This window comes from Candidatus Hydrogenedens sp. (assembly GCA_035378955.1).
Taxonomy (GTDB): domain Bacteria; phylum Hydrogenedentota; class Hydrogenedentia; order Hydrogenedentales; family Hydrogenedentaceae; genus Hydrogenedens.
The window spans coordinates 57,672-105,617 of record DAOSUS010000003.1 but is presented as its reverse complement, the minus strand read 5'-3'; the positions used below and the strand labels follow the sequence as shown (position 1 = coordinate 105,617).

Genomic DNA, 47,946 nt, shown 5'->3' with positions numbered 1-47,946 from the left:
CACAAAGGTAATTATATTTCTTAGCCGTTTCAAATGTCGTATATTCCCAGGCTTTTTCAGGTGACGCAAAACATTCTCGGACGGTTCCCCATTGGCGTTCAGGTAAATAGGGTCCCCATTCCTGCCATAACTCATTATTTTTTATAATTCCCATAAGTCGGTTTTTTTCTGAACCCATATATATTCCTTTAACTAAATAATGATAAAATAATAACAATTTTATTATACTAAAATACACAACTTATATGAATTGTTTGTATATATTTTTATAAAAGATAGAAAGTAAAATAAAAACATGAATAGTGATAGGTGTATCCACTTTAAAGTTTTAGGTGGTGGCGGAGAGATTGGAGCCAACTGTTATGAGATTTCATACGCTCACGAGCATATTTTATTAGACTGTGGAGTGCATCCAAAAAAGGAAGGTTTCGATTCTCTCCCATCATTCGACTTAATGGAATCATTCCCTGATGCTGTTTTGGTTACCCATGGTCATGTAGACCATTGTGGGGCATTACCTTATTTGACCAAACTTTTCCCTCATTTTAAGGTTCATGCTACTCTGCCAACACTTCGAGTTATGGAACGAATGTTGCACAATAGTGTTGTAGTTATGAATACTCTTCGCAAAGAACGGAATATTTTTGATTATCCGTTATATCAACATGAAGATGTTGAAAATCTTATGGATATTACAAGGGCACACCTTTATAACAACCTGTTTGATGTTAGTGGTAAGAGCATGTTTAAAGCGTTATTTAATCCAGCTGGACATGTTTTAGGAAGTGGAAGTATTTTGTTGGAGTTAGACAATTATAAAATACTATATACAGGGGATATTAGTGCGAGTAATCAAGAATTATTGGGTCCTTATAAATCTATGGACTGGTTAGATGAAGTAGATGTAATGATTATAGAAAGCACACAAGGCGCTGTTGATGAGAACAAGGTAAACTCTTATGATGAAGAATCATTGCATCTGGTTAAATCTATAAATCAAGTATTAGAACAAGAAGGAACTGTTTTAATTCCCACATTTGCCTTAGGTAGAACCCAAGAGATGGCAAATATACTTGCACGATTGCAGGAAGAAGGATTGCTATTAAAAGTCCCTATTTATATTTCAGGATTAGGTAGAGCCATTTATGATATTTATGAACAATTCCGCGAATATTTAGATGAAAACAGCAAATTAAGACCCTTAAATCATTTTCGTAAATTAGGAAATATATGGCAACCCGAAGTAATGAAGCAGTTATTATCTGTTCCTGGAGTTATTATTGCGACTTCAGGAATGATGATAGAAAATACCCCATCCGCTTTAATTGCTCAAGAAATGGTTCAAACCAAACACCATGGTATCTTTTTTGTCGGTTATGTAGACCCGGACACATTGGGATATAAACTGCTACACTCAAAACCGGGAGATGAATTGCAGTTCCAGTTAGACACACAACCTGTAAAAATTAAATTGAGAAACATCAAACGATTTCACTTCAGTGGGCATGCATATAGAAACGATTTGTTGAAAATGATAGAAAAATTAAGTCCCAAAAATGTTATTCTTGTTCATGGAGACCCACCAGCACTCGAATGGATGAAAGAAAACACTCATTTAAAGACAAAATGCTTTATTCCCCAGAATGGCGCAAAACTTACCTTTGAAATTTAATATGGACAAAAAAACAAAAAAAATCAAACAGAAAGCCATCTCCTTTATAGCCATTTCATTGCTAAATTTTATAAAAAAAATACCTCTATCCCTATCCCGTAAGATAGCGGTTTTTTTTGCTTTCTTATCTTTTTATTTGTACCCGAGAATAAAAAAAGATGGATTGAAACATATTGAATATGCTTTTGGAGATACACTCACAAAATTTGAGAAGAAGAAAATATTATGGAATGCCACAAAAAACATGTTCCTTGTAGCTTTTGAATTTCCATACCTTCCCGATTTAGCAGAAAATAAATATAACAATATAGCCTCATACAAAGGTGTGGAGTATGTAGAGGAATATCTTAAAAATAAACAAGGAGCATTATTTATTAGTGCCCATCTTGGAAATTGGGAAATGATGGCGTCTTTAATGTGTAGCCATGGTTATCCTGTAGCGGAGATTGTCCGCGAATTTGATGAACCTAACTTAAATAAATTTGTTGATGATATTCGAACAAAAGCGAAGATAAAAACAATACCGAAAGACCGTTCTGCAAACGAAATTGTTAACCTAATAAAAGAAGGATGGTTTGTAGGACTTCTGATAGACCAATCTCCGAGAGATAATGGAGCCCCTGTAGAATTCTTTAGTAAACCATGTTGGGCTACAATTGGTCCTGCCTATTTATACGCTCGAACAAAAGCCCCCGTTCACCCTGTCTATATGATTAGAAATAATGACGGAAGCCTTCTTCTTGAAATACTGCCTCCTCTTACGATGGTTAATTCAGGAAACCTCCAAGAAGATATATTAAAAAACACTCAGATTTGCCAGAGTGCTATTGAAAATATTATCCGCAAATACCCCGAACAATGGCTTTGGTTCCATCACCGTTGGAAAGAAAGAGACAAATTAAAAGCCTACTGGGAAAAAAGAATTCAGGAGAAAAATAGAATTAGAAAGATAACCGAAGAATAGTTTTATAGAAATGAAAAGTCGAATAGTAAATATAGTAAAATAATCAAAAACTAAACAAAAAATATGAAAGGATTAGGATGCGAGGGTTGTTTTTTCTACGATTGGGAATAATAATCCTTATTGGGTTAATTCCTATTTTTTTATATTCAGAAAATATTCCGAATTACATTGACGATGATTGGGAGGCATTAAGTCCCAATTGGACAAACGGGATTATAACATCTGTTGTTATAGATGGTAGTGGAATTGTGTACTGTGGAGGGACTTTTACCTCGATAAACGGTGTAACTGCAAATCGAGTTGCAAAGTGGAATGGAACAATTTGGCAAGCTATGGGAAATGGTTTTAATAGTGCCGTAGAAAAAATGTGTATATCCATGGGAGGTGATGTTTATGCCGTGGGTTCATTTACTTATTCAGGGTCCAATCAACGATTACGAGTAGCAAAATGGAATGGTTTAAGTTGGCAAGCCATGGGAAGTGGTTTTGATGATGTGGTATATACAGCAATTGTTACAAGCAGTGGAACGATTTTCACAGGAGGAAAATTTTCACACTCAGGTTCTACACCCATTAACCGTATAGCATACTGGGATGGTTCTCAATGGAGAGAGCCTTATTTAGGAGTTAGTGGAGGTTCTTCTCCTTATGTTTTGTCTTTAGCATCAGATTCCAATGGAAATGTATATGCAGGGGGACAATTCCAATATGCAGGTGTAGTCTCTGCCGCCAATATAGCCCGATGGGATGGAACGAATTGGTATGCACTTGGAAGTGGAACGAATGGACCTGTATACTCTCTTGCCATAGATGAAACAGGGAAATTATACGCAGGTGGAAATTTTACACAAGCAGGAGGTGTGAGCGTAAGTAATATTGCCGTTTGGGATGGCTCTTCATGGAGTTCTTTAGGTGGTGGCGTAAATGGTATTGCATATTCAATTTTGCCTCAATCGTCACAATCTATTTTTATTGGAGGTAATTTCTCCAACGCAGGTGGTAGTATGACCGCAAATGGATTAGCATGGTGGTATTCAGGCAATTGGCGAAGTATAACATCGGGAGTAAATGGTTCCAATAAAGAAATCAGGTCTTTAGCATTCGATTCACAAGGAAACTTGTATGTAGGAGGGGATTTTTATACAGCAGGAGGAAAAATAAGTTATAGCGTAGCAAAGTTAAAAAAGCCTCCTATATTTACACTAACTTATATTGCAGATGTCGGTGGAAGTATTTCGGGAAATACAGTACAAAATATTATGAGAGGTAATGATGGGACAGAAGTAAATGCAATAGCAGATAGTGGGTATGTTTTTGACCATTGGTCTGATGGGCTATTAACTACTAACAGAAGAGATACTAATATAACCGAAAACAAAAATTTTATAGCCTATTTCACTTTAATAAGTGAAGGTTATAGGGAAGGAGAAGGAGTTGTTGAGGGAATTCCGTCAGAAGGAGAGGGAGTTCCCGAAGGGGAACCGGAAGGAAACGCTGAAGGAGAGGGAGTTCCTGAAGGGACACCAGAAGGAATTGTTGAAGGAGAGGGAATTCCTGAGGGGGAACCAGAAGGAAACGCTGAAGGAGAGGGAGTTTCCGAAGGGATACCGGAAGGAAACGCTGAAGGAGAGGGAATCCCATCCGAAGGGGAAGGGATTGCCGAAGGGGAACTGGAAGGAAGTCCAGAGGGAATCTTTGAAGGAGAAGGGACTTTAGAAGGTGAAATAGAACTAACAGCATGGATAGAAGGTGATACATATATTAATAAAACTGTTGGTGAGACGCATCTCTTTACTGTTCATGTGGAAGGGGCACACGGAAATATAGGTTATGAATGGTATTATTGCAAAGACTTCCTTTGTTCCAGTCCAACAATTATTCCGAATGCTTCAGGTCAGGAGCTATACATGGAAGATTTATCTCTCGAAGATTCGGGTTGGTACTGGTGCCATGTGTCAGATGATTTCAATGTGGTGGAAACGCCAAAGGTTTGTTTGCATGTTTCACATGGCTTAAGTATGAACAAGATTTCCTTCCTGTTCACATTCTCCATTCTATTGCTTGTTTTTGTTTTGCAGAAAGGCAAAGTGTATCATAAGTGATACATCTAAAATTAAAAAGACAATAAACCTGTCTATGGAGATACCTGAATGAAAATATCACTCTTTTTACAATTATTTTTCCTATCTGTTTTATTTTTCCCGTGGGCTAATATAAATGCCGATATGGAAAAATCCATGTTAGATTTAAGGGATTTTAAAATTTGCCTTATTGGGAATGAAAAAGAGGAAGTCTTAAATAATATAATTCAAGTTCTTTCGGAAGAAATTGAAAAACAAACACATATTGTATTGCAGAATACTGTGGAATTTTTACCCAATTGGGACTGTATATTAATTACAAGTATTAATTCATTATCCCCTGTTTATGAAAAACACTTAATTTCATTTCCGATTGAAAAATTACAGCAACTTAAACCCGAAGGTTTTGCTATATTTAACGAAGAGGTTCAAGGGAAAAATAGAATTTGGATTATAGGAAAAGATAATCGGGGAGTCTTATTTGGAGTTGGAAAATTATTACGAATAATGAAATATTCTAAAAATTCATTGGAAATAGAAATTCCTGTGAATATTATTGAATCGCCTATATCTCCTATACGCGGTCATCAATTGGGTTATCGAGCACAAGCAAATTCTTATGATGCCTGGAGTATAGAAAATTATGACCAGTATATAAGGGAATTAACTTTCTTTGGTGTCAATAGTATTGAAAATATCCCTTTTCAAGATGACCGACCCGCCCCTTTAATGCCTATTTCACGAAGGGAAATGAACCGAGCAATGAGTGAAATATGCAAAAAATATGGATTGGATTATTGGGTATGGACCCCAGCAGATTTTGATTTAAATGACAAAGAAAAACGAGAGAATATGTTAAAAAAACATGAGGAATTATATAAAGATTGTCCTGTTATAACAGGTGTATTTTTCCCGGGAGGAGACCCAGGAGATAATTCGCCAGAGTTAGTTCTACCATTTTTAGAAGACCTGTCAAAATTGTTAAGCCCAATACATCCCGAGGCAAAAATATGGTTATCCTTACAGGGATTTACCACGGCCCAGGCTCAATTTGTCTTTGATTATATTAAAAATAAAAAACCTCAATGGCTGGGAGGGCTTTGTGAAGGACCATCCAGTCCCCCGATAGCATATTTACGCCAAAATTTGCCTGCGGAATATAGACTACGAATGTATCCAGATATAACGCATAACAAACTTTGTCAATATCCTGTGCCCTGGTGGGACATTGCTTTCTCATCAGTAATTGGTAGGGAAGGAATTAATCCAAGACCTGTGCAATATGCCTATATTCATAATTGGTTTCAACCTTATTGCGATGGATTTATTACTTATTCGGATGGTATCCATGACGATGTGAACAAAATAATATGGAGTGCCTTGGGATGGAATCCCGAACAAAAAGTCCGAGATATCTTAATCGAGTATTCAAATATATTTTTTAACAGTGCAATTGCAGAACCAGCAGCAGAGGGTATATTAGCATTGGAAAACAATTGGCGGGGTAGTATTATAGATAACGGAGCCATTGAAGGGACCTTAAAGTTGTGGCAGGAGTTAGAACAAAAAGCTCCGCAATTAAGAGGCAATTGGCGTTGGCAAATGTGCCTTGTCCGTGCTTATTACGATACCTATATCCGTAGAAAAGTTATATACGAACAAGAACTGGAAGAAATGGCAAATCAAGTGTTGCAAAAAGTGGAGGAAATCGGAGCTGAGAAAGCGATGGAAGAGGCAATGAACATTTTAAATAAAGCAGTTACGGAGCCTATTGCTACAGACTTAAAAGAAAAGATTATAGAGTTATATAATGCGTTATTTAAAAATATTGGGCTACAATCCAGCGTAGAGAAATACAAAGCCAGTGGGGGAGAACGGGGTGCTTCATTAGACTATATTGACATTCCATTAAACAATCGTTGGTGGTTAGAAGACCAGTTCCAGCAAATACGACAATTAGGTTCCGAAGAGGAAAAAATAAAAAGGCTAAACATAATTGCCCACTGGGAAACACCCGGATATGGTTCTTTTTATGATGATGTGGGGAATACTGCAAAATCACCTCATATAAAGCGGTGTGAAATCCATTACACCAATCCTGCCGAAGAAGCATGGCAGGAACCTACTTTATGGTGGTTTGATAATGGGAAAACACGAAAACGGATTGCCTGGTTGAGTTCTTTAGAACATGGGGAAGCACAATATCAAGGATTAGAACCTAACGCTCAATATATTCTTCGTATTACAGGTTTGGGAAAACCACAAATTATGATTGATGGTCAAAAAATAAACAATCCCGATGAAAAAGGAATAGAATTAGGAGAATTCAAAGACTATGTCGTCCCGTCAGAGTGTATTCAGGATAGAGAAATTACTGTAAAATGGACACTTCCTGTAGGAGATTTGAAAAAAAATTGGCGACAACAGTCCCGAATTTGTGAAATGTGGTTGTTAAAACAATAGAACGAAATGGAATGTGAGAGGATATATAATATATGGTATTAATAAAATATTTGAAAGCAAAAAAAGGAAAGAAAGGGAAACTATCTATGTTAGATATGAAGGAATTATTCAAACAAACCAGCAATGATGGGGATAACTATATTTATATAACACCTACAACCATTGCAATGTGGATTATAGGTTTGTTTCTAATAATATTCGCGGCTATAAATGGCTTTTTCTAAATTATACCATTTGAAATTATACAAAGAAGGACACCCTTTTGCTAAGCAAAATATTTTTTTATAGTTTTTCAGGACTTTGTTTCCTTTTAATCCCTTTATTTCTGTTGCCATTATTTGTTGATGAATTATTAGGTGCAGGGCGTAAACCTATTCCCCCTATATCTTGGGGTGAGGCAGGTCCCAAATGGGATGAAAGTATATCGGTAGGTAAAGAGAGGGAACAATCATTTTTTAACAATGATTATGCAAGGAAGTTTATAGAATCAATTGCAGAAGAGCCTATGATGAATCAGGAAAAGCATAGGAAAGAACATTCTCCTTATGTTTGTTTAGCAAAACTTGCTATGGGGAAAGATGTGCAAGAAGTTAATGAATCCTTACAGGAATTGCAACCTCATTCAAGTGGCTCTTCTTGGGCAGGTCATAAAGGGGATTATGATTTTACAGAGGTAATACTTACAAGAATACTATATCTTTTTGGACATAACAAAGAGTTAATTTATCCTGAGACATTGGAGCATTTAGTGGGTGTTTTATTAATTGAAGAAGGGGGAAACCCGAGGGAGGCTGTTCCGGGTTCTTGGGGATGGATTCGTGATACAGAAAATCATCACTTAATGACTGAAAGTAGCCGATATTTAAAAAACCAATGGCTATTTAAATATGGAAGTTCTACAATTCCGACAGGAAATACCACATACGACAATAAAACTAATGGATTAGAAAAATGGTTTGTGGATTATCTCGATGAAATGCTTTTGAATGGCGAATATGAATTTAACTCCATTCCTTACTTGTTATATGCAGTTGAGGCTCTGTTAAATTTAGAGGAATTTCCTGACTCGCCCGAGATTCGAATAAGAGCACACAAAATACTGGATAGTATTAACTGGAAATATGCTCTGGGCAGTTCGCAATTTCGGAGGTGTGATCCTTTCCGTCGTAGGTTTGAATATGCAGATACGATATCGTTAGTTATTGACCCCCACACAGCCTTAATGCGATGGTGGTGCCTACCAGAAAGCGATAATGCTCCAGGAAAAGAAAATACGAGACACTCGCGAATTCTTTTTGCTGTTTTATCTTCATACACTGTTCCGCCAGTGGTAAAAAAATGGGCAATAGAAAAGCCTTATGATTATTTTGTTCGGATAGGTTATGGGGAGAATGGAACTCCTGAAATATATAGTGGAGGTAGCGAATATTTGATTAGTGCGGGAGGAGTATATCGAGGTTTACGAGCCATGATTATTCCAAGGCCTATAACTTTATTATTAAATGACGGAGAAATAGATATAAATAGAATTTTTCATATAAAGGGAAGAGGTAAGTGGTGGTGCTGGAACAATACAGGTGTATACAAAAGGTTTGCTGTGGGAAACTCTTCGGTACATATTCCTCCTCAATACTCGCCTGTTATCCAGAAAGGACCATGGGCTGTTTTTGCACCTGAATGTGCAAAAAATTTATATATTTGCATTTACAATGATAATAATTTTGGATTAATATATTTATCCGATAATAAAGACCTATCTCCCGATAAGTGGTTGAGTGAAATTATTAGCAAAAACCCCTCAAAAGAAGAAATCTATTCATCTTTTGTATTTTTAGATGGAAAGAAAATTGAATATGATGTAAATGCACCTGCTGGAACATGGGTGATTAAATCCGTGAGTGGAGAAGAGGTAGAGAGGTATTATGATAAATGGGAAAGATGGAATGGAAATATCCCTGTAAATTTGTATCAGGAATAGGAAAAAATAAAAATTAAAGATTTATTTTAGCACTCCCTATAGAAAAATTTATACGAATTCTTGCAGTGTGAGAGTTTCTAATTTATCTTTATAAAACGAATAAAAAAGAAGGAATATAAAATGAACAGTTTATCAAAGGTAATTTATTATCGAAAGCAGATGGTTATTTCATTTTCTATAGTTTTTATTTTTATTCCTTACTTAGCTTATACAGAGAATGCTGTATATTTAAGTGATATTTTGGAACACATTACTTATATATCACAGGGTTGGGGAGAGACGGGCTGGGATGTTTCAGCACATGCGTCCGGGCAGACCCCAATGGAGTTGCAGATAGGGGAGAAGATATATCAGAAAGGTATAGGACATCATGCACCTGGAGAAATTGTGGTAGATTTAGATAAAAGATATAAATATTTTGAATGCGAGGTAGGGGTTCAAAAACAAAACGGTTCGAATACGGGTAGTGTGGTTTTTCAAATTATGGTAGATGGGGAGAAACGATGGGATAGTGGTATTAGGCGAGAGTTAGATCCTCCTTTGCCTGTTAAAATTGATTTGAATAACGCCCGTGAACTTCGTCTGATAGTTAATAATGCAAACGATGGTATTACCTGCGATTGTGCTAACTGGGCTGATGCAAAACTATATTTAGTGGATGATAGGGAAAAGAAAGATTTGACAGATAATCTGGATATTGCATTATTTGCAGATATAGTTACCTGCGACCCGAGGCGATATGATGGGGCTCGTTGTTCCAGAGTAGAAGAATTTCCACCAGAGGATGTATTCCTGGAGAAAAAAGTGTATCCACAGGATGATGGTGCCTACGAAGTTCCAAATTATGAGGGACTAAAATGCATGGGATTGCGATGGTATGAAAGACGGAAATTAACAGACCTTGCAATAGAATTTGCTGATGATAATATCCCATCACAAGTCAAAGTTGAAGTCTGGACAGGAGAATCTCCGTGGCAGGGAAAATGGCAAAATGTAAACGGTAAGTTTGAAGTAAATGGAAAGCAAGGTTTTATACATATTCCATGGCGAGACAATCTTTTTATCTGGAAAGGTACAGAAAAAGTCCGATGGATTTTTGAAAGCGATAAGCCATTATATATTAAGCAACTGAATGCCTACAGCAATTCATCCTGGGATAGGACTTTCATAAGATTAGAAAGTGAAAAAGGAGATGTAAATACTCAGGCAACCCTTCAGATTTATAATGGAAAGTTTCTGGAATCATCAAATCCGTTCAGTCAGACTTGGAAGATTTCAGAACCACTCGCCCTACATCTTCTTTATAGTGTTCCGCGAAGTGATAAAGGAGATAGAACTTTATTATGGATTTCTCTGCCCGACATAAAATTTTGTATTGCGATAGAAGACGTACTTAAACATCCCTGTGTGTATGTCCCTTCGGCAGGTATCTTTGCTGTATTACAGTCTTCACCACTTACGGTCAGTGAATATAAAAAGATGAAGGAAAACGAAAAAAGTGTGCTTGATAATGTTCGTTCCCTACCAGAGCAAACCTTTTCAAACGCAATGGAAAAAGTTCATCAACCTATTCAAGACAATGGACCTACAATGTTATCCCTTGCCTGCGATAATAATAAATTTATTGTGGAGAGAGAAGGCTCTATCCAGTTTAATGACTTTTTTATGAAGGTTCGTATGGGAAACACGGACAAACTAAAACGCACTCTTTATAAAGATTGGTTACCTATTCCTGTTATAGAAAAGGACGATAATGGCGTTATATATTTTTCGAAAACATTTGTTGCTCCCTATAACGAGAAAAAATCATTGTGTGTCTCAGAATTTGAAATAAAAAATAATGATGTAAAAGAAATGTTTTCCGACTTCTCCCTTTCTTTTTATTCTAATAAAAAAGAGTGGGAAAAAGCGGAATTAGAAAATAAAAATCAGAGCATATTTGTAAAGAAGGATGGGAAGATATTAGGTATTTGCAAAACGGAGAATGAAATTAGCGAGGTAAATGGAGAAAATATTGTTATAAAGCGTCCTATACCTTCGGGTTCTTCCCTTAAATTAGTTGTTATTATTCCATCAGATATAAATATCAAGGTAGAAGAAGTAGAGCAAATAAAAGAAAAGGAACTTTTAGATAAAACAGTAGGATACTGGGAAAACTTATTTGCAAACTCTACGAAGATAGATATTCCAGAGCCCTTACTGAACAATGTTATCAAAGCATCACAGGTGCATTGTTTAATTGCGGCTCGTTCCGAAGGAGATTGGATTGCTCCATGGATAGCCTCTATGTCTTATGGTCCCTTAGAAAGTGAAGCCCACTCCATTGTATATGGAATGGACCTGATGGGTTGGCATGAATTTTCAAGAAAATCACTGGAATATTTCATCAGCAAGTATAACGAGGCAGGCTATCTGACCACAGGCTATACACTGATGGGAACGGGCTGGCATTTGTGGACATTAGCCGAGCATTACAGACTTACGCGGGATAAAGAATGGTTAACGAAATACGCAAAGGAACTATCCCGAGTTTGTGATTGGATAATGGCACAGTGTGAGAAGACAAAAAAGGTGGAAATAAATAGGGAAAAAGTACCAGAATATGGGCTTATGCCACCCGGTGTTGGTGCCGATTGGAACCGCTTCGCATATCGGTTTGCTATACAAGGGCATTTCTGTGCAGGTCTTAATGGGATAGGTTCTATATTAAAAGATATAAATTACCCATGGGCAGATAAATATATAGAAGGTGCCAGAGAATTAAACAAATCTATTTTAAGGGCATTTGATTGGAATAAAGAAAGAACACCTGTTTTACCACTTTCGAATGGGCAATGGATATTACCTTATCCACCTAACTTATATACTTTTGGTACCTCCGGTGAAATGTTCCCAGGAGAAGATGCAGGCAGAAGTTGGGCATACGATGTCGAGTTAGGACCGCACCATTTAATCCCGCTTGGTATACTCGACCCCTATAGCCAAGATGCAGAAAATATTATCCAGCACATGGAAGATTATTGGTTTCTTCATTCCGATTACTGGTTTGCTTTTAGCGGTGAAGGCGATTATCCGGAAGAAGAAAACAAGAGGGACCCCTTTAATTTAGGTGGTTTTTCAAAAATTCAACCTTATTACACGCGGATGGCAGAAACTTATGCTATGCGAGATGAAGTAAAGCCTTTTATCCGTTCTTATTTCAATGCTATTCCTTCCTTACTGAATACCGAAAACCTATCGTTCTGGGAACATTTCCATAATATCGGAGCGTGGAATAAAACACATGAAACAGGTTGGTTTCTGGTTCAGACAAGAAAAATGTTCATTCGTGAGGATAAAGACTCCCTCTGGTTAGCACCATTTGTTCCATCCTACTGGCTTGAAGCAGGAAAACAGGTTACTGTTAAAAATGCCGATACCTACTTCGGAAGGGTAAGTTATGATTTGCACTCAAAGTTAGATAAAAATGAAATAGATGGAAATGTGCATATCAAAAAAGATATAGATTTCAATAAAATTATATTCAGGATAAGACACCCCTCTAACAAACCCATTAAAAAGGTCTTGGTAAACGACACTGAATATAAAAAATGGGATAGCCAGTTAAATGCTATCTATCTATTTCCTACCATCGGCAAGATTGAAGAAGAATGGACTGTAAGATGTATGTATTAACAAAAATTATTAGACATCGATAATCTACTGGGTTTAATGCTATTTATTATGATATAAGTATATACTTAAAACATAGACAGTCAGTAGGTAAAAAAAATCGCTGTATAAAAATCTATTACCTATATTGTATAGGTTGTTAATTTACCCTACTAAAATAAGAATTTTCTAAGAATGAATGCAGAACCAAGCATAAAAAACATAAAGATAAAAGAAAACCAGATATAAAATTTTCTCCCAGAATTAATAGATATCGTAAATCCTTGTTTTTTTAATTCGGACTCCAATTCAGTAAGTTCAACTGGTATGTCCTTCCTAAATATTCTATTCCCTGCAAACACCAGTCCAATCAAAGTTAAACAGTTGAAAAGCCCTAACATCAGCAATCTTTTATGGGATGGTCTTATTTCTTTAACAAATACTATATGCCCTGCCAAAAAACTTGAAATAACGGAGAACAAGACATAACACAAAATAAACAAAATCCAGAAATAGCGGATAAACGAAATATTTCTATCAAGATTATTCGGTTTACCTATCTTAAACCATAGGTCATTTTTCATATCACTTGCATAATTAACCTGTGTATATAAGGTATATACACAATTGCCATAATATTCTTTACCACCATAGAAACTTGCATATTCAGGAGAAACCTTATGTTTATTTTTAAGATAGAAATAGGAAAGATTCTTTTCTCCACCTGAGGAAAACACAACAGGCTTTGTGAAATATAATGAAATCTCAATTATCTCCTGTCCATACAAACTTGTAAGCAACATCGGATAGTAAATCTCATCCGTCTTAAACTTCACATATACCTGAAGTGTATGGTTGGAATAGCCTATTTTTTTATTGATACTCCCAATATTTTTCAAATATTCGTCCAGATTCTCTATCCAGGTTACAACAAATGAATAATGCTTACCAATGTATGCTTGAAAGGTCTCCTTCGCTTCTTCAGGAATATCCGCACCTCTTTCTTTTATGTAATCGTAAAGGGCATTCCCATCTGTAGCCGTAATTACTTTAGTAGTCAGACCCATTTTTTGAACACTCATATACTCCGTAATACTACTACTGACATCTAAGGATATTCCTGAACCCTTTAATTCCATACTCCGGGGCCTCAGTAATGGAAACAAGAGTAATAACGGGGTTGGAAATACCTGTGAGGTAAATGTTAAGCCTGCCCACCAACGCATATTCTCCATCACCTTGTTTCCAATATTTATCCCCTCGTGAAACATCTTAAAATCTTTAACAATATCTATACTAACATCTTCCGGTTTTGCTGGTAAAGGAAATATCCAGACCATATCCTTAATATCCTCCTCCTTACCAGATTCAAAACCTGCAACTACACTGATAATCATGTGCTGAATACCCTCCTCATAGTTTATATACGCTACCTGCTTGTTCTCTCGCACCAATGACAGGTAAGGACTATCTTTTGTAGTTTTAAATAACACACCATCCGAAAATCCCATAAACGGCAAAGTAATTACAAGAGGCACTAAACAACATACACTTATTTTGATGGTGTTTTGTGTGCTCATAGTTTTGTCCTCCTCTTCAAATTTTGTTCATTATTTTTGAGTCTAAAAATTTCATATATGGGAAATTCCTGAATAATATTTTCCATATATATTTTTAGTATATATCCTTCTTCATAATATTTCAAGAATTTCACATAAATTTTAAAAGATAAATTTAAAAACCAACCTGTAAATGGTAAAGCACATATCTGCAAGACTAATACAGTCAGAAAAAAATTATTTATTTGGGAGAGCCTTTATAGAACTCGGTATGAAACGCAAATGAGAGATTTAGGCAGCAAGCCATTACTCTTCAACATATTCATTTAGTCGTGTTTTATTTGTTATTTTATAATATTAGTATTAACTTTTTATATAGATATTTTTAATATACATAGAATAATCGTTAGAAAAATATTTTATGTTGAATGTAAAAAATATAAATCCTAATATTTTAAGTTATTTTATTAAATATTTCTTTAAAAATATTGAAAAACTATAAAATTGTGTATCATAATAAATATAGGATATGAGTAGTTTTTAACCTTTAAAAGAAGGAGTTGTCCTATGAAAAAAGGTTTTACGCTGATTGAATTATTAGTTGTTATCGCAATTATCGGAATTTTAGCCGCGATATTATTGCCTGCACTGGCAAGAGCCCGAGAGGCTGCAAGACGGTCAAGTTGTCAGAACAATCTGAAGCAGATGGGATTGGTATTCAATATGTATGCAAACGAGGCAAAGGGTGAAATGTTTCCACCGATTAAATTATATAATTGTAATGGAAGTTTTTCTATCAATGCTACCTTTGATGGCCCCTCTGTTTATCCTGAGTACTTGAATGATGTAAATATTTGTGTCTGTCCATCCGATTCTGATGCTGAAACTGTTAGACAATCATTTCATCAAGATGGTGACCTTACAAAACCGGTTGAACCGTGCAGGTTAGCCCGTGGAAGTTATTATTATCTGGGTTGGACTTTGCATCCTTCGGTAATTTTTGACCCCGGGATTACTCCACCGAAAACTTTATCTGAAATTGGACTTGATGTAAACGCAGACCCAGGAACAATAATTTCTTTAGCTTATCAGTATATTAAAGATGATATAGTTAATAAGATTTTAGAAATTTTCTATTATGATAGTTTACCAATAGAACAACGGATTGCAGGCAAATTAAATGACCTTGCTTCTTTACCCCGCTTAAGAATGGGAATAGAAAGATTTTTAATTACGGATATTAATAATCCTGCTGCAAGTGCAAAGGCATCCAGTGAGATACCCGTTATGTGGGACGAGATAGCGGTATACGCTGGCGCATCTACATTTAATCATGTGCCCGGTGGAGGTAATGTGCTTTATATGGATGGACATGTCGAATTCCTTCGCTGGCCCAGTGTATTTCCAGCAGACCCATTAGGTGTTCTGATTTCACTTCTTTTCTAATTTGATATTGCGACTAAATAGATTTATCTTTAGTTGTTAAGAGTAAGCAGTGAGATAACTTTTAGTGTCTCTTTGAGTATCTTTATCCACTTTGGGTGTTTTTCTATAAGTAAGTAAAAAAATTTCAAAGAAGACCAATACTCTAAACGAGTAGGGGTCGCTTTGCATTAAAGGTAATACTTAATTTCATATATTCATCTATACCTCCTTTCCCCTTTTCTATTTAATATCTTATTCCCTCTCTTATGATTTGCTATCTACAATGGCACAGTCTGCAATCTAACTTCGTATTATATCTAAATAGCATTCAGTATATTTCAAAATAATGAATAAGAATCTGGATAAGAGAATTTTTTTTGATAGAAATTGTATTTCTATTTATATTAGGAACATATAAAAGGATTGCACGGGCTGATAAAAAATAAGAAAGATTATGTAATAAAACCTCAATTTATTTGTATTTATAAATAAAGTTTATAGTTGTAAATCTTATGACAAGAAAGGGACAAAGAAGTGAAAAGAAGATTGATGTATATTGATTGCTTAAGAGGCTTTTTTATTGTTTATATTTTGTGGCTCCATGCGTTCAATGCGGTTGTATATAACAACAATCCTCAATCTATAGAAAACGCTAATCCGTGGATATTTATTATATTTGCACCTCTGGTTATTTTAGCGACATGGGCTCCTATTTTTGTTATGTTATCCGGTACAGCTCATGCCTATACCATGCATCAAAATCTATTGAAATATAAAGATACATCACGCATTACCCCTGAATTAAATCGTTTGCTTCTGGGTGGATTGGTCAATTCTTTTCTTCTCATCTGTTATTCTTTCATCAACATGACTTTTTTCCATCATCGTATGCCATTTAACGGTCGTTTTTATGAAACCTTAATAACAGGATTTATCTGGAAAGGAAGTGCACCGGATTTTTCTATAGATATTCTTTTTTATACAGACGCATTAGGGAATATAGGTATAAGTTTATTTTTCCTCCATCTAACTTTATACGCGTTATGGCGGACAGGCGAGTTGTTCGACCGTAGATATACTTTCCGAATTTTAACAGGTATTGCATTAACTTTGTTATTTATTTCCCCAACGATACACCATGCATTGGATGATATTTTCCATCAGGCAATACAGGAAGAACGATGGGGACTGGCATGGTTATTAAAATTTGCATTAGGTCCACTTCCCAATATGGCATACGGTTATCTGGGAGCTGTATTTGGAATTGCCTTATCCGAACGGATAGAGTTGTCAAAGATACGCGGTTATGGCTTTGGATTAGGTTTTTCTTTCGTAATGTTGGCGGGGTGTCTGATGGGAACTTATGGATTAAAACCGGTAGAATTTGCACAATCTCCCCTTCCTTTTAAGATACAGATACTGGATGTCGGTTTAATGCTTATGCTGGCTGCTTATTTAATTGGGATTATGGAATATACGGGTGTAGACAAAAGAGAATGGTGGATGAAACATACAACAGCCCTTCGTAGGATTAGTATGGTGGCTTTGACTATATTTTTATTAGAGGGACCGGTTGCTGTGAGTTTGGGGCGGATTTATATGTGGGCGATTGGTTCTCCAGCAGAATTCCCTAAAAATCCGTTATATATCATTCCCTTTATTGTTCTGGTATTAGCATTCTGGTATGGTGTAGTAAAAGTTTGGGAAAAATTCGGGTTCAAATACGGAGCGGAATGGCTGTCTATACAGATTGTCGGTTGGGTGAAACAGAAAAAATCCATGCGTTTAGACCCTGCTTATACCTTATATTTAAAGCCTGAATTACAGGGAAGTGAGGAAAAGTAAATACTTCATTGCATATCTATAATTTTATAATTACTCACTACTATTAGAAAACAAAATTCATACGCTTGAAATATTTAATTAAACGAAGCAGGGTAATTTAAAATTTATAAAGGTGTCAACTCGTAAAGATTTGGAAAAATACAATATTCTGTTTGAGAACACTATTCTTCTTCAGTGTCTAAATCTTCTTCTATAACTTCCGTTTCATCAGGAAGAATTTCTTCTGGAGGAAGTTCCTCTTCTTCAATAGGAAGTTCTTCATCCTCTATAATGGGAACATCAGGAAGCCCAAAATCATCTACTTCTTCTTCCTGAGCATAACCTTCTGGGAACTCAATGTCTCCTTCATCTTCAACAAGTCGCGGTTTCCTTCGTATTTTGGGTGTGGTGGTAATCTGGTCACTGCTGATACCAATCCGTTCTAATTGGACATCATGACAATTGGGACACTTGAAATTAAATTTTTGAGCGCCCCATTCTACAAATTTTTTTCCACATTGAGGACAAATATATTTAATAGTGGGCATAGAAAAAGACACTTTCCTGATGTTTGTTTTATTTTTCTATTTTCAATTTTTTATGAAGTAGCGAAAAGAATATCGCAACCGAAGGGTCATTTTCAACCTCCAAATTACCCTTTTTATTTTTTTAGGAATTTTTTTATTCCCAAAAATTTGAGAAGAGGAAGAAGAAAGATTATAATTATATAGTGAAAATATTTTCACTATATAATAGAGGAGATTTACGAATGAAACCACGAATACTACATGTGGATATGGATGCCTTCTTTGCTTCAGTAGAACAGGCGGAACATCCTGAATTTCGAGGGAAACCTCTAATTGTAGTAACTAAAGTAGATAGTCCACGGGGAGTTGTTTCCTCTGCGTCGTATGAAGCAAGAGAATATGGAATCTCAGCGGGTATGCCTGTAGGAGAGGTTCGAAGGAAATGTCCCCATGCTATTTTAGTTCCTGGCGATTATGAAAAGTATGTATATACTTCAGAACAGGTAGTAAATCATCTCCATAATTTTGCTCCGGAAGTTATGGTGGCTTCTATTGATGAATCATTCTTGAATATTACAGGTTGTATCCATTTGTTTGGTTCTGAAGATAAATTGGCACTAAAATTAAAAAAGACATTAAGAGATAAAATGAAATTACCGTGTACTGTAGGAATTGCATCCACTTATATTGTTTCAAAAATGGCGGTAAAACAAGCGAAGCCAGACGGTTATTTATCAGTTCCTCCAGGGGAAGAATTGAAATTTTTATCTCCCTTACCTGTTCGATGTATTCCGGGTGTGGGACCTAAAGCCGAACAGGTTTTTCATTTTTTAGGTATATATACAATAGGTCAAATTTGGCAACTCTCTTTGGAAGAGTTAGAAAAAAATTTGGGTCTGAGTTATGGCTTCCACATTTTTCAATGGGCACGAGGCCGTGATGTAGAAAGGATAGGCTATGCAGATAATCCTCGTGTAATTTCAAGGGAAATTACTTTTGATAACGATTTAATCTACTGGAAAGATATTATTCCACAAATAGTGAAACTGTTAGAGGCATGTACTTATGAATTGAGACAAAAAAACATGAAAGCCCGAAGGATAACTTTAAAAATTCGTTATTCAGATTTCATTACAAAAACATTTTCATTTTCCTTCCCCTCCGCTACGATACTGGATAGTGATTTTATATCGGTATTACCTTCTCTTATTAAAAAAGCCCAGGAACGGAAATACCAGATACGACTGGTAGGAATTATCCTTTCAGAATTAGAGATACAAACAAAACAGGGGAACCTATTCTACTATTCACGGGAAGAAAAAATGCGACGCGTTTTAAAGTGTGTAGATGTTTTAAGAACGCATTACGGTTTTTCACTTATTCACTGGGCGTCTGCTTTAGGTATATCTACAAATCATTAAGAATTTCTCTGCAACCATTAAGAATCTGTTAATAACTATTTATATTTATCAAAACATATATAACTATAAATATAGTTATATATGTTTATATATATCATATTATATTTTTATATATTTATATTAAATCATTTGAAAAAGTAATGGGATTCTCTTCTTTAAATTATTGTTAAATAAATACTTGTAAAATTAAAAAAAGCCTTCTTGAATTTTTGTTTTTTACATGTTATATTTATCTTTTAGTTTCATTAAAATTAAATGAGAGTTTTGGGCTCTGGGGAGCTTTCGGGTGAATAGAATAAATTTGAAGAAAACGATTTTTAGATTAGGAAGGCATTTTGATGAATTTACATGGTGAAATAAACGATATTAATTATTCTTCGATGTTATTATACAAAGCGTTGGAAATACAAAAAGAAGCAAGCGATTTTGGATTTGAATGGAACGATGCTATCGGTATCTTAAATAAAATTCGAGAAGAATTGGATGAAATCGAGCAAGAAATAAATGCTCAGGATGTAGGAAAATTAAAGAAAGAAATAGAGGATTTATATTTAGTTTCATTACATTTGGCTCAGTATTTAAAATTAGACCCTATGGAATGTCTCTCTCTTTCTTATGAGACATTTCGGAGGCGTTGGGAAAAAGTTCAGTCATTGGTAACCGTTCTTCCGGAGTCTCCAGGAGAACGACTCGAATATTTGGAATCACTATGGACAAAGGTGAAACAGGAGGAGTAGGTGGCGTGATATCTTTATACATTACTAAATCAACGAAATAAAAATTTTTAATAAATAAAAAAAAATAAATTATGTAAGGAAAGAAAATATGTCCTTTCAAACGGAAGAATCTTTGTGGATTCAAGTGTTAGGTCGTCTTGAGGATATGTTAGAACCTCAAGTTTGTGAGCATTGGTTTTCTCATGTATCTTTCAATGGTTTTAATGGCGAGCGTATGGTTCTTTCTGTTCCCAATGAATTTTTTCTTTCCTGGTTGCGGGAACGGTACGGAGAGGTATTAAATAACGCTATTTATGAAGTTTTCCAGAAAGAGGTTCCGGTGGATTTCTGTATTCAGCCGGATAACAATGCAAAGACAGAGATTCGAAAAGATATTGCGAAGCCTGTAAAGGAATTTTCAGAGGAAAATGTAGAAAGAAAAAATCATAGAATTCCTGCGGGATTGAGATTAAATCCCAACTATACCTTTGAAAATTTTGTTGTAGGTCATGGAAATGAGTTTGCGTATGCGGCAGCAAAAGCCGTTTCGGAGAGCCCGGGTCGAAATTACAATCCACTGTTTATCTATGGTATGACGGGATTGGGTAAAACCCATCTGATGCAGGGAATCGGACATCAGTTACTTCGTAGGGATAGTTCGAAAAAAGTAATGTATGTAACCTCCGAAGAATTTACCAACGAATTGATTATGAGCATTTCGGAAGGAAGTCAATCTCGTTTTCGCGAAAAGTATCGGAAAGTAGATATTCTACTGATTGACGACATTCATTTTATTGCTGAAAAAGAAGCCACCCAGATTGAATTTTTCCATACTTTTAATGAATTATTTGACCAGCATAAACAGATAGTTCTTTTATCCGACCGGAGCCCTAAAGAAATACGCGGTGTAGAAAGTCGTCTTGTTTCACGGTTCGAGTGGGGACTGGTAACGGATATACAACCTCCGGATTTTGAGACACGGGTAGCCATATTAAAAAGTAAAATGATGCAAAAGGGATATGAAGTAGAAGATGCTATTTTAGAATATATAGCCCGTTCCGTTACTTCCAATGTCCGTCAATTAGAAGGGGCATTAACCGGGGTTATTGCTTTGATGAAACTTCGGGGAAATAACAAAATTACATTAGAACAAGCAGAACAGGTAGTTCGAGATATAGAAGACCGAAGTAATGTTTCTACCATTACTCCCGAATCTATTCTTCGTGCTGTGGCAGAGTCATTTGATGTGCGGCTGGTTGATTTGAAAGGAAGATGTCGTAAAAAACAATATGTTTTGCCCCGTCAAATCGGTATGTATCTATGTCGTTTGCTAATACCCAGTCTTTCCCTGAGTTATATTGGTGAATTATTTGGAGGAAAAGACCATACTACTGTATTACATTCCTGTGAGCGTGTAGAACAGGAACTGCAAAAGAAAGGTGAAACCTATCGAATGATAGAATCGTTATTAAAGAAATTAAAAGGTGAATAAATTCAGGAAATATTGACTAAAAAACTTGAAAAAGTGGAATAAAATTAATTATACAAGTGGTTATTGACTTAAAAAGATAAATATGCTATAATATAGCAATTTTTATGAATTTTAATAAAGGTTTGTTTTTTAGAATTTGAACCCATTAAGTAAGAAGGATTTGATGATGGCGATATTAGATTTAGTTTTATACCCCGATGACCCATTAACATCTGTCGCAGAACCTTTTGACCGTATAACATCGGATGTGATGGATTTAGCTCAAGATATGTTTGAAACAATGATAGCCTATGAAGGAGTGGGATTAGCGGGTCCTCAGGTAGGCGTTTCCAAGCAAATTATGGTTGTTCATGAACCCGAAAGTAAGCCTATGTGTCTTATTAATCCTACCTTAATTCTTCAAGGGGAACGCATTGAAGGTGAAGAAGGATGTTTGAGTTTGCCTAAAATTTATGCAGTTGTCCCTCGTGCGTCGCGTATAAAAGTAAAGGCATATAGTCCTCGGGGTAAGAAATTAGAATTTGAAGCCGAAGACTTTTTAGCACGGATTATTCAACATGAATATGATCATTTACAAGGAATAGTCTTTTTAGACCGAATTGATATTATTACTCGTGAAGAAAAATATCAAGAATGGTTTGAGATTCGCAAAAAACTGTTGTCTGAAGTACAGCAGGGTTAATATTCTCCATTAGCATAATAAGCAATATATTTGTCTATTTTTTATGTTACTGAATAATAAACTTTTTGATAATTTGCTAAATGCCTTTCGAACATTACCGGGGGTAGGGAAAAAAACAGCAGAACGATATGCCTTACATATATTATCTTCTACAGAGGAAGAAATTCATACCTTTGTAGAGACTATATCCCAAATTAGAAAACAGATAAAGCGTTGTTCCGAATGCCAGGATTTTAGTGATACAGACCCCTGTGTTATATGTGTTTCCACCGAGAGAGATGGGGATTTGCTATGTATAGTCGAAAAGCCCTCAGGCGTTATGGCTATAGAGCGTTCAGGGGGATATCGGGGGAAATACTATGTTCTGAATGGATTGTTAAGTCCTTTAGATGGGATTGGTCCGGAGGAATTAGGTCTTTCACGATTATTTCAAAAAGTGATGAGCCGTAAGGTTAAAGAAATTATTATTGCTACGAGTGCTACGAATGAAGGAGAGGCTACTGCTTTGTATATAGCCCACCAACTTAAACCTTTAGGAATAAAAATTACACGGATTGCTCACGGTGTTCCTATGGGTGCCGGTTTGGAACTAACAGATGATTACACATTAAGACAGGCTCTTGAAGGTCGCAAACCTTTAGATGGGTAAACAATACCAATTAAAATCTTTCTATATAAATAAATGCAAAGAGTGGAAAGATTATTTATACTGAGGAAGATAACCTGTAATTACTTTTTCCTCTTATTTCTTAATACTATGTAGATAGTACCACCGAAAAATATAATTGTTATTATAATTCCAACAATTAATCCCAATAAAAAATTATTCTTTTCTGTTTTATTATTAGTTATCTCTGGAGAAAGAGCACTTGTGTTTTGTTCGGATTCTTTCAATGTAGAATCTATTATTTCCATGTTCTTTTTAAATAATTCAGCAAGTTTGGGGTCTTTATTCTTCAATTCTTGAAATAGCTCTTTTTCGGACATAATAGGGGTATTAGGTTTCAAACCCATACCTGTCATTGCCATATTTTTTCGTGATTCTGCATCTAACAATAATTGGGAAAAATAACTTTTTCTTATATCTCCCTCAGGGACTTTGTATTTTTTTAACAATTCGATTATCTTATCGTATAACTCATTGGCTTCAGCATAGAGTTTTCTCTCAAGATAAACATCAGCAAGATTTTTTAATACATTTAACAAATCAGAAACATCTGAAAAGTCCTTAATCTCTTTTTTTTCAAATTTATTACGCAATTCTTCACCTAATTTTATAACAAAGTCAGTTTTTCCTAACATTCCGTAAATATTAAACAATTGGAAATTAACTTTATCTTGAATTCCTTCAGAGTAGTAATTTCTATTTCTTCTCAAGTCCTCTAATATTTGCATGGCTTTTAAATTTTCACCAGCCAGCATAGCAGTATTTGCATACTGATACATTGCAAGAGCATAGTCGTCTGATTCTACAGTGCCTATATCTTTTATCATTTCATCCATATATGAATATGCTTTTTGTGGTTGATTCTGAATCATACATATCTCTGCTAAATCTGAAAGTAAAAATTTTCTTGATTCAGGTGAGATGTTATCTAATATTGAATTAGCAACTGTGTAATATTTATTTAAAAAATCTTCTTCACTTGAATTTTTATCTGTGTCTTCAGTTTTACTATTTATTTGTTGCCTTAAGACAATCATAGCTGAAATAAATGGGACTTCTAACTCAGGATTTTTAATTGCATTTTCAGCAAGTAACTTAAATGCATCTTCATATTTATTCTGATTTATTAACTCTCTTGCTTCTTGGCATTGAGGATTATTCATAACCTGACTGTAATATACAAATAAATCCTCAATGTATTTATTTGTTGCTGTATCTCCGATGCCTGTAATTAAAAACATAAAAACAACCAATCCCATACTTGTATTATTCTCCTTTTTTATTTGTTTGTATTATCTTCAAAGTAAAAACAGAAAATCAATTACATATTAAAGACATGTAGGATTATATGGGTTGGCACAGTAAGGACAGGTACTTGAACCGTAATATGGAATTCCACATTCACCAAGTACTTTACAAGCATCTAAAATATATATAAGCGATGAATATTTTTTAAAACCCATTAAATCGGTACATGGAGTCTGGTATTCTGAACACGGTGTAACGAGATCTTTAGGATTAAAACACATTTTATAACACTGGACTTCCCGCACGATTAAACGATAATAAGGTCCTACTTTTAAAGTACTTGTTTGACATCTTTGCAAATTGCAAATTGCCTTAACGCCTGCTTCTACAGAGACTGTTGTCTGACTGTTATAGGATACACTACCGTTTGCTCCTAAACTAAAACCCTCGGGTAATGTAATTCCAAAATTAATACCTGATTCGCACATCCATGTACCTACAGACACAGTTTTTTGAGATACATATAATTGACATGTATAACTGGGAGAACAGCAATTAGCAGTTCCTTCACAACTCGCCCAGGAAGACGGCATAAAATCATTGTAAGTAATGGTTGCCCATCTTTCTAATTTTAGAACAACAGGGGGACACAAACCACAAAGTACTCCACATGGTGGTTCATTTTCTGCGTATATTGTTGTTGTGACCTGTAGTAAAACTAAAACAAACAGAGCAATTAAACTTTTAGTACGCATTGTTAAATCTCCTTTTGTTAAATTTTTTTAATTGGTTAAATAATGTATCTACAATCTCTCGACAACTAAAGATAGTTTATCATTTTTTTTTTTGCATGTCAAGTGATATCTGAAGATTTTAAATAGGGAATACCGCAACCTTTTTACACAACATAATGAGTGGTAAGAATGTATTATTTATGTTACTTTTTGCATCAATAAAAAAGCATTTGAGTAAACGATAGGAATTTAAAAAATTATATTATTATAGATAGTTATGACAGTATTGTTTTTAATTTAAACAGAGAAATAAAAATTGGGGTAAATATTTGATAGTGATAAACAATAAAAATATCAAGTCTTTTTCTTTTTACAGAACTACTATATTAGACCTACAGTGTAGAGTGGTTTATTATCAACAATTTTTTAGTAAAAGTTTAAATCTAATCCTTATGTAAATTCCTTTTATCTTTTACTAGTGTTTTACAGTGTAAGTAATGTATATGATGGAATTTTCATTTGATGAAAGATGCCAGTTGTGTTCGTAAGAAGTTTTCGTAATTCTTCAGTTTCAAATTACCTGTTAATGCGTTTTGATTGGAATCCCAGGATAATTTTCCTTCTAAGGTCATTCCAAATTGATTTTTTAAATAATCCTGAAGCATTGGAAAACCCATTCCTCCAAGGAAGAATTCTAATTGTCCCTGTGCTTCAGGCTCTGCCTGCAAACTTACTTTTACATCCATTTCATCTGGAGTAGGAGTAGTATCCATAATAATATTTAATTTGCGAAGTTTTTTGGCGATTTCATATATCATACCAGCAAATTTGTTGTTTTTTAGTTCTTCCTCCCAGTTGATTCCCTGAGCATTCATGATACAGGCCGTCCAGACGAGAAAATCTCCGTTTGTTAAATCCATCTGGATTTCACAAAGGTGTTTGGATTGGGAATCTAATTTTTGAATAGGTTTGTTTTCAATTTTCCAATCTTGTAAAACATGTTCTTCTACACCTTCGGGAATTTTAATAGAGCCCGATAGAGACAGATACCCGCGCTGAGGAAATTGTAATCCATTTTTATCCCATTCAATTTGTTGAATATTTTTCCACGGTTGGGAACTTTGAAGAATTTCATAAGCAATAGGTCCCAGTCGTTTTTCATTGATTGCCAGCGTAAACGAAACCTTGTTTCGGGCAAATTCGGTTGTTGCCCAGAAACCTAATTCATAAGGAAGAGCCATAGGAATGGTTGTTTGCGGTAGAGGGATGGGTGTATTTTTTTTCAATTGTTCCCAGGGAAGCACCCTTTCTAAAATGGGTGAAGCAGGCGGTATCCGAAGGACTATCTGACAAGTGGCACGGTCAGAAAAACTATCCGGAATAGGGATATAAGGAGCACGGGATAAACCATAACTTTTACTAATTTGCCATGTAATTATTGTTATCAAAAGAATCAATAAAACCACAAACACGAGAACTGAAATAAGGCATCCTTTTTTGAATTGTGGACTCATCGGTATTTTCCTTCCGTTCTGGGTTGGAATATGTTAACATTAAGTGAATATACATTTTACAGAAGTTATGAATAACATTCCAACTTTTCTAATCCGAAAAATTGCCGAGGGCTCTTTTTAATCGTGTTTCAAAATCATAAAAACGAATTTCCCAGTTCAAATCCTCTGATGAGGTAGTTTCATTTATTTCCAGTTGTATGGGCGATGGAAGTTGAGATTGTGTCCATTCATGAAAGGTAAGAATGCCCTCTTTTATCTCCATTGTCCCCGTAGGAGTTATGGGATGTATTATGAGGGTTCCAGCAACAAGATTATCTTCTATAAGATTTAAGTTAAAATAAACCCAGTCTGTATTATTCAAAGCTCTTTGCCATGCGGGTAAGTAGGCATTGTTCAATCGAGGAAAACAACGAACAAGACTATCAAGAATGTCTGTGGCATTCTGTTCACGGTTTATCCAGAGAAATTCAAGGAGATGTTTGTTTTTTAACAATTTTGAAGAGGAAGAGGATTTGTAAGTGTTTATTGAAGTTGAGGATGTTTTCTTATAAACAAATCCCTCGTTTATCCATAAATCTCGTTGTATATTAGAAGATAGGGGACTTCTCCAGTTAATAAAACAAAATTCGTTTAAGAAATGAGAGGAATTAAGTTCTTCCATAAAAGCAGTGCTGTTCCTTTTTTCGCGAATAATAAGATGAGTTTCAAATCCAGTGCCGGGGATATAGTCAAAAAGTAATGAAAATTCTCGGGGTAGATTATGAAACCAATCTAATCTGATAGGTCCGGGTTGTAAGGATGTAAATCGGGGTATTTGTTTTATCCATCGAGTTGCTGTAGGGGCTAATTTCCGAATGTATTTTTGAACTTTATAAGGTTGTAAGATAATATACCCCGTTGTAGTTTCCTGAATGTATTTTTTATATGCCGTGGCTCGTGAAAAGATAGGTGAAACAAATATCCAGGAGAGCCACAATATCAAAAGGAGAAAGAAAAAAAGAAGTAAAAAGAAAGGGTTTCTCATTTTATTAAAAATAATGTTCATAAAGAATCCTTTTGAGAATTATAATAAAATGCCGGATATAAGTGCAGAGGACAGAAATGTTCTTTCAGGTAAAGTCTTAACGCAGGATTGACTACATGAGTCCAGAGAAAAATGTTTTTTATATTTTGTTGTTGAATTAAACGATACCATGTTCGAAGTAATTGCGTAGCAATTCCCTGTCGTCGGTATGAGGGATGGACAGCCAAATGAATAAGACAGGAACTTTGTATTCCGGTGCAATTTCCTAAAAGAATTCCAATACATTCATTATTTAATTTGTATTGAATAGCCGTTGGAAATTCCGTAGCCTTATGAGCACTTATTAGGTTTCCCAGAGATTTAAACCCATCGTATTCATTCCGAACTTCTGGATGAAGATATTTCCAATGCGTATGCTGGTATGCTGATAGCAAACACCGAAAAGCAGAAGGGATTTCCTCAGCAGAAACGAAGGATATATTTTTCTCCGAAACTTCAGCAATATCATCTTTCGATAATTCCTTGACCATAATAAGACGGGGTATACATCGAAAAGATAACGGGCATAAAATCCTGTCCAAAAAAAGGTGTATAGGAATCGGAATATCAAAAATAATTTCTTGTATTTGATGGTCTTTCCAGTGGAGAACAAGTTCTTTAATTAAAACTTCCAACTCATTCAGATTATCTTTTTTAAGATACTCTAATAGAAGGACTTCACGGCGGGTATCTTGGTCATTAGAAGAAACAATCATGAAAAGAGAGGGATTTTCTTTCGAATAAGAATCCTGAAAACATTCAATAGAGGGAAACTCCATGAGGTACTTATAAGCCGTTGGATTTAAGAAAGGGAGAAATTCATTTATATATTTACCAAAATAATAAGATTCATTGCGGATAATATTTCTTAAAAACAGATTAAAATTTTTTGGGAGTTTTTTTATGGATATGAATGTCATTCTTCTTTTTCCCTTTCCTTTTATTTTATCATTATATATATGATAGAATTTTCAAATCGAAAGTATATAAACCTTTAAAAGAAAGGGACGAAAATATGCGTAGTGATGTTTTTAAAAAAGGTTTTGAAAGAGCTCCACATCGTTCATTATTGTGGGCTACAGGTAAGATAAAAAGTTCATCAGATTTCAATAAGCCTTTTATAGGTGTATGCAATAGTTTTGTCGAAATTATTCCCGGTCATGTCCATCTCAATGTATTAGGTCAGATTGTTAAGGAAGCCATTATTGAGGCAGGAGGAATCCCCTTTGAGTTCAATGTTATTGGCGTAGATGATGGTATTGCTATGGGACATGGGGGTATGAAATACAGTCTTCCTTCCCGTGAATTAATAGCCGATTCCCTTGAAACTATGGTAAAAGCCCATCCATTTGATGGATTGGTGTGTATCCCCAATTGTGATAAGATTATTCCGGGAATGTTAATGGGAGCCGTTCGGTGTAATATCCCGACTATATTTGTTTCGGGTGGTCCCATGCGTGCAGGCCGATTAAAAGATGGAAAGGTTGTAGATTTAATAAGTGTTTTTGAAGGAGTGGGTAGATACAAACAAGGAAAATTGACAGATGCCGAATTAGAGGAATTAGAACAAAATGCATGTCCAGGATGTGGTTCTTGTGCGGGAATGTTTACAGCCAATTCTATGAATTGTTTGTGTGAAGCCATTGGTATTTCCTTGCCCGGTAACGGTTCTATTCTTGCGGATACCCCCGAAAGGAAAGAGTTGGTTCGTAAAGCAGGTACCCAGATTTTGAAACTTATTGAAGCAGACCTAAAACCCAGGGATATTATCACAAAGGAAGCCATTGACAATGCTTTTGCTTTGGATATGGCGATGGGTGGTTCTACCAATACAGTACTGCACACCTTAGCTATAGCTCATGAAGCAGAAGTAGATTATCCTTTTGCACGAATCAATGAAGTTTCTGCCCGTGTTCCTAATATTTGTAAAGTTTCACCCTCGTCCCAATATCATATGGAAGATGTAGACCGTGCTGGTGGAATATCGGCTATACTTGGAGAATTGTCTCGTAAAGAAGGGGCATTACATCTTAATTGCAAAACAGTAACATTGAAAACTTTAGGTGAAAATATTCAGGGTTGTCGTTCAAAAGATACCGAAGTAATCCGTACCCTTGAGAATGCATATAGTCCTACGGGAGGATTGGCGATTCTCTTTGGGAATTTAGCCCCCAACGGTTCTGTAGTCAAACAGGCAGGTGTTGACCCGTCTATATTAAAACATACAGGACCTGCAGTTGTTTTTGAGAGCGAAGAAGAAGCCATGGCGGGCATTTTGAGTGATAAAGTTAAACCCGGAGATGTCGTAGTAATCCGTTATGAAGGTCCCAAGGGAGGACCTGGTATGCGTGAAATGTTAGCCCCAACCTCCGCCATTATGGGGAAGGGTTTGGGAAATTCTGTAAGTCTAATTACTGATGGTCGTTTTTCTGGTGGAACCCGTGGAGCCTGTGTAGGGCATGTAAGCCCTGAAGCAGCTGCAGGGGGACCTATAGCCCTGGTTCAAAATGGAGATAGGATTGAAATTGATATACCCGCACGAAAAATAAATCTATTGGTAGATGAGGCAGAATTAGCCCGAAGAAAAGCACAATTGCCTCCACCCCCTGACCGTAAACTTACAGGATGGTTAAAAAGATACCAAAAATTTGTTATGAGTGCAGACACCGGTGCCGTTTTTGAATGTTAAACCCTGAAAATTTGAGAGATAAAAAATTCAATTTTTCAGGTATTTTATGAATATAAAAAGGACACAGAAGTAATAGATAAAGTTTTAAAATATTCTGTGTCCTTTATTTTCTTTATTAACAATAAAAATTTAATGAGTTTTAAAAAGTATTGGTAATTATAAGATGGAAATAATAAGAGAATGGTTTGATTTTATTCAAAGGGGATTTCCGTGGAGTAGAAAGAGAGAAGCCATTACAGAGGAAGATTTAAAGAAATTAGAACCTTATAAGCAGAGGCACAATATTCCAGATGCCATAAAAAGATTAACAGAAGAATCCCAGATGAAAGGAGGAAATTTTCGATTTGCTGTATTTGGGGATACGAGAGGTGATTATCGAGTAGCACGGGATATTATTCTATCCATAGCAGAAAAGAAACCTTCTTTTGTTCTAATGACAGGAGATATTGTCCGTAGAGGACGTGTAGAAGAATATTTAGCCCATCATTTGCGTATGGCAGAGTTGATTTATCCTATTCCTGTGATTCCTGTTCCCGGAAATCATGAAGAGGGACCTGACCGAAAATATACCGCGTTTTTAAAAATATATCAGTGCGATCGATTTTGCTTTGATTTTGGACCGGCTCGATTTATCGGTTTTAATAACAATTTGTTTGGGTCGTTTACACGAGAACAATTGGATTTCTTGGAACAGCATTTGAAAACAGATGGAGTAAAATATCGTTATGTTGTTATGCACAAACCCCCGGAAGACCTTCCTGTATTTGTAAAGACAGAGGAAGGAAGGGGGGTGCATCGCAATACACGAAAATTTTATAAAGTGATGAGAGAAAATAATGTTACAGAGGTGTTTATGGGGCATGTGCATGGGTTTGTAACAAAAACTATAGATGGAGTAAGATATACAATAACAGCAGGTGGTGGTGCACGGTTGGAAAATCGTTTGAGTACAGAACATCAAATTCATCATTATCTCTTATATGAGGTAACTCCAGAAAAGATACATTGTGAACGGATGGAATGGAAAGAAGGTGAATGGCAACGGGTCTCTGTGAAATATATGTAGAAAATACAAGACCCCGAATATCTGTTTTAAGGGAGGGGATTCATGAATATGAAATCCAGCAGGCATGGTTAAGAAACATAACATCGGATAGAGAATGGCAAACTCAGGAGGGACATCAGGTCCGTATTTTATCCCCCGGATACCCTAATGCGTATGGGGGACCGGATTTCAAAGATGCTTTGCTGGAAATCAATGGATTGGCTTTTCGGGGTGATGTAGAAATTCATCAAGAAGCGGGGGATTGGTATCAACACGGACATCATAAAGATAGCCGATATGACCGCGTTCTTTTACATATTGTTTTATCTCAAGAAAAAAATTTTACCACAGCCATTACTTCCAAAGGTCATGCTATACCAACCTTAATATTGCCTTTATTTTATCAAGATAAAAAATTTTATTTTACAGAAAATATTCAGCCCTCCAAACATACTTCCTCTTTAGAAATCCCTCCCTGCCTCGAACATATTCAGTTTGATTATGAAGTTTTCGTTCGCGTACTGGCTCAACAACGGGTTTTTAATCGGATAGAGCAGATGCGGAACCGTTTCCGTGAAGTATCCCTTGACGAACTTATTTATGAATTTCTTTTCTATGGTATGGGAATGGGAACGAAATATGCCCCTTTATATCTGAAATTGGCACGATATATTCCCTATCCCAAGGCAAAGGAACAATTAAAAGAAGATCCGCGTATTTTAGAATCTGTTTTATTACACGCGATAGGATATCTTCAAACAGGGGTAAATCGAAGAAATCCCTACGCTTTAGTTTTGGAAGATATTCGAAAGCAATATGGACAGGATTGTTCTCCTATCGAAAATCTTCAAGAAGATAATTCATACATCATATCTTCGGTATATCCTAACGCCAACCCTGCGTTACGAATTGCCTTCATGGTAAGTTTCTTATCAAAAATAGAAGGTTCCCTATCCGAATTTTTATATTCTCTGGCAAATCGTTATATCTCAACAAACCCTTCCTGGATTTTTTGGGAAAATGTGTTTTATGTCTATCATTACTATTGGTCTTATTATAATAACTGGGAAATGAAAAGAAATCAGACCCCACATGCTCTCATGGGAAGAGAACGGATGTATTCTATATTAGGTAATATATGGGTTCCCTTTTTCTTGTTTAGTATTCAGGAAGGACTCTGGGGACAAAGAGAAGAAAAAATATGGGATATGTATTATCACTTACCCGGTGAAAACAATCACTGGTTGTTAAAAAGAATGAAGAAACATGCCGAATTTTTATTTTCACGGAAGTCTCTGAGATTTTTTGAACAACAGGCATTAATTCAATGGTACAAAACAGGTTGTTCCATTCATCCTCAATGTATAGATTGTCCCTGGCAAAAAGGACTTTATTAACAAATCCCAAAAAGGATTCCTCCGGGTCAATCGGGATACTCTAAATTCTGGGTAAAACTTATTTTTCGCAAAAGTCGTTCTTTTCTTTTGATAATCTGAGTATTTTTCGGTTCTATTTCTAAAGCTTGTTCTGTCCAATACAAAGCCTGCTCCAATTGTTTTTGTTGATGTTCATAAAGTTTTGCTAACTCAATTTTTGGAAATACGATTTCTTTTTCTTCCCTCGCCCATTGAATAAGGGTTTGTTCCCGTTCTTCTATCTTTTGGAGTTTTCGATAAACTTCCGAAAGTATTTTCCAGCACTCCGCCCGTATGGCTGGATAATCGGTTTGCTGGAGTAAATCCTCCGCTGTTTCAATCACATCCGAATAATGGCCGCATTTCATTTGCAATCTTATGAAGGCACAACGGTCCAGGATTTCTTCAAATCCCTGTCCTTTAGGAATCTGAACGCGTTGAGCAAGCCATGCCATAAGCCCTGCTAAGGACAGAATATCCTTCTGATTGTGTTCTAAGATACGCGGTATCCAGTGGGATTGACCGGTATTAATATAATTCAGCCATAATCGAGGAATAAGAGCCCCCGGCACATCTCCCTGCCTTCGAATATTTAGAATGAACCGCTCTACCGTATTTAACGAACAGTCACTTAAACGACGATTCCAGAATCTTCGGGCAACATGCATCAAATCAAAATGGGATAGCGTTTCTCCATGAAAGGGAAGACGATTCATCCGATACCGATTTCTCAATAACGGCAGGTCAAAACATTTACTATTGTATCCTATAAATAGAGAAGCGTTTTGAATTCGTTCGTCCAGTGCTGTTAAAAGGGCAGGTTCGTCATCATAATCCCTCATAAAAAATTGTTCCAGATGAAAGTCATTACCTACAAAATATCCAATACCTACAAGAAAAGCAACTGTACCTGTTCCTCCAAAACATGAGGTTGTTTCGGTGTCAATAAACAACGCTTTTTCTGGATTAAATTCGGTTATTTCATTCCCCGCTGAGGATATTTTTGCCTCATGTAGGGAGAACCTTAATGCATCCGATAGAAGAACCTCGCCATAGGTATAGGGATGAGGGTATATTTCAGAAAAATAAAGACAATGACTTGTTCCTCCACCTATAAGTGTTCCCCCTATAGGTTTTTTTTGGGGTGGAAATGATTGCTTTTCAGAGGTGGAGGTAGGTATATCGGGTGTTATGCCGAGGCGTTCACGCAATTTTTGAAGTAAAGAAGAAGTTTCCGAAACTTTTGATGACTCTGAAAAAGTATCTGTGGAAAGAGTTGGGTTTGTGGCATGTTGTTTCTTTTCTTCCGAGGGTTCCTCCGGGGTAGGAAGTTGAGATGCTTTTACCAATCCCAATTTCTCTGCTAATTTATCTAACGAAATATCTTTATTCATATCCATTATTGTTAATTCTTTAAAAGACGATGTTGTTCTTTTTTGCTCTGTATTAGAATTCGTGCTAATTGCAGGGCATGTTGTTTTCCCATATGTCCGACCTCGATTGCAGGACCGACACAGCTTGGACAGCCGTTTTTGCAGGAACAATTTTCAAGTAAAGAAAGCCCGGCCGATATTAAATCATAATGCTGATGAAAAATCTTTTCACTAAATCCAACTCCACCCGGATATCGTTCATATAAAAAAAGAGTAGGCTTCTGTGAAATAGGGGCTTTTAAGATAGCATGGGCACGGATGTCCGAAGGGTCACAGAGAACTTGAACAGGTGCCACCTGCCGTAATGCGTTTACCAGAGATACTAATGCATCACCAAGATTTTCTATAGGTATTTTCGCCTGTTGAATTAGAGCATCAGACAGTTCCATCCAGTATCCTAAAGTATGCATTGTTTGTTCCGGAAGATGGATTTCTCCCCAGCCAACATTTTCATGTGTCCCAAATTTTATTTTTTTGTATATGGTGGGCAACCATGTAACCTTTATTTCTCCCCATACCCGGCTATGCAAAGGTTCTTCCTTTTGTTCACAAATATTCAGAATTCCTAAATCTACCTTTAATTCTGCATCGGTATAATAATCTGTTTCTACAGCACGAGCGTATGCTTTTCGGTCTTCCATGTCGAGGTGTTCAATGGTATAGGTTTCACTTTGGTGCATATAGATGGCATTTTCATAGATTTCAGAAGGGGCTGAAAAATAATCTACTTCACCAATAACCCGCCCATGATTCTGGCTGTCGAGGATAACTACATTTCCCGGAGCGGCTGTCCGAAGGCTAATATCCTGCGCAGGATACGACTCCGCACTCCAGTGCCATTGTTCTCTTACTTTATGGAGTATCCGTTGCTCTTGCAGATATTCTAAAATTGTTTGAGTGGAATGAGAATCAATACCAAAAGTTTCCCCTTCAACAAAAGGAAGTTCAAAAGCAGAACATTTTAAATGGCTGGTTAAAATATACAGATTGTTAGGGTCCAATGTGGCTGTTTCTGCATTTTGCCCGAAGAAATATTCTGGGTGAGTGATAATAAATTGGTCTAAGGGGGAACTGGATGCCACCAGGATAACCAGGGATATTCCCTGTCTTCTACCTGCTCTTCCAGCCTGTTGCCAAGTGCTGGAAATGCTTCCAGAATAACCCAACATAATACAAGCATCCAGAGAACCAATATCAATTCCTAATTCCAGTGCATTTGTACTTATTACGGACAATATTTCTCCTTTTCTCAAGCCTTCTTCAATAGCCCTTCGCTCCGTGGGAAGATAACCTCCACGATAGCCGCAAACACGTTGGTCATTAATATTCATTCGGCGAGCGGTGTCTTTAAGATAGGTGGTAACAATTTCTACCTGAAGTCTACTTCGAGCGAAGATAATGGTTTGAATATCCTTAGAAATCAATTGGGATGCAATTCGGGTAACCTCTTTGGTAGAAGATTTGCGAATTCCCAGTTCAGCATCAATGACAGGAGGATTGTAAAAAAGAAAATGTTTTTCACTTCGAGGAGCTCCATTGCGGTCAATCAGGGTTACCGGTTCTTCTATTAATTTTTCTGCCAGTTCTTTCGGATTGGCAATGGTAGCACTACAACAAATAAATTGAGGTTTGGAATTGTAAAAATTTGCGATTCGTTTAAGCCTTCTCAGGATATTTGTTAAATGACTTCCTAAAACACCCCGGTAATAATGAATTTCATCAATCACAACATACCTCAAATTTTCGAATAAATGTATCCATATCGTATGATGGGGTAGTATTCCTGTGTGGAGCATGTCCGGATTGGTTACAACAATTTGTCCTGCACTGCGTATGGCTTGTCGGGCTGTAGTAGGCGTATCCCCATCAAAGGTATAAGTCTTAATACCTAATTTGAGGGTATCATTTAATTCTTTAAGTTCATGGACCTGGTCCTGAGAAAGGGCTTTTGTAGGAAAAAGATATAATGCCCGTGAATTGGGATTAGCCAAAATAGATTGTAATACGGGAAGATTGTAACAAAGGGTTTTTCCGGAGGCTGTAGGTGTTACAATACACAAGTTTTCTCCACGGAAGGCCGATTTGACGGCTTCTGCCTGATGGGTATATAAACGATGGATTCCACGATATGCTAATGCAGAAATAATCCGTTCATCCAGACCTTCCGGGAATTCCTCATACCTTGCGGGTTCCGCAGAAATGATTTTCCATGCCGTCAGGTTCTGTTTAAAAGAAGAATTATTTTGTAAATGGTCTATAATCTGAGCAATATTCATGGATACATACAACCTTCCTTTCCTTTCATTTTAACAAATCTTATGCCAGAAATGTTGGTAAGTATGTAAACAATAATCAGGAGGGTTGCCAATGCTGTAAAACAAATTGAATAGCTTCTTCGTGTGTTTTGAGAGTTCCTTCAAACTGGGCATTTTCTACCTCATTTAAGATGGTGCGAAATAGAGGTCCCGGAGAGAAACCTAAACCAATCAAATCCTTGCCTCGAAGTAAAGGTTGATATTGAGGAACATTTTGTAGAAATATCTGGTAATCTTTTTCTATAGACTTTATAGAAGACAAATCTCCTGAACTGGACTGAATATCAATTTTTACCAATTCTAAAAGGAGAGGGAACAGGGAATTTTTGAACAATCTTTTTCGGGTACTTTCCCTCATTTGGGGGTATTGAAGTAAAGTCATGTGATTTTTTATTAACCAGGCTACATCTTCAATTTCCGAACGGGAGAATCGTAATCGTTCCATAATTTGTTTTGCCATTTGGGCACCTAGGGCTTCGTGTTTTGGAAATCGGATACGGTCTGTATAAGTAAAGGTCTGTTTTTTCCCAATATCATGCAAAAGCACAGCCATGGCTAATACGGAGGATGGATTTTTTAAATATTTTAGTGTCAAGAATGTGTGGGATAAAACATCTCCTTCGGGATGATATTCTTTATCCTGTTCAATACCTTTAAGTGCTGAAATCTCTGGAAGAATTTCTACAAGCAAGCCGGTTTGGTCAAGAATTTTAAATGCCCAGGAAGGATTGCCTTCTGTAAGGATTTTTATCAACTCATCGCGTATCCGTTCGGCTGATACTTTTTGTATTCCCGCATGAAGTTTTTTCATCGCTTCCAGGGTATTTTCTTCAATTTTGAAATTGAATCGGGCGGAAAATCGTGCGGCCCTTAAAAGACGAAGATAGTCTTCAGAAAAATGATGATAAGGATTACCAACGGTTCGAATAATCCCCTGATAAATATCCTCTTGCCCTCCTACATAATCAATAATTTCATTTGTAGATGGGTCAAAAAATAAGGCATTAATAGTGAAATCCCTCCGTTGAGCATCTTCCTGAGGTGAAGAAAATACCACAGAAGATGGATGTCTTCCATCCAGATAAGGACCATCAGAACGAAAGGTAGTTACTTCATATTCTCCCTCGGGTAATAAAACACGGACTACACCAAAATGTTTCCAGAGCATAATAGAGTTCGGGAAATGACGGTGTATTTCTTCTGGAATAGCATTAGTAGCAATATCATAATCAATTGGTTTTCTTTCCATTAAAAGGTCACGAACACAACCTCCAGCAAAATAGGCTATATAGCCTTTTTTTTGAAGGGTACTACATATTTGTCGTGCCCCTTTTTCTAACAATAAATATTTGTCTTTTTTCCCGTTCATATTCTTTTATTCATTAAAAGTTTAATTTCTCGAATAAATCCATCCTACAAGGAACAAAACCAACGCAGAGACGGCGAAACTCAGTATCTGATATATTTCTGATGAAATATATTGAAAAACGAAGAAGGTACGTAAGAGGGTAACGAACAATACACAGAAACCTATCCAGCGGTATAGGGATTCCTTTAAAATCATCCCTAAAAACATGACACCCAGACCTGTAGCAAGCCAATAAAAAATCAAAAAATTTTTGGGAATACAAACGAAACCAAAGGATAAATGAATCAGTACTATACTACCTAAAAACATAATGCGAATCATAGTATCTGGAAAATCAGTTCGGGAGATTTTCTTTTGTTTGTAGTATTTAATGCGTTCAGAAATTATGAGAACAAGAGAAAGAAGTAACGAAAATAGAAAGATAGGCAAAGAGGTATATTCCTTCGGAATTTTAGAAAGATAGATAAGAAAGTATATGACGGATGTTAAAATTAAAGATATTCCGGACACGGAAAAAGAAGGAAGTTGGGTATAGGTGCTAATAACATAGATAACAAGTCCTAATAAAGAAACGATGACTGGAAATATCTGAGGTGTTGTTATTTGATTGATTACAATGAGGGTAATAAGTATGCTGCTAATATAAGGAAGTATAGACAGAATAAAATGTATATTGTCGTCCTCAGGGTGATGAATTCTATTTAAATACTTCTCCCACGCATAAGCACCAATATAAGATATAAATGCAAGAGGAAAACTCATAGATAGAAAATAGGGAAGTTCATACAACGACTGTTGGCTTGTAAAAAAATAAAACAGATAACATGCTTATGCGGAAACCAGTAAAAGAACCCCACTAAACTCAATAGAGGGTGTTGAGGAAATAAGTCCTATGCCTAACAATAGGAGAAGTTCCGTAGTTAAAACAAGAGGGAGACGAAGGTCATCTATAAAATCTACAACGGTAAGTAAAAGGATAAGTAATGATGCCACGCAGGAATGTAATACCGACATCAATAGGGGGGAAAACTTCCACTTGATATTGGAAATGTGAATCTCATAACTCCACTCCGGAACAGGATTTTGTTGCATGGAAACAAAATGTTCATAGAACCATGCTATAACAAATAAAAATAATGATGTACCCCATATTGCAAACCAGTTTGTTGGAATAAAATAGCCCATAAGGAAAACATTTCCCGAGGCCTTAATAAAAGAGATGCCCCAGAAAAAGGTGACCCAAAGAAGGAAGAAATTCATTACTCGATATACAAGATACCCACTTCTTTTATGAGCCAATGCCAATGCCAGACATTCAACGGAAAGGGCTATTAAAAGTTTTTCCCCCGAGAAATACGATTGAATAGCAAGGGTTATCATTATTACTGTTTTTATAATAAATACCTGAAAGATGTAGTTGTTGCGAGGTCCTGTGAAGTGGGCTATGAGAGTAAATGTTAAAAGCATTAAAACAAAACCGGTGCGGAAGAGATATTCATACGGTAGATAGTATGTTCTCACAGCATAGAAAGTAAGACAAAAATATATAGCCGAATTAAGACCTACTAAAGGGGCAATCCCTTTACGATACTCACCTCGTTTTCGGGCATCCATAATACAGGTTATGGAAAACAAAAGAAAACAGGTAGTTAGGAAAAAAAAGGAAATCCAAAAATAGGCTTTTTCAGGGATATGAAAATAAGTATGAGGATTTAAATAAAGAAAAACATAAAGATAAGTTGCGTATGATGCAATAATCCCTGTCCAGGAGAGGAAAAACCAGTTATGAATTAGGTGGAATACAAAGGTAATAAATGCTATGGTTATACTGGTGAGTAATGCATAAGAAAGCGTTCTTATATTCGGCTCGTTATAGCAACTCAAAGCCACTGTGTAATAAGTTAGAAAAAGACCAATCCCGGCAATGGTAGAACTTTTTCTCTTATGAGCAATATAAATAAGAGGAAATAGACAGAGTAAAAGTATAGGAAAGCCTATGAGGAGAGAATAATAACTTTTGTGGAAAAAAGGAAATAGATGTGTTTGTTCTATAAATAACCCGGCGTAAGTTGTAAAATAGAGCCCCGTTAATCCACAACTCAGGATAACTTCAGAAAAGATGTTTTTTCGGCGACTCAGCCATTCCCCCAGAATAAGCATAATTGAAAAGGTATAACCTATGATTATTTTTTCTCGTATTCCTATACCGGCAGAGTAAAAAGTAGTTCTTGCACCCAGAACCACAGCCGTCATGACTAACAAAGCACCTATTCGACTTGCCCAGACAGAACCTATTTTCTGCTCCAAATCCTCTTTCGAGTTTATTTTCATTGCAGATTTAACTCGGGACAATAAGGGGTTGTAAGGAGAAGGTTGGGTTGTTTCGGATATAGAGGGTGTTATAGGGGAAGTTTGTTGTTGGAATTCTGCCTCTGAATATTCAGAAACATTGCCTGTATGATTGTTTATATCTTTTTCGCGAATTAAAGATTCCAGTTGTTGAGTTAACTGTCTTATTTGTTCTTCTAATTCTTTTATTTTCTTATCGTTTTTACCCAAATGAAGTTAACCTTTATAAAAATTCCTTTTAACTATCGTTTCTTATTGTGATTATAATTATATGTTGCACTTAGAAATATTGTATTTTATAATGTTTATTAATTTCTAAATGAAGATATTTATTAAGGAGGAAGACGGATGACAATTATTGCCGTTTTATTAATGCTTTTAGGTTTTGGTACAGGTCTGGCTATTTTTATGGGAGTTTTGCCAGAATCTCTAAGAGTTTTATCAAGCCAACCGGTGTGGATTTTTTGGATTGTGGGAATTATCGGAGTAATCTTAGCGGTTTTAAATAGAAGGCCTCATGACTAAAAATAGATTATTATATGAAATGGAAATCTTTGCATGAAACCATGGGCGTTTGTTCAATGTTCAGATTTACATCTGGGCTATGACCCAGATGGAGTATGGAATAATCGTATTCTTACTACAAAATCGTTCGATATATTCCAATGCTTTTTGAAGGATGTTCCGGCATATTCGCCAGATTTTATCATAATTACAGGCGATATTTGTTCCTGTGAAGACGATATTATTCCTAAAAAAATAAAGAATCTCTTTAATTCGCTGGGGATACCGTTGTATCTTTTAGGTGGAAACCATGATTTAAGCACTCATCAAATTCGGGAACGAGAATTAAAATGTTTTGATAAGGAACTTCCAGAGGGTGCGTTTACTTATGCATTTACTCATAAAAATTTGCGGTTTTGTATGCTGGAAGTAAGCTGGAAGTGGAATGACTCTTCTGTTCATGCCGTTCGTGACCCGGAACATACTATTAATATGAAAGAAAGTCATAAAGGTTATCAGTGGGTTTTATCTAAGGAACATTTACATTGGTTGGAAAATGAGTTAAAAGAACATAAAAATTATCCAATCGTAGTTTCCATCCATACCCCTTTATTTCCGATTCCAGACAGGTGTAAATTCGAAGGATATAAGGATAGTGGTATTTTGTCAAATGCAGAAGAAGTGCAGGATTTATTGGTTAAGCATCCCCGTCCCTGTATTATTCTTTCAGGACACATGCACATGAATTATGTAGTCCGTTCTAAGAATATTGTTCAGATTACTACATCTGCTTTGTGTGAATATCCTATCGAATTTCGAAAGTTTTCCGTGCATACCCATAAGATAGAAGTCCATACTTTTGGTTTATCCAATACAAATTTTGCTCAACAATCATTGATTCCGGGAAGAGAATCGGTACAAGGACTAACGGAAGACCGAACATTTATTATAAATCTTGAATAAATTCTCACATGTCTTTATCTAAAGTTCTTATTGCAGGTGCCGTATTATAAGGAATAGAATTGCCGGAATAACCTGAAGAGGGTAATTGGGTTGGAGCAGGCTGTTCTACTGCTTGAACGGAAGGAGCCTGCGTGGCAGGAATGAAATAAAAAAGAGCTAACATAAGAAATAGAATTCCAGCAGCAATACTTAAAACACTCCAGAGAAGTAATTTTTTTTGGTGTTGTTCTTTTTTAATGCGCTGTTTGATTTTATGAATGGATTGTACCTGTTCCCATTCCGTTATCATTTCTTTACCTGTTTGGGAATTGTGCCAGGCAATAACCTGTTCCATTTCCTGCCAAAAAGAGAAATAATCGTTACAATCGGAACATTTCTGAATGTGGGCTAATACTTCCTGCGTAGGTTTTCCCTGAGATAATTCAATTTGTTCCACTACAGTTTCAAATTGAGGACAGTTGATTAACCTTTTATTGTCCTCAAATAATCCTAAAATCTTGATGTCTTTCATATCTCTTTTCCTGTGATTTGTCACTAATCCTTATGTATTAAAGTTCCTTAAAGGATATATTCATTTTTTTCATCTGCTCATAAATCTTTCTTTTGGCTAAAGAAAATCTACTTAAAACAGTGCCTAACGGGCAGTTTAATTTATCCGCTATTTCCTGAACACTCCAGCCTTCCAATCTTTTTTGTAATACAATACGCTGGGGTTCCGGAAGTTGTTTAACGAGAATATTTAAGTATTCGTATTCGATATTATTATCTATACTTGAAGAATCGGAGGTGTTTGGGAAGAGGTTATCTGAATTTTCAAAAGTTTCTATAGAAATTTCTCGTTCTTTACGATTTTTCTCTTTCCTTAAAATGTCTATACAATGGTTTCTGGCTATCGTCATGAGCCAGGAAACAAAATAAGTTCCATCCGCACAGGTATTTATACTTTTCCATACTTTTATAAACACTTCCTGTGTTGCTTCTCGGGCAATATCCGGATTATATAATTTCTTTATACATGTAAAATAAACCATATTGTAATATCTTTTTGTCAAAATATCGAAGGCTTCTTCATTGCCTTTTTTTATCTGTTCTACAAGATCTCTGTCCTGTATATCCTCCTTGGAAGTTATTATTTCTCTATCTGTCATAGACGAAAGTCCTGGGGTTTTTATTCAATTAATTTTCTCGTTGAACAATAAAATGGCAAAGTTTTATTAAAGAATCTTTGTAAATACTATCCGGTAATTGGTTTAATTCTTTTATTGCTGTAAGTTTAAGTCGCTCCGTGTATTGTAATAAGTCTTCTTCTATTTTATATCTCTCTATATTTTGTTGTAGCCATTGCTGTTCTTTTTTATCTATGGATTTTCCAAAAATATGTAGTAAAAATAATTCCTTTTCATTATCTGTTAATTTATTCCAGAGAGTTAAAATCGGCAAGGTAACTTTTTGTTCGGATATATCGCTATATCTGGGTTTTCCTAAAATATTCGTATCCTGGGTTAAATCTAATAGGTCATCAATAAATTGAAAAGCAATTCCAATATTCTCACCAAAACGAAATAAGGTTTTCATAACAGGTGATTTTTTTATAAGTGCAGGCGAAGAAGCGGCACGAGCGAATAACATAGCTGTTTTTCTACGGGCTAACTCTGTGCAATCTTCAATGGTAAAGTTTTCTATTGATTTTGCAAAAAATTTTAATTCGCCTTCTGCCATTTCTCGAACACATTGAACCGCATTGATGATAAGTTCATAATTTTCATAAATTCCTAAAAGTTCAATGGCTCGTGCAACCAGATAGTCCCCACCCAACACTGCAGCATGATTATCCCAGAGTGTATTTAAGGATTGTCCTCCCCGTCGAAGAACGGCTCGGTCAATTACATCATCATGTGTAAGAGATGCCAGATGAAGTAATTCAAAAGCAGTCCCTAAGGATACATAGGTATTTATATTTTTCTGTCCAATAGCCCCTGCACTTAATAAACATATAGCAGGTCGAAGCAATTTTCCTTTTGCCTTAGGCGCCATAGAAAAATCTATATTAACAAGTTTTAATGCGTCTTCCCATACTTTTTGAACCTCTTTTGCAACTTCTGATATGGCTTCTTGAATAGGTTCATATATGTCAGATAAGTTTAATACCATCTTCTTCCTCTAATTTCTACATACTCATTCTTTGCTTTGTTGTATTTCATCGTCCTGTTTTTCAGCAGGAATAATATTATAATTCATCATAGACATAAGAATGGATACTATGGGCGTTATCCAGTTAAAGAAACAGAAGGGGAGATAATGAAATGTGGAGATTCCTAAGACAGAACTTGCAAAAGCCCCACAGGTATTCCATGGTACCAACACAGAGGTTACAGTAGCACCATCTTCTAATGTTCGAGATAAGTTTCTCATATCCAGATGGCGTGCCATATATGAGGCTCGATACATCCTTCCTGGGATAACAATGGCTAAATATTGTTCTGCCGCTAATATGTTAAAGATAATACAACTCAACACGGTAGAAGCCATTAAACCTCCTGCAGAATGAACATAATTTAATATGGATTCCGCTATCTTCTGAAGCATTCCTGTGGCTTCCATTACTCCTCCAAATAACATAGCCATAATAATAAGAGAAATTGTAGAAAACATTCTTTCCATACCACCCGTAGATAATAAATCATCAAGGATGGGAACTCCACTCTCTAATTTATAACCATGATAAGCCACATGAATGATACTTTTATAATTTTTAGAAACAAATGAAGGAATTTGGTTTATACTTTCAGGATAGCCATTTTGAAAAGCAAAGGCAAGAATTCCTCCTAAAATACAACCGACAGTAAGAGCCGGTATTGCAGGTGTTTGCTTTATAGCAAGAAAAATAACAATTATGGGGACGATAAAGAAAAACCAATGAATAAAAAAATGCTCTTTTAATCCACGAATTATTTCATCCGTTTGATGAATATCCTGTCCGTAAGTATGTGAAAACAATCCAATACAAAGGAAAATAATCAGAGTTAAAGTGTAAGCAGGTATGGTTGTATTTAACATGTTCTTTATATGTCCAAAAAGATTAGTTCCGCTAACAGCAGGTGCTAAATTGGTCGTATCGGATAGGGGAGACATTTTATCTCCGAGATAGGCACCTGAAATAATAGCCCCTGCAACCAGGGGGTCTGAATAGCCCAAAGCCTTTCCAATCCCCATAAGGGCTACACCAATCGTTCCCATGGTAGACCAACTACTACCAATGGCTAATGAAATAATGGAACAAATAATGCATGCTACAATAGGAAAGGATTTGGCTGTTAATATCTGGATGCCATAATAAATAATACTTGGAACAATACCTCCTTGAATCCATAAGGCAATTGTCGCACCCACAATAAGAAGGATGATGATGGCTTCCATCGCAAGAACAATAGAATGAATGGCATTTCTCTCTATTTCTCTGTAAGAAAGCCCTAATTTTATATGCCCAATAATCCCTCCTATGATAGAGGAGATTAGAAGTGCAACCTGACACGGTCCAGAAGTAGCCTCATCTCCAAATATCCAGACATTAATAATTAACAAGGAAATGAGAAAAATACACGGGATTAATGCTAATTTTAATGTTACTTCCTGTTTCATTATTCAAAAAAATATAGAGGTTAAGATAAAAAGTGTAATTATAGTATTGATTTTAAAAAGGTATTTACAACTTGAATAGTAATGGATAAACTAAAATACAAGTATATGACTGTTTTAGAAAAAGATTAATAAATTTTATAGGATATTTTATGTTAGTAATTCGGCTATCTTTAACATAAAATCGCCTAACTTTGCCGCATATTCTGGTGAACCCTCAGTAATTAATAAACCCTGCGCCATAGCCTGAACTGTATCCACAGAATTGGTCAATACAGGTATCGCAGAGTCTATATCTGGGAAACGCATATGTACAAAAGGTTTTCGTAATGTATAGAATCCTCTTCCTGCTTTGGATTGTCCCGCTTTAATTTTTAACCAGCAGGCAATATCCTCATTATCCACAGACCATTGATATATCCGTTCCGGCTGTTTTGATGTCCATTTAACCATATCGGTATCACCGGATTTATTTAACTGACTTAAAGCAGTTGATACCATGTATAAGGTCATTTTGACTTTAATTTTTTTATCAATAGGATTTTTGGGCTTAGCATCTGGCATAAGCAATTTTAATTTTAAAAGGATACTAAACATTCTCCAGAGTAACGAAAAATTTTTGAATCCTTTAATTTTAGGTAAAACTAATTTGCCCGTAAAAAAGTCATTCATCTTTTTCAATGAACTAAAATGAAAACTAATATCAGGTTTTTCTAATAGTTCAGAGGATATTTCAAAATTCAATTTATCAAACTTTATATGTGCTCCTATAACTTGTCCATCGTTTTGTGCTGTAAACTGGACAGTTCCTTGAATATCCTTAAATCGTTCTTTAAATACAGGATGGTCTTCTAATAATACCTTTATAACAGGTAGAACTGCTTTCAAGATAATTTTTGAGATTAAAATATCTTTTTCATTTTCTACCATTAGTATTCATCCTCCCAGTCTTCTTCTTTTTCAAATTCTTTTCCAAGCAATTCCCTAACCTTTTCTACTATTCCATCTGTATCAATTTTATAATAGTGCATTAAGTCTTCCGGATAGCCGTGAGGTGTAAACTGGTCGGGTATCCCTACTTTGGTAAAGGCACAGGCTTTTCCACTTTCCGCTATTACTTCGCTAACCGCACTACCTAAACCGCCAATAACATTATGGTCTTCAAAGGTAACAATTCTTCTTGTTTCCATGAGTGCTTTTAAGATGGCTTCACGGTCAATAGGTTTAATGGTATGCATATTCAATACGCGGACCGATATACCATCTTCCCGTTCCAATATATTGGCTGCTTCTACAGCGTGATAAACAACAGCACCACAGGCTATAACCGTTACATCCGTGCCCGATTTCATTTCTACCGCTTTGCCAATCTGGAAACCATATTGGTCTGTTTGATACACGCGAGGTTCGAAACTGCGTCCAATCCGTATATATACAGGACCTTCAACTTCAACACATGCCTGAACTGCTAATGCAGTTTCTACCGCATCCGCAGGAACGATAAGTTTTATATTGGGGATAGCGCGAATAATGGAAAGGTCTTCGATGGAATGATGGGTTGTTCCCGCAGAGCCAAAGGAAGTCCCACCATGAGTTGCTATAATTTTTACATTTAGGTTTTGATAGCAGACATCCGTCCTTAAAAACTCTACCGCACGCATGGATGCAAAAACGGAGAATGTAGAAACAAAAGGTAGAAGTCCTACCTTGGCTAAACCTGCCGCAACGCCAAACATATTTTGTTCAGCTATTCCTAAGTTAAAAAAACGCTCAGGGAATTTTTCCCCGAATTTACCAATTTTGGTAGATTTGGCTAAGTCTGCAGAAAGACCCACTATTTTGGGATTCATTTTTCCCAATTCGCTTAAAACAAGTCCGTATGTTTCTGCTTGGGTCATTTTGTCGGCATCATATACCGTCCATGTTAAACCTCCCACAGGGCTCATATTACTTCTCCTCTTCATTATTAGGGTTTATTTTAAGGTACATCTGGATACATTTTATCTATGGAAAGTTTTGCTTTTTCTGCTTGTTCAGCGTTAAGTCCGCCATAATGCCATGCCGGATTATTTTCCATAAAATCAACACCTTTGCCTTTGATGGTATCACATATAATCATAGAAGGCCCTTCGGTATGTTTAAGTGCCTTATCTATAGCATTGCATATCTGGACCATATCATGACCATTAATAACCTGTGTATACCAACCAAAGGCTTCCCATTTTTTATCAATAGGTTCTAAACTCATAACCGACTCAGTAGGTCCATCTATCATCATGTGATTGCGGTCTAAAAAACCGATAAGATTGCTGGTCTTATAGTGATTTGCCGCCATGGCCGACTCCCAGATTGAACCTTCGTTACATTCCCCATCACCAAGAACCGCATAAATTTTCCAATCTTTCTTTAATACGCGGGCACCTAAAGCCATTCCCAATGCTTGAGAAAGACCATGTCCCATAGAACCGGTTGATGCTTCAACTCCCGTAGCTTTTTTAGAATCTAAATGCATACCAAAAGCAGACCCAAATTGATTGAATTCTTTTA

38 protein-coding genes (1 of these 38 cut by a window edge) are annotated in these 47,946 nt (G+C 36.0%); 19 read left to right on the top strand and 19 right to left on the bottom strand.

The annotated features are described in order from the left end of the window. Positions 1-295: 295 nt before the first annotated feature. The 7 genes from PLA12_01425 to PLA12_01395 all read left to right on the top strand — a co-directional run bounded on the left by PLA12_01425 (position 296) and on the right by PLA12_01395 (position 12,833). Positions 296-1,672: an MBL fold metallo-hydrolase gene (locus tag PLA12_01425; protein HOQ31151.1), complete on the top strand. Its 1,377-nt coding sequence runs from the start codon at positions 296-298 to the stop codon at positions 1,670-1,672. Between the two features lies 1 nt (position 1,673). After that, positions 1,674-2,636, top strand: a complete 963-nt coding sequence (locus PLA12_01420) for a lysophospholipid acyltransferase family protein (GenBank protein ID HOQ31150.1) — start codon at positions 1,674-1,676, stop codon at positions 2,634-2,636. 77 nt (positions 2,637-2,713) lie between these two features. Next, a complete protein-coding gene (locus PLA12_01415; GenBank protein ID HOQ31149.1) occupies positions 2,714-4,738 on the top strand; it encodes a hypothetical protein in 2,025 nt (674 codons plus the stop codon). A 48-nt stretch (positions 4,739-4,786) separates the two neighbouring features. Then, positions 4,787-7,180: an alpha-glucuronidase family glycosyl hydrolase gene (locus PLA12_01410; protein ID HOQ31148.1), complete on the top strand. Its 2,394-nt coding sequence runs from the start codon at positions 4,787-4,789 to the stop codon at positions 7,178-7,180. Between the two features lie 32 nt (positions 7,181-7,212). Further along, positions 7,213-7,404, top strand: coding sequence for a hypothetical protein (locus tag PLA12_01405; GenBank protein ID HOQ31147.1), 192 nt, complete (start codon positions 7,213-7,215; stop codon positions 7,402-7,404). 38 nt (positions 7,405-7,442) lie between these two features. Next, positions 7,443-9,158, top strand: coding sequence for a hypothetical protein (locus tag PLA12_01400; GenBank protein HOQ31146.1), 1,716 nt, complete (start codon positions 7,443-7,445; stop codon positions 9,156-9,158). Positions 9,159-9,278: 120 nt separating this feature from the next. Then, positions 9,279-12,833 (top strand): NPCBM/NEW2 domain-containing protein, encoded by a 3,555-nt coding sequence (locus PLA12_01395; GenBank protein HOQ31145.1) that lies wholly within the window; start codon positions 9,279-9,281, stop codon positions 12,831-12,833. A 149-nt stretch (positions 12,834-12,982) separates the two neighbouring features. Here PLA12_01395 and PLA12_01390 read toward each other — a convergent pair whose 3' ends face one another. Then, on the bottom strand, positions 12,983-14,389 hold the full coding sequence (locus PLA12_01390; protein ID HOQ31144.1) for a hypothetical protein: 1,407 nt from the start codon (positions 14,387-14,389) through the stop codon (positions 12,983-12,985). Between the two features lie 546 nt (positions 14,390-14,935). Between PLA12_01390 and PLA12_01385 the strand changes: the two genes are divergently transcribed. Beyond that, positions 14,936-15,814, top strand: a complete 879-nt coding sequence (locus PLA12_01385) for a DUF1559 domain-containing protein (protein ID HOQ31143.1) — start codon at positions 14,936-14,938, stop codon at positions 15,812-15,814. A gap of 513 nt (positions 15,815-16,327) precedes the next feature. Continuing rightward, positions 16,328-17,638, top strand: coding sequence for a hypothetical protein (locus PLA12_01380; GenBank protein HOQ31142.1), 1,311 nt, complete (start codon positions 16,328-16,330; stop codon positions 17,636-17,638). 161 nt (positions 17,639-17,799) lie between these two features. On the opposite strand, the gene PLA12_01375 is transcribed toward PLA12_01380, so the two are convergent. Then, on the bottom strand, positions 17,800-18,165 hold the full coding sequence (locus tag PLA12_01375) for a hypothetical protein (protein ID HOQ31141.1): 366 nt from the start codon (positions 18,163-18,165) through the stop codon (positions 17,800-17,802). Between the two features lie 221 nt (positions 18,166-18,386). On the opposite strand from PLA12_01375, the gene dinB reads away from it, so the two are divergent. The 5 genes from dinB (at position 18,387) to recR (ending at position 23,104) form a co-directional block, all read left to right on the top strand. Beyond that, entirely contained in the window at positions 18,387-19,565 is a 1,179-nt protein-coding gene (gene dinB / locus PLA12_01370; protein HOQ31140.1) for a DNA polymerase IV, read from the top strand. 338 nt (positions 19,566-19,903) lie between these two features. Beyond that, positions 19,904-20,302: a MazG nucleotide pyrophosphohydrolase domain-containing protein gene (locus PLA12_01365; GenBank protein ID HOQ31139.1), complete on the top strand. Its 399-nt coding sequence runs from the start codon at positions 19,904-19,906 to the stop codon at positions 20,300-20,302. Positions 20,303-20,390: 88 nt separating this feature from the next. Further along, complete coding sequence (gene dnaA / locus PLA12_01360; GenBank protein HOQ31138.1) at positions 20,391-21,773, top strand: chromosomal replication initiator protein DnaA; 1,383 nt, start codon at positions 20,391-20,393, stop codon at positions 21,771-21,773. A 166-nt stretch (positions 21,774-21,939) separates the two neighbouring features. Next, positions 21,940-22,455, top strand: a complete 516-nt coding sequence (def, locus tag PLA12_01355) for a peptide deformylase (GenBank protein HOQ31137.1) — start codon at positions 21,940-21,942, stop codon at positions 22,453-22,455. A 43-nt stretch (positions 22,456-22,498) separates the two neighbouring features. Beyond that, positions 22,499-23,104: a recombination mediator RecR gene (gene recR / locus PLA12_01350; protein ID HOQ31136.1), complete on the top strand. Its 606-nt coding sequence runs from the start codon at positions 22,499-22,501 to the stop codon at positions 23,102-23,104. A gap of 80 nt (positions 23,105-23,184) precedes the next feature. Here recR and PLA12_01345 read toward each other — a convergent pair whose 3' ends face one another. The 5 genes from PLA12_01345 to PLA12_01325 all read right to left on the bottom strand — a co-directional run bounded on the left by PLA12_01345 (position 23,185) and on the right by PLA12_01325 (position 28,601). Beyond that, positions 23,185-24,381 (bottom strand): hypothetical protein, encoded by a 1,197-nt coding sequence (locus PLA12_01345; GenBank protein HOQ31135.1) that lies wholly within the window; start codon positions 24,379-24,381, stop codon positions 23,185-23,187. 69 nt (positions 24,382-24,450) lie between these two features. Further along, positions 24,451-25,125, bottom strand: a complete 675-nt coding sequence (locus tag PLA12_01340) for a hypothetical protein (protein HOQ31134.1) — start codon at positions 25,123-25,125, stop codon at positions 24,451-24,453. A 494-nt stretch (positions 25,126-25,619) separates the two neighbouring features. Then, a complete protein-coding gene (locus PLA12_01335; GenBank protein ID HOQ31133.1) occupies positions 25,620-26,618 on the bottom strand; it encodes a hypothetical protein in 999 nt (332 codons plus the stop codon). 88 nt (positions 26,619-26,706) lie between these two features. After that, positions 26,707-27,663, bottom strand: coding sequence for a hypothetical protein (locus PLA12_01330; GenBank protein ID HOQ31132.1), 957 nt, complete (start codon positions 27,661-27,663; stop codon positions 26,707-26,709). After that, entirely contained in the window at positions 27,660-28,601 is a 942-nt protein-coding gene (locus PLA12_01325) for a GNAT family N-acetyltransferase (GenBank protein ID HOQ31131.1), read from the bottom strand. The genes PLA12_01330 and PLA12_01325 overlap by 4 nt, the downstream gene beginning before the upstream one ends. Positions 28,602-28,696: 95 nt before the next feature. On the opposite strand from PLA12_01325, the gene ilvD reads away from it, so the two are divergent. From ilvD to PLA12_01310, 3 genes are all read left to right on the top strand, one after another. Next, positions 28,697-30,370 carry a dihydroxy-acid dehydratase gene (gene ilvD / locus PLA12_01320; GenBank protein HOQ31130.1) on the top strand — a complete coding sequence of 558 codons (1,674 nt, stop codon included), beginning with the start codon at positions 28,697-28,699 and terminating at the stop codon, positions 30,368-30,370. Between the two features lie 163 nt (positions 30,371-30,533). Then, positions 30,534-31,436 carry a metallophosphoesterase gene (locus tag PLA12_01315; GenBank protein ID HOQ31129.1) on the top strand — a complete coding sequence of 301 codons (903 nt, stop codon included), beginning with the start codon at positions 30,534-30,536 and terminating at the stop codon, positions 31,434-31,436. Further along, positions 31,406-32,812: a DUF2851 family protein gene (locus tag PLA12_01310; GenBank protein HOQ31128.1), complete on the top strand. Its 1,407-nt coding sequence runs from the start codon at positions 31,406-31,408 to the stop codon at positions 32,810-32,812. The genes PLA12_01315 and PLA12_01310 overlap by 31 nt, the downstream gene beginning before the upstream one ends. Before the next feature lie 26 nt (positions 32,813-32,838). On the opposite strand, the gene PLA12_01305 is transcribed toward PLA12_01310, so the two are convergent. The 5 genes from PLA12_01305 to PLA12_01285 form a co-directional block, all read right to left on the bottom strand. Further along, positions 32,839-34,230, bottom strand: a complete 1,392-nt coding sequence (locus PLA12_01305; GenBank protein HOQ31127.1) for a ribonuclease H-like domain-containing protein — start codon at positions 34,228-34,230, stop codon at positions 32,839-32,841. A gap of 5 nt (positions 34,231-34,235) precedes the next feature. Beyond that, positions 34,236-36,539, bottom strand: a complete 2,304-nt coding sequence (locus tag PLA12_01300; protein ID HOQ31126.1) for a DEAD/DEAH box helicase — start codon at positions 36,537-36,539, stop codon at positions 34,236-34,238. Between the two features lie 76 nt (positions 36,540-36,615). After that, complete coding sequence (locus tag PLA12_01295) at positions 36,616-37,947, bottom strand: CCA tRNA nucleotidyltransferase (protein HOQ31125.1); 1,332 nt, start codon at positions 37,945-37,947, stop codon at positions 36,616-36,618. 21 nt (positions 37,948-37,968) lie between these two features. Beyond that, positions 37,969-38,709 carry a hypothetical protein gene (locus PLA12_01290; protein HOQ31124.1) on the bottom strand — a complete coding sequence of 247 codons (741 nt, stop codon included), beginning with the start codon at positions 38,707-38,709 and terminating at the stop codon, positions 37,969-37,971. A 66-nt stretch (positions 38,710-38,775) separates the two neighbouring features. Next, positions 38,776-40,506: a hypothetical protein gene (locus tag PLA12_01285; protein ID HOQ31123.1), complete on the bottom strand. Its 1,731-nt coding sequence runs from the start codon at positions 40,504-40,506 to the stop codon at positions 38,776-38,778. A 138-nt stretch (positions 40,507-40,644) separates the two neighbouring features. Between PLA12_01285 and PLA12_01280 the strand changes: the two genes are divergently transcribed. Then, positions 40,645-40,821, top strand: coding sequence for a hypothetical protein (locus PLA12_01280; protein HOQ31122.1), 177 nt, complete (start codon positions 40,645-40,647; stop codon positions 40,819-40,821). Positions 40,822-40,854: 33 nt separating this feature from the next. Further along, on the top strand, positions 40,855-41,763 hold the full coding sequence (locus PLA12_01275; GenBank protein HOQ31121.1) for a metallophosphoesterase: 909 nt from the start codon (positions 40,855-40,857) through the stop codon (positions 41,761-41,763). A 4-nt stretch (positions 41,764-41,767) separates the two neighbouring features. On the opposite strand, the gene PLA12_01270 is transcribed toward PLA12_01275, so the two are convergent. From PLA12_01270 to PLA12_01240, 7 genes are all read right to left on the bottom strand, one after another. Further along, a complete protein-coding gene (locus PLA12_01270; protein HOQ31120.1) occupies positions 41,768-42,274 on the bottom strand; it encodes a hypothetical protein in 507 nt (168 codons plus the stop codon). 37 nt (positions 42,275-42,311) lie between these two features. Then, positions 42,312-42,911: an RNA polymerase sigma factor gene (locus PLA12_01265; protein HOQ31119.1), complete on the bottom strand. Its 600-nt coding sequence runs from the start codon at positions 42,909-42,911 to the stop codon at positions 42,312-42,314. Between the two features lie 28 nt (positions 42,912-42,939). Next, positions 42,940-43,914: a polyprenyl synthetase family protein gene (locus PLA12_01260; GenBank protein HOQ31118.1), complete on the bottom strand. Its 975-nt coding sequence runs from the start codon at positions 43,912-43,914 to the stop codon at positions 42,940-42,942. A gap of 24 nt (positions 43,915-43,938) precedes the next feature. Then, positions 43,939-45,402, bottom strand: coding sequence for a Na+/H+ antiporter NhaC (gene nhaC / locus PLA12_01255; GenBank protein HOQ31117.1), 1,464 nt, complete (start codon positions 45,400-45,402; stop codon positions 43,939-43,941). 147 nt (positions 45,403-45,549) lie between these two features. Next, positions 45,550-46,329, bottom strand: a complete 780-nt coding sequence (locus PLA12_01250) for a hypothetical protein (protein ID HOQ31116.1) — start codon at positions 46,327-46,329, stop codon at positions 45,550-45,552. Further along, positions 46,329-47,345, bottom strand: a complete 1,017-nt coding sequence (locus tag PLA12_01245) for a transketolase C-terminal domain-containing protein (GenBank protein HOQ31115.1) — start codon at positions 47,343-47,345, stop codon at positions 46,329-46,331. The genes PLA12_01250 and PLA12_01245 overlap by 1 nt, the downstream gene beginning before the upstream one ends. Before the next feature lie 32 nt (positions 47,346-47,377). Then, positions 47,378-47,946, bottom strand: partial view of a transketolase gene (locus tag PLA12_01240; protein ID HOQ31114.1) — the 3' portion only. It continues 277 nt past the right edge of the window; the window shows 569 of its 846 coding nt (coding positions 278-846); the start codon falls outside the window, past its right edge; its stop codon occupies positions 47,378-47,380.

Excerpts from the sequence above, each read along its gene's own strand:
- PLA12_01425 (HOQ31151.1), top strand. The coding sequence starts at position 296 with ATGAATAGTGATAGGTGTATCCACTTTAAAGTTTTAGGTGGTGGCGGA.
- PLA12_01420 (HOQ31150.1), top strand. The coding sequence starts at position 1,674 with ATGGACAAAAAAACAAAAAAAATCAAACAGAAAGCCATCTCCTTTATA.
- PLA12_01415 (HOQ31149.1), top strand. The coding sequence starts at position 2,714 with ATGCGAGGGTTGTTTTTTCTACGATTGGGAATAATAATCCTTATTGGG.
- PLA12_01410 (HOQ31148.1), top strand. The coding sequence starts at position 4,787 with ATGAAAATATCACTCTTTTTACAATTATTTTTCCTATCTGTTTTATTT.
- PLA12_01405 (HOQ31147.1), top strand. The coding sequence starts at position 7,213 with ATGGTATTAATAAAATATTTGAAAGCAAAAAAAGGAAAGAAAGGGAAA.
- PLA12_01395 (HOQ31145.1), top strand. The coding sequence starts at position 9,279 with ATGAACAGTTTATCAAAGGTAATTTATTATCGAAAGCAGATGGTTATT.
- PLA12_01390 (HOQ31144.1), bottom strand. The coding sequence starts at position 14,389 with ATGAGCACACAAAACACCATCAAAATAAGTGTATGTTGTTTAGTGCCT.
- PLA12_01385 (HOQ31143.1), top strand. The coding sequence starts at position 14,936 with ATGAAAAAAGGTTTTACGCTGATTGAATTATTAGTTGTTATCGCAATT.
- PLA12_01375 (HOQ31141.1), bottom strand. The coding sequence starts at position 18,165 with ATGCCCACTATTAAATATATTTGTCCTCAATGTGGAAAAAAATTTGTA.
- dinB (HOQ31140.1), top strand. The coding sequence starts at position 18,387 with ATGAAACCACGAATACTACATGTGGATATGGATGCCTTCTTTGCTTCA.
- PLA12_01365 (HOQ31139.1), top strand. The coding sequence starts at position 19,904 with ATGAATTTACATGGTGAAATAAACGATATTAATTATTCTTCGATGTTA.
- dnaA (HOQ31138.1), top strand. The coding sequence starts at position 20,391 with ATGTCCTTTCAAACGGAAGAATCTTTGTGGATTCAAGTGTTAGGTCGT.
- def (HOQ31137.1), top strand. The coding sequence starts at position 21,940 with ATGGCGATATTAGATTTAGTTTTATACCCCGATGACCCATTAACATCT.
- recR (HOQ31136.1), top strand. The coding sequence starts at position 22,499 with ATGTTACTGAATAATAAACTTTTTGATAATTTGCTAAATGCCTTTCGA.
- PLA12_01345 (HOQ31135.1), bottom strand. The coding sequence starts at position 24,381 with ATGGGATTGGTTGTTTTTATGTTTTTAATTACAGGCATCGGAGATACA.
- PLA12_01340 (HOQ31134.1), bottom strand. The coding sequence starts at position 25,125 with ATGCGTACTAAAAGTTTAATTGCTCTGTTTGTTTTAGTTTTACTACAG.
- PLA12_01335 (HOQ31133.1), bottom strand. The coding sequence starts at position 26,618 with ATGAGTCCACAATTCAAAAAAGGATGCCTTATTTCAGTTCTCGTGTTT.
- PLA12_01330 (HOQ31132.1), bottom strand. The coding sequence starts at position 27,663 with ATGAACATTATTTTTAATAAAATGAGAAACCCTTTCTTTTTACTTCTT.
- PLA12_01325 (HOQ31131.1), bottom strand. The coding sequence starts at position 28,601 with ATGACATTCATATCCATAAAAAAACTCCCAAAAAATTTTAATCTGTTT.
- ilvD (HOQ31130.1), top strand. The coding sequence starts at position 28,697 with ATGCGTAGTGATGTTTTTAAAAAAGGTTTTGAAAGAGCTCCACATCGT.
- PLA12_01315 (HOQ31129.1), top strand. The coding sequence starts at position 30,534 with ATGGAAATAATAAGAGAATGGTTTGATTTTATTCAAAGGGGATTTCCG.
- PLA12_01310 (HOQ31128.1), top strand. The coding sequence starts at position 31,406 with ATGGCAACGGGTCTCTGTGAAATATATGTAGAAAATACAAGACCCCGA.
- PLA12_01305 (HOQ31127.1), bottom strand. The coding sequence starts at position 34,230 with ATGGATATGAATAAAGATATTTCGTTAGATAAATTAGCAGAGAAATTG.
- PLA12_01300 (HOQ31126.1), bottom strand. The coding sequence starts at position 36,539 with ATGAATATTGCTCAGATTATAGACCATTTACAAAATAATTCTTCTTTT.
- PLA12_01295 (HOQ31125.1), bottom strand. The coding sequence starts at position 37,947 with ATGAACGGGAAAAAAGACAAATATTTATTGTTAGAAAAAGGGGCACGA.
- PLA12_01290 (HOQ31124.1), bottom strand. The coding sequence starts at position 38,709 with ATGAGTTTTCCTCTTGCATTTATATCTTATATTGGTGCTTATGCGTGG.
- PLA12_01280 (HOQ31122.1), top strand. The coding sequence starts at position 40,645 with ATGACAATTATTGCCGTTTTATTAATGCTTTTAGGTTTTGGTACAGGT.
- PLA12_01275 (HOQ31121.1), top strand. The coding sequence starts at position 40,855 with ATGAAACCATGGGCGTTTGTTCAATGTTCAGATTTACATCTGGGCTAT.
- PLA12_01270 (HOQ31120.1), bottom strand. The coding sequence starts at position 42,274 with ATGAAAGACATCAAGATTTTAGGATTATTTGAGGACAATAAAAGGTTA.
- PLA12_01265 (HOQ31119.1), bottom strand. The coding sequence starts at position 42,911 with ATGACAGATAGAGAAATAATAACTTCCAAGGAGGATATACAGGACAGA.
- PLA12_01260 (HOQ31118.1), bottom strand. The coding sequence starts at position 43,914 with ATGGTATTAAACTTATCTGACATATATGAACCTATTCAAGAAGCCATA.
- nhaC (HOQ31117.1), bottom strand. The coding sequence starts at position 45,402 with ATGAAACAGGAAGTAACATTAAAATTAGCATTAATCCCGTGTATTTTT.
- PLA12_01250 (HOQ31116.1), bottom strand. The coding sequence starts at position 46,329 with ATGGTAGAAAATGAAAAAGATATTTTAATCTCAAAAATTATCTTGAAA.
- PLA12_01245 (HOQ31115.1), bottom strand. The coding sequence starts at position 47,345 with ATGAGCCCTGTGGGAGGTTTAACATGGACGGTATATGATGCCGACAAA.